This window comes from Pseudomonas sp. AC247, from assembly GCF_979258015.1.
In genome coordinates this window covers 1,074,341-1,132,011 of record NZ_OZ409829.1, presented here as the reverse complement: position 1 = coordinate 1,132,011, position 57,671 = coordinate 1,074,341, and the positions used below count along the sequence as shown (strand labels likewise).

At 58.8% G+C, this 57,671-nt stretch carries 44 protein-coding genes (2 of these 44 running past the window's edge); 15 read left to right on the top strand and 29 right to left on the bottom strand.

What is annotated here, in order from left to right; translation table 11 throughout:
• The 14 genes from rfbA to mtnA form a co-directional block, all read right to left on the bottom strand.
• On the bottom strand, positions 1 to 877 hold the 5' portion of the coding sequence (rfbA, locus tag ACZZ0B_RS05390) for a glucose-1-phosphate thymidylyltransferase RfbA (protein ID WP_463544536.1). It extends 14 nt beyond the left edge of the window; the window shows 877 of its 891 coding nt (coding positions 1-877); it begins with the start codon at positions 875 to 877; the stop codon falls past the left edge of the window.
• On the bottom strand, positions 874 to 1,767 hold the full coding sequence (rfbD, locus tag ACZZ0B_RS05385; protein ID WP_463546913.1) for a dTDP-4-dehydrorhamnose reductase: 894 nt from the start codon (positions 1,765 to 1,767) through the stop codon (positions 874 to 876). The genes rfbA and rfbD overlap by 4 nt, the downstream gene beginning before the upstream one ends.
• Complete coding sequence (gene rfbB, locus ACZZ0B_RS05380) at positions 1,764 to 2,840, bottom strand: dTDP-glucose 4,6-dehydratase (RefSeq protein WP_463544535.1); 1,077 nt, start codon at positions 2,838 to 2,840, stop codon at positions 1,764 to 1,766. The genes rfbD and rfbB overlap by 4 nt, the downstream gene beginning before the upstream one ends.
• A gap of 225 nt (positions 2,841 to 3,065) precedes the next feature.
• On the bottom strand, positions 3,066 to 3,305 hold the full coding sequence (locus ACZZ0B_RS05375; protein WP_008079788.1) for a lipopolysaccharide assembly protein LapA domain-containing protein: 240 nt from the start codon (positions 3,303 to 3,305) through the stop codon (positions 3,066 to 3,068).
• A 30-nt stretch (positions 3,306 to 3,335) separates the two neighbouring features.
• Complete coding sequence (gene ihfB, locus ACZZ0B_RS05370; protein ID WP_003189779.1) at positions 3,336 to 3,632, bottom strand: integration host factor subunit beta; 297 nt, start codon at positions 3,630 to 3,632, stop codon at positions 3,336 to 3,338.
• 151 nt (positions 3,633 to 3,783) lie between these two features.
• Positions 3,784 to 4,062 (bottom strand): hypothetical protein, encoded by a 279-nt coding sequence (locus ACZZ0B_RS05365; RefSeq protein WP_463544534.1) that lies wholly within the window; start codon positions 4,060 to 4,062, stop codon positions 3,784 to 3,786.
• A gap of 196 nt (positions 4,063 to 4,258) precedes the next feature.
• Entirely contained in the window at positions 4,259 to 5,944 is a 1,686-nt protein-coding gene (rpsA, locus tag ACZZ0B_RS05360; RefSeq protein WP_008079785.1) for a 30S ribosomal protein S1, read from the bottom strand.
• 119 nt (positions 5,945 to 6,063) lie between these two features.
• Positions 6,064 to 6,753: a (d)CMP kinase gene (cmk, locus tag ACZZ0B_RS05355; protein WP_158835747.1), complete on the bottom strand. Its 690-nt coding sequence runs from the start codon at positions 6,751 to 6,753 to the stop codon at positions 6,064 to 6,066.
• Positions 6,750 to 8,957, bottom strand: coding sequence for a bifunctional prephenate dehydrogenase/3-phosphoshikimate 1-carboxyvinyltransferase (locus ACZZ0B_RS05350; RefSeq protein ID WP_463544533.1), 2,208 nt, complete (start codon positions 8,955 to 8,957; stop codon positions 6,750 to 6,752). Before ACZZ0B_RS05350 ends, cmk begins: the two co-directional genes overlap by 4 nt.
• Positions 8,958 to 8,985: 28 nt before the next feature.
• Positions 8,986 to 10,098, bottom strand: coding sequence for a histidinol-phosphate transaminase (gene hisC, locus ACZZ0B_RS05345; protein WP_463544532.1), 1,113 nt, complete (start codon positions 10,096 to 10,098; stop codon positions 8,986 to 8,988).
• A 13-nt stretch (positions 10,099 to 10,111) separates the two neighbouring features.
• Positions 10,112 to 11,206 carry a prephenate dehydratase gene (gene pheA, locus ACZZ0B_RS05340; RefSeq protein WP_007908404.1) on the bottom strand — a complete coding sequence of 365 codons (1,095 nt, stop codon included), beginning with the start codon at positions 11,204 to 11,206 and terminating at the stop codon, positions 10,112 to 10,114.
• The gene (gene serC / locus ACZZ0B_RS05335) at positions 11,206 to 12,291 is read right to left on the bottom strand and encodes a 3-phosphoserine/phosphohydroxythreonine transaminase (protein ID WP_463544531.1); all 1,086 of its coding nucleotides are present in this window, start codon (positions 12,289 to 12,291) and stop codon (positions 11,206 to 11,208) included. The genes pheA and serC overlap by 1 nt, the downstream gene beginning before the upstream one ends.
• A 229-nt stretch (positions 12,292 to 12,520) precedes the next feature.
• Entirely contained in the window at positions 12,521 to 15,295 is a 2,775-nt protein-coding gene (gene gyrA, locus ACZZ0B_RS05330; protein WP_008079779.1) for a DNA gyrase subunit A, read from the bottom strand.
• A gap of 433 nt (positions 15,296 to 15,728) precedes the next feature.
• Positions 15,729 to 16,805 carry an S-methyl-5-thioribose-1-phosphate isomerase gene (gene mtnA, locus ACZZ0B_RS05325; protein ID WP_463544530.1) on the bottom strand — a complete coding sequence of 359 codons (1,077 nt, stop codon included), beginning with the start codon at positions 16,803 to 16,805 and terminating at the stop codon, positions 15,729 to 15,731.
• A 108-nt stretch (positions 16,806 to 16,913) separates the two neighbouring features.
• Between mtnA and ACZZ0B_RS05320 the strand changes: the two genes are divergently transcribed.
• The 5 genes from ACZZ0B_RS05320 to ACZZ0B_RS05300 all read left to right on the top strand — a co-directional run bounded on the left by ACZZ0B_RS05320 (position 16,914) and on the right by ACZZ0B_RS05300 (position 21,881).
• The gene (locus ACZZ0B_RS05320; protein ID WP_463544529.1) at positions 16,914 to 18,248 is read left to right on the top strand and encodes a TRZ/ATZ family hydrolase; all 1,335 of its coding nucleotides are present in this window, start codon (positions 16,914 to 16,916) and stop codon (positions 18,246 to 18,248) included.
• A 57-nt stretch (positions 18,249 to 18,305) separates the two neighbouring features.
• Entirely contained in the window at positions 18,306 to 19,004 is a 699-nt protein-coding gene (gene ubiG / locus ACZZ0B_RS05315) for a bifunctional 2-polyprenyl-6-hydroxyphenol methylase/3-demethylubiquinol 3-O-methyltransferase UbiG (protein ID WP_008079776.1), read from the top strand.
• Between the two features lie 4 nt (positions 19,005 to 19,008).
• Positions 19,009 to 19,680, top strand: coding sequence for an N-acetylmuramic acid 6-phosphate phosphatase MupP (gene mupP / locus ACZZ0B_RS05310; protein WP_463544528.1), 672 nt, complete (start codon positions 19,009 to 19,011; stop codon positions 19,678 to 19,680).
• Between the two features lie 172 nt (positions 19,681 to 19,852).
• A complete protein-coding gene (locus ACZZ0B_RS05305) occupies positions 19,853 to 20,593 on the top strand; it encodes a YciK family oxidoreductase (protein ID WP_095125179.1) in 741 nt (246 codons plus the stop codon).
• A 361-nt stretch (positions 20,594 to 20,954) separates the two neighbouring features.
• A complete protein-coding gene (locus ACZZ0B_RS05300; RefSeq protein ID WP_158835726.1) occupies positions 20,955 to 21,881 on the top strand; it encodes a GGDEF domain-containing protein in 927 nt (308 codons plus the stop codon).
• 139 nt (positions 21,882 to 22,020) lie between these two features.
• On the opposite strand, the gene ACZZ0B_RS05295 is transcribed toward ACZZ0B_RS05300, so the two are convergent.
• Together ACZZ0B_RS05295 and ACZZ0B_RS05290 are read right to left on the bottom strand one after the other, a co-directional pair.
• Entirely contained in the window at positions 22,021 to 22,782 is a 762-nt protein-coding gene (locus tag ACZZ0B_RS05295) for a TenA family transcriptional regulator (protein ID WP_463544527.1), read from the bottom strand.
• Positions 22,783 to 22,860: 78 nt separating this feature from the next.
• Positions 22,861 to 25,320, bottom strand: a complete 2,460-nt coding sequence (locus ACZZ0B_RS05290; RefSeq protein WP_463544526.1) for an EAL domain-containing protein — start codon at positions 25,318 to 25,320, stop codon at positions 22,861 to 22,863.
• A 175-nt stretch (positions 25,321 to 25,495) separates the two neighbouring features.
• Between ACZZ0B_RS05290 and ACZZ0B_RS05285 the strand changes: the two genes are divergently transcribed.
• The gene (locus tag ACZZ0B_RS05285; protein WP_463544525.1) at positions 25,496 to 30,007 is read left to right on the top strand and encodes a deaminase domain-containing protein; all 4,512 of its coding nucleotides are present in this window, start codon (positions 25,496 to 25,498) and stop codon (positions 30,005 to 30,007) included.
• Between the two features lie 4 nt (positions 30,008 to 30,011).
• Here the strand turns inward: ACZZ0B_RS05285 and ACZZ0B_RS05280 are convergent, their stop codons facing one another.
• The 5 genes from ACZZ0B_RS05280 to ACZZ0B_RS05260 all read right to left on the bottom strand — a co-directional run bounded on the left by ACZZ0B_RS05280 (position 30,012) and on the right by ACZZ0B_RS05260 (position 34,531).
• Positions 30,012 to 31,829: an ABC transporter ATP-binding protein gene (locus ACZZ0B_RS05280; protein ID WP_008079769.1), complete on the bottom strand. Its 1,818-nt coding sequence runs from the start codon at positions 31,827 to 31,829 to the stop codon at positions 30,012 to 30,014.
• The gene (locus tag ACZZ0B_RS05275; RefSeq protein WP_177323301.1) at positions 31,822 to 32,424 is read right to left on the bottom strand and encodes a DsbA family protein; all 603 of its coding nucleotides are present in this window, start codon (positions 32,422 to 32,424) and stop codon (positions 31,822 to 31,824) included. Before ACZZ0B_RS05275 ends, ACZZ0B_RS05280 begins: the two co-directional genes overlap by 8 nt.
• Positions 32,425 to 32,459: 35 nt before the next feature.
• Positions 32,460 to 33,401 carry an oxygen-dependent tRNA uridine(34) hydroxylase TrhO gene (gene trhO, locus ACZZ0B_RS05270; protein WP_440096482.1) on the bottom strand — a complete coding sequence of 314 codons (942 nt, stop codon included), beginning with the start codon at positions 33,399 to 33,401 and terminating at the stop codon, positions 32,460 to 32,462.
• A 296-nt stretch (positions 33,402 to 33,697) separates the two neighbouring features.
• Positions 33,698 to 33,997 carry a BolA family protein gene (locus ACZZ0B_RS05265; protein WP_440096483.1) on the bottom strand — a complete coding sequence of 100 codons (300 nt, stop codon included), beginning with the start codon at positions 33,995 to 33,997 and terminating at the stop codon, positions 33,698 to 33,700.
• A gap of 12 nt (positions 33,998 to 34,009) precedes the next feature.
• The gene (locus tag ACZZ0B_RS05260; RefSeq protein ID WP_008079765.1) at positions 34,010 to 34,531 is read right to left on the bottom strand and encodes a DUF2059 domain-containing protein; all 522 of its coding nucleotides are present in this window, start codon (positions 34,529 to 34,531) and stop codon (positions 34,010 to 34,012) included.
• Between the two features lie 194 nt (positions 34,532 to 34,725).
• Between ACZZ0B_RS05260 and ACZZ0B_RS05255 the strand changes: the two genes are divergently transcribed.
• A complete protein-coding gene (locus tag ACZZ0B_RS05255; RefSeq protein ID WP_463544524.1) occupies positions 34,726 to 36,120 on the top strand; it encodes a class II fumarate hydratase in 1,395 nt (464 codons plus the stop codon).
• Between the two features lie 79 nt (positions 36,121 to 36,199).
• Here ACZZ0B_RS05255 and ACZZ0B_RS05250 read toward each other — a convergent pair whose 3' ends face one another.
• Positions 36,200 to 37,153, bottom strand: a complete 954-nt coding sequence (locus tag ACZZ0B_RS05250; RefSeq protein ID WP_463544523.1) for a DMT family transporter — start codon at positions 37,151 to 37,153, stop codon at positions 36,200 to 36,202.
• A 210-nt stretch (positions 37,154 to 37,363) separates the two neighbouring features.
• On the opposite strand from ACZZ0B_RS05250, the gene ACZZ0B_RS05245 reads away from it, so the two are divergent.
• Positions 37,364 to 37,567: a DUF6316 family protein gene (locus ACZZ0B_RS05245; RefSeq protein WP_440096485.1), complete on the top strand. Its 204-nt coding sequence runs from the start codon at positions 37,364 to 37,366 to the stop codon at positions 37,565 to 37,567.
• Positions 37,568 to 37,668: 101 nt separating this feature from the next.
• Here ACZZ0B_RS05245 and ACZZ0B_RS05240 read toward each other — a convergent pair whose 3' ends face one another.
• Both ACZZ0B_RS05240 and pap read right to left on the bottom strand, forming a co-directional pair.
• Positions 37,669 to 38,853 (bottom strand): thiolase family protein, encoded by a 1,185-nt coding sequence (locus ACZZ0B_RS05240; protein WP_008079757.1) that lies wholly within the window; start codon positions 38,851 to 38,853, stop codon positions 37,669 to 37,671.
• A gap of 102 nt (positions 38,854 to 38,955) precedes the next feature.
• Entirely contained in the window at positions 38,956 to 40,470 is a 1,515-nt protein-coding gene (gene pap, locus ACZZ0B_RS05235; protein WP_158830337.1) for a polyphosphate:AMP phosphotransferase, read from the bottom strand.
• Positions 40,471 to 40,697: 227 nt separating this feature from the next.
• Between pap and mnmC the strand changes: the two genes are divergently transcribed.
• The gene (gene mnmC / locus ACZZ0B_RS05230; protein ID WP_463544522.1) at positions 40,698 to 42,677 is read left to right on the top strand and encodes a bifunctional tRNA (5-methylaminomethyl-2-thiouridine)(34)-methyltransferase MnmC2/FAD-dependent 5-carboxymethylaminomethyl-2-thiouridine(34) oxidoreductase MnmC1; all 1,980 of its coding nucleotides are present in this window, start codon (positions 40,698 to 40,700) and stop codon (positions 42,675 to 42,677) included.
• Positions 42,678 to 42,680: 3 nt separating this feature from the next.
• On the opposite strand, the gene ACZZ0B_RS05225 is transcribed toward mnmC, so the two are convergent.
• On the bottom strand, positions 42,681 to 47,459 hold the full coding sequence (locus tag ACZZ0B_RS05225; RefSeq protein ID WP_463544521.1) for an NEL-type E3 ubiquitin ligase domain-containing protein: 4,779 nt from the start codon (positions 47,457 to 47,459) through the stop codon (positions 42,681 to 42,683).
• 358 nt (positions 47,460 to 47,817) lie between these two features.
• Here ACZZ0B_RS05225 and ACZZ0B_RS05220 point away from each other — a divergent pair, with 358 nt between their 5' ends.
• From ACZZ0B_RS05220 to ACZZ0B_RS05205, 4 genes are all read left to right on the top strand, one after another.
• Entirely contained in the window at positions 47,818 to 49,590 is a 1,773-nt protein-coding gene (locus ACZZ0B_RS05220; protein ID WP_463544520.1) for an N-acetylglutaminylglutamine amidotransferase, read from the top strand.
• Between the two features lie 3 nt (positions 49,591 to 49,593).
• The gene (ngg, locus tag ACZZ0B_RS05215; protein ID WP_463544519.1) at positions 49,594 to 51,339 is read left to right on the top strand and encodes an N-acetylglutaminylglutamine synthetase; all 1,746 of its coding nucleotides are present in this window, start codon (positions 49,594 to 49,596) and stop codon (positions 51,337 to 51,339) included.
• 139 nt (positions 51,340 to 51,478) lie between these two features.
• Positions 51,479 to 52,669, top strand: coding sequence for an osmoprotectant NAGGN system M42 family peptidase (locus tag ACZZ0B_RS05210; RefSeq protein ID WP_463544518.1), 1,191 nt, complete (start codon positions 51,479 to 51,481; stop codon positions 52,667 to 52,669).
• Between the two features lie 201 nt (positions 52,670 to 52,870).
• On the top strand, positions 52,871 to 53,098 hold the full coding sequence (locus ACZZ0B_RS05205; RefSeq protein WP_003192759.1) for a YheU family protein: 228 nt from the start codon (positions 52,871 to 52,873) through the stop codon (positions 53,096 to 53,098).
• 3 nt (positions 53,099 to 53,101) lie between these two features.
• On the opposite strand, the gene csrA is transcribed toward ACZZ0B_RS05205, so the two are convergent.
• From csrA to ACZZ0B_RS05190, 3 genes are all read right to left on the bottom strand, one after another.
• Positions 53,102 to 53,287 carry a carbon storage regulator CsrA gene (csrA, locus tag ACZZ0B_RS05200; protein WP_008088573.1) on the bottom strand — a complete coding sequence of 62 codons (186 nt, stop codon included), beginning with the start codon at positions 53,285 to 53,287 and terminating at the stop codon, positions 53,102 to 53,104.
• A gap of 138 nt (positions 53,288 to 53,425) precedes the next feature.
• Positions 53,426 to 53,758: a YnfA family protein gene (locus tag ACZZ0B_RS05195; RefSeq protein WP_122609256.1), complete on the bottom strand. Its 333-nt coding sequence runs from the start codon at positions 53,756 to 53,758 to the stop codon at positions 53,426 to 53,428.
• 63 nt (positions 53,759 to 53,821) lie between these two features.
• The gene (locus tag ACZZ0B_RS05190; protein WP_463544517.1) at positions 53,822 to 54,637 is read right to left on the bottom strand and encodes an SDR family oxidoreductase; all 816 of its coding nucleotides are present in this window, start codon (positions 54,635 to 54,637) and stop codon (positions 53,822 to 53,824) included.
• 323 nt (positions 54,638 to 54,960) lie between these two features.
• On the opposite strand from ACZZ0B_RS05190, the gene ACZZ0B_RS05185 reads away from it, so the two are divergent.
• Both ACZZ0B_RS05185 and ACZZ0B_RS05180 read left to right on the top strand, forming a co-directional pair.
• On the top strand, positions 54,961 to 55,119 hold the full coding sequence (locus ACZZ0B_RS05185) for a DUF3309 family protein (RefSeq protein ID WP_169432680.1): 159 nt from the start codon (positions 54,961 to 54,963) through the stop codon (positions 55,117 to 55,119).
• Positions 55,120 to 55,241: 122 nt separating this feature from the next.
• Complete coding sequence (locus ACZZ0B_RS05180; RefSeq protein WP_463544516.1) at positions 55,242 to 56,573, top strand: IS4 family transposase; 1,332 nt, start codon at positions 55,242 to 55,244, stop codon at positions 56,571 to 56,573.
• 58 nt (positions 56,574 to 56,631) lie between these two features.
• Here the strand turns inward: ACZZ0B_RS05180 and ACZZ0B_RS05175 are convergent, their stop codons facing one another.
• Positions 56,632 to 57,671, bottom strand: partial view of an LTA synthase family protein gene (locus ACZZ0B_RS05175; RefSeq protein WP_008087398.1) — the final stretch only. 1,054 nt of this gene lie beyond the right edge of the window; the window shows 1,040 of its 2,094 coding nt (coding positions 1,055-2,094); its start codon lies beyond the right edge, outside the window; the stop codon is at positions 56,632 to 56,634.

The following is a 57,671-nucleotide window of genomic DNA, read 5'->3' as shown; positions in this document are numbered from 1 at the left end:
AATCCAGGAGCTTCTGCAGATACTGGCCATAGCCGGTTTTCTTCAAGCTGTCGGCCTGTTTTGCCAACTGTTCGGCGTCAATCCAGCCGTTATTGAAGGCGATCTCTTCCAGGCAAGCGACCTTCAAGCCTTGACGCTGCTCGATGGTATGCACGAAGTGACTGGCTTCCAGCAGCGAATCGTGGGTGCCGGTATCGAGCCAGGCAAATCCACGTCCAAGCATTTCGACATTCAGCGACTTCTGCGCCAGATAAGCCTGATTGACGTCAGTGATTTCCAGCTCGCCGCGAGGGGAAGGCTTGATGCTCTTGGCAATATCGACCACCTGGTTGTCGTAGAAATACAACCCGGTCACCGCATAATTGGACTTCGGCTTCAGCGGTTTCTCTTCGATGCTCAGCGCCCGGCCCGTGGCATCGAACTCGACCACGCCGAAACGCTCGGGATCGGAAACGTGGTAGCCGAATACCGTGGCGCCTTGCGCCTGCTGGGTCGCCGCGCGCAGATTGTCGGAGAAATGCTGACCGTAGAAGATGTTGTCGCCCAGAATCAGGCAGCATGGATCTTTACCGATGAACTCTTCACCGATGATAAAGGCTTGCGCCAGACCATCCGGGCTCGGCTGCTCGGCGTAGGTGAGCTTGATGCCATAAACACTGCCATCGCCCAGTAACTTACGGAAGCAAGGCAAATCTTCCGGGGTGGAAATGATCAGGATTTCGCGCATGCCGGCCAGCATCAATACCGACAGCGGATAAAAGATCATCGGCTTGTCGTAGATTGGCAGCATCTGCTTGGAAACGCCGAGTGTCAGCGGGTGCAGGCGCGTGCCCGAACCACCGGCGAGAATGATGCCTTTACGATTTGTCGTGGTCATTTATTCAGAACTTCCCTAAGCATTCGGGTTACACCACTTTGCCAATCCGGCAAGTGTAGAGAAAAATTGTCGCGCAACTTCCGTGTATTCAATCGTGAGTTCGAAGGACGACGAGCGGGTGTTGGATAAGCGCTTGTTTCGATCGGATTGACCGCTGTCACGGAGAGAATCTCGCCATTGGCTTTGGCAAAGTCGATCACATGGTTCGCGTAGCCGTGCCAGGACACTTCACCCGCAGCGGCCAAATGATAAAGGCCCGACAACTGCGGCCGCTGAACTGCCAGACGAATGGCCAATGCGCTGACGTCCGCGATCAGATCCGCCCCGGTAGGCGCGCCGATCTGATCGGCAATCACGCTCAGGCTCTCGCGATCCTTGGCCAGACGCAGCATGGTCTTGGCAAAGTTGTTGCCTCGGGCGGCGAACACCCAGCTGGTGCGAAAAATCAGATGGCGGCAGCCTGAGGCGATGATCGCCTGCTCGCCCGCCAGCTTGCTTGCGCCATAGAAGTTGACCGGCGCAACCGGATCTTCTTCCTGCCAGGCGGTAGTGCCCTGCCCGCTGAAAACGTAGTCGGTCGAATAATGCACCAGCCACGCTCCAAGCGAGGCCGCTTCCTCTGCCATGACACGACTGGCCTGCTCGTTGATACGCGTCGCCAGTTCGGTGTCGGACTCGGCTTTATCAACGGCGGTATAGGCAGCGGCATTGACGATGACATCCGGCGCCACTTGGCGAATGGTCGCCCGTAACGCCTCAAGGTCGGCGAGATCACCGCACAAGCCATCAACGCTATGGCGATCCAGTGCAACCAGCTCGCCCAGCGGCGCCAGCGCACGCTGCAGCTCCCAACCGACCTGGCCATTTTTGCCTAGCAGTAGGATTTTCATGCTTTGTTCGAACGATCTGCGTAGTTCTGATCGATCCACTGCTGGTAGCTGCCGCTCTTCACGTGAGCAACCCACTCGGTGTTCTGCAGGTACCATTCAACCGTTTTGCGAATGCCGGTATCGAAGGTTTCTTCCGGCGTCCAGCCCAACTCCCGCTGAATCTTGCTGGCATCAATTGCGTAGCGCTGGTCATGACCAGGACGATCCTGCACGTAAGTGATCAAGCTTGCGTGCGGACGATACGCGGAGTCTGGACGAAGCTCATCAAGCAGCGCACAAAGCGTATGAACAACTTCAATGTTCTGCTTCTCGTTGTGACCACCGATGTTGTAAGTCTCACCAATGACACCTTCGGTGACGACTTTATACAACGCACGTGCATGGTCTTCCACGTAGAGCCAGTCACGAACCTGGTTGCCTTTGCCATAAACAGGCAACGGCTTGCCTTCCAAAGCATTGAGGATGATCAGCGGGATCAACTTCTCGGGGAAGTGGCAAGGACCGTAGTTGTTCGAGCAGTTGGTGACCAGAGTCGGCAGGCCATAGGTGCGAGCCCACGCGCGCACGAGATGATCGGAACTGGCTTTGCTGGCCGAGTATGGCGAGCTTGGCTGGTAGGGCGTGGTTTCAGTGAACAGGTCTTCCGGGCCTTCCAGGTCGCCATACACTTCGTCAGTGGAAATGTGATGGAAGCGAAAGTTGGCTTTACGTGCATCATCAAGCGCAGCCCAGTAATGACGAGCCGCCTCGAGCAACGTGTAAGTGCCGACGATGTTGGTTTGAATGAATTCGGATGGCCCCGAAATCGAACGATCAACGTGCGACTCTGCAGCAAGATGCATGATGGCATCCGGCTGATGCTCTCTCAGGACGCGGTCGATTTGATCGCGATCACAGATATCAACGCGTTCGAATGCGTATCGCGAGTCCTGGCTGACTTCAGCCAAAGACTCCAGGTTACCGGCGTAAGTCAGCTTGTCGACATTGACGACAGAATCGGCGGTGTTGGAAATGATGTGGCGAATGACTGCCGAGCCGATGAACCCGGCGCCGCCGGTAACTAGAATTTTCACGCGAAAGCATACCCTTGAGCTGCGGACAGTGACACCAACGAGCACTGCCTAATCCATGAATGCAGAAGCCATCAAATTAGAGGCTTCCGTCAGAGTCAGTCTGAATCGACGTGGGAATAGGCCACTATCGAACAAGGGCTGCATTTTACAGCTTAATGAAGGTTTTACTAATGGATATAGACAGGCAGAGGCGCAATTTCGACAGATGCCCTGCACCTGTCGTTTTCAGACAAGGCGCTTGCGTGCAGCTCTGGACGAGCGCCCCAGGAACCAGCCGAGAATCGGGCCGATAAACATGCCGATCAGCAATGCCACGACAACAACCAACGACACCGGAAGTTGCGGCCCGGACCAACCTAGAAACAACAACGACACCGCCTGCTGGTTTTCAAGGACAAAGGCCAGAACAACCAAGACAAGCAACAAAACGAAAACGCCAAGAAGTATGCGCTTGAGATTACGCATGAGCATCTCCCTGATATTCAGCAGCGAGGATCAAACGCCCTCCTCCTCTTCCTCGTTCACACGATCGCGCAGTTCTTTGCCCGGCTTGAAGTGTGGAACGAACTTACCGTCAAGGCTGACGGACTGACCGGTCTTTGGATTGCGCCCTACACGCGGCGCGCGATAATGCAGTGAGAAGCTGCCAAACCCACGGATCTCGATACGATCACCGGTGGCCAGACACTGGGACATTTGTTCAAGCATGGTCTTGATGGCCAGCTCCACATCCTTGGATGAGAGCAGCCCTTGATGGGTGACAATTCGTTCGATCAACTCCGACTTCGTCATATTTTTCCCTTCTTTTTCAAGCAGCTAGATCAGCGCTTGAAAGGTTTTAGCACGCCCGGAAGATTTTGAACAGCCCAGGGATTGACATATCTTCCTTAGCGTCAAAACGCCCATTTTCAGAGCATCAGATCACCAAACCGGTTCACCGCACTCAGCGACAGATCACCAGCATGGTACGCGTCACGTAGCCAGCTGGATTGAAGCCAAAGGGAAACTCATCTTCATCCTTAGCGTCATCAGATCGCGTCACCACCTTATAGCCAGCGCCCTTGCACTCTTTCGCTGCACGCTTCTGGCACTTTTCCCAGCCCGAGCCCAAACCGGAACAATCGACTTCAATACCACCGACCCCGCGCACCGCATGGGTCTTGGCACTTGTAGTACAGCCAGCGCACAACAAGATCGCTATGAGGACAATAAACTTGTTCATCCACTTCCTTATGCCAGGCAACTGCCCGACTACTGCGCACCCAAGTCCAAGCTTAGTCGCGAATAGACGATTGATCCGAATAAAGAAACAGACAGCCCAAGCGTGACATTGGTTTCACCGGAAACCTGACCCGCCGCCAAATCGCGGGCACAAAAAAGGGCGACCGAAGTCGCCCTTTTTCATGATCAAGCAGAACTTAGTTCTGTTTGGCCATTGCTTGCTTCAGCAGTGCAGCCATGGTGGTGTCAACTGCTTCGCCTTCCGGAGCTGCTTTCAGGCTCTGGATAGCTTCTTTCTCTTCAGCGTCGTCTTTCGACTTGATGGAGAGTTGGATCACGCGGCTCTTACGATCAACGCTGATGATCTTGGCTTCTACTTCTTCGCCTTCTTTCAGAACGTTGCGCGCGTCTTCAACGCGGTCACGGCTGATTTCGGAGGCTTTCAGAGTCGCTTCGATATCGTCGGCCAGAACGATGATGGCGCCTTTGGCGTCAACTTCTTTCACAGTGCCTTTAACGATGGCGCCTTTGTCGTTAACCGAGACGTACTCGGAGAACGGATCGCTTTCCAGCTGCTTGATACCCAGGGAGATACGCTCGCGCTCTGGGTCAACCGACAGGATAACGGTGTCCAGCTCGTCGCCCTTCTTGAAACGACGAACGGCTTCTTCGCCCACTTCGTTCCAGGAGATGTCGGACAGGTGAACCAGGCCGTCGATGCCGCCGTCCAGACCAATGAAGATACCGAAATCGGTGATCGACTTGATGGTGCCGGAGATTTTATCGCCCTTGTTGAACTGGCCAGAGAAATCTTCCCATGGGTTAGATTTGCACTGCTTGATGCCCAGGGAGATACGACGACGCTCTTCGTCGATGTCCAGAACCATAACTTCCACTTCGTCGCCGACTTGTACGACTTTCGAAGGGTGGATGTTCTTGTTGGTCCAGTCCATTTCCGATACGTGTACCAGACCTTCAACGCCTTCTTCCAGCTCAGCGAAGCAGCCGTAGTCGGTCAGGTTGGTTACACGAGCGGTAACGCGAGTGCTTTCTGGGTAACGGGCTTTGATAGCAACCCATGGATCTTCGCCCAGTTGCTTCAGGCCCAGGGAAACACGGTTGCGTTCGCGATCGTATTTCAGAACCTTGACGTCGATTTCGTCACCAACGTTGACGATCTCGGAAGGATGCTTGATGCGCTTCCAGGCCATGTCGGTGATGTGCAGCAGGCCGTCCACGCCACCCAGATCGACGAATGCGCCGTAATCGGTGAGGTTTTTGACGATACCTTTGACTTGCTGGCCTTCCTGCAAGGATTCCAGCAGAGCTTCACGCTCGGCGGAGTTCTCGGCTTCCAGGACGCTGCGACGGGAAACGACAACGTTGTTGCGCTTCTGGTCCAGCTTGATGACCTTGAATTCCAGCTCTTTGCCTTCCAGGTGCGTGGTGTCGCGCACTGGACGGACGTCAACCAGGGAACCTGGCAGGAACGCACGGATGCCGTTAACGTCGACAGTGAAGCCGCCTTTAACCTTACCGTTGATAACGCCCTTGACCACTTCCTCAGCTGCGAAGGCTGCTTCCAGAACGATCCAGCACTCAGCGCGCTTGGCTTTTTCACGGGACAGCTTGGTTTCACCGAAACCGTCTTCAACCGAGTCCAGAGCAACGTGAACTTCGTCACCGACATTGATAGTCAGATCGCCAGCGTCGTTGTAGAACTGCTCAAGCGGGATGAGTGCTTCAGACTTCAGGCCAGCGTGAACGGTTACCCAGCGAGCTTGGTAATCGATATCAACGATAACACCGGTGATGATGGAGCCTGCCTGAAGGTTCAGGGTTTTTAGGCTTTCTTCAAAGAGTTCCGCAAAGCTTTCGCTCATTTTAATTCCTGTAAATGAGGGCGAAGAATACGCCCATCTCCACACCCCAGACGGTGTGGGTTAGTTTCAAATAAAAGAAGCGCCACAGGACTATGACTGGTCCCCTGCAACCTTCTTGGTCACCCGGCGATATCGCGAATGGCGATCTCGCTCATGATGCGTTCAAGCACCTGATCAATGGACAACTCCGTGGAATCCAGCTGTATGGCGTCAGCCGCCGGCTTAAGCGGGGCTACCGCTCGCTGGGTGTCACGCTCATCGCGTGCACGGATCTCATCTAGCAGACTCGACAGACTAACACCCTCGACTTTGCCCTTCAACTGCAAATATCGACGGCGCGCCCTCTCCTCGGCACTCGCGGTCAGGAAAATCTTCAGCGGCGCATTCGGAAAAACCACCGTACCCATGTCGCGACCGTCGGCCACCAGGCCCGGCGCCTCCTGGAAAGCGCGCTGACGCTGCAGCAGCGCCTCGCGTACAGCCGGCAATGCAGCCACTTGCGAAGCACCGGAACCGATGCTCTCGGTGCGAATGACATCGCTGACTTCGTCACCTTCCAGGATGATCCGCTGCAACTGACCGTCGGTCGCCGCGATGAACTGCACATCCAGATGAGCGGCCAGTTTTTTCAGCAGCTCTTCATTGGTCAGGTCAACACCATGGTTGTGCGCAGCAAACGCCAGCAAGCGGTACAGCGCACCGGAATCCAGCAGATTCCAGCCCAGACGCTTGGCCAGAATCCCGGCGACCGTGCCTTTGCCCGAGCCGCTTGGCCCATCGATGGTGATGACCGGTGCAATGTTTTTCACGACTGAGCCTCTTGTGCCACACGAATACCGACCTGCGCGCACAACGCGAGGAAGTTCGGGAACGACGTCGCGACGTTGGCGCAATCATGGATGCGTATCGGCGCAGTGGCGCGCAGCGAGGCCACGCTGAAAGCCATCGCAATGCGGTGATCGCCGTGACCATGCACTTCGCCGCCGCCGATCTGGCCGCCGTCGATGATGATGCCGTCCGGGGTCGGTTCACACTTGACGCCCAGCGCCAGCAAACCGTCCGCCATGACCTGGATACGATCCGATTCCTTGACGCGCAGTTCTTCAGCGCCGGTCAACACAGTGCGCCCTTCGGCACAGGCAGCGGCGACGAACAATACCGGGAACTCGTCGATGGCCAGCGGAACCAGCTCCTCGGGAATCTCGATGCCCTTGAGTTTAGCTGCTCGCACGCGCAGGTCAGCCACAGGCTCGCCGCCGACTTCGCGCTGGTTTTCCAGAGTGATGTCCGCGCCCATCAGGCGCAGGATGTCGATGACGCCGGTACGGGTCGGGTTGATGCCGACGTGCTCGAGCACCAGTTCCGAACCTTCGGCGATCGAGGCCGCGACGAGAAAGAACGCCGACGACGAGATGTCACCCGGCACTTCAATATGAGTTGCAGTGAGCTTGCCGCCAGACTCGACCGAAGCCGTAGCGCCTTCAACACTTACCGGATAACCGAAGCCGCGCAGCATGCGCTCGGTGTGATCGCGAGTCGGGGCCGGCTCGGTCACGGTGGTCTTGCCTTCGGCGTACAGACCGGCGAGCAGCAGGCAGGATTTCACCTGAGCACTGGCCATCGGCATGGTGTAAGTCAGGCCTTTGAGCTTGTGCCCGCCACGAATGGTCATCGGCGGACGACCTTCAGCAGCGGTTTCGATCACGGCACCCATTTCTCGCAGCGGATTGGCCACACGATTCATTGGACGCTTGGACAGCGACGCATCGCCAGTCAAAGTGCTGTCGAAGTTTTGCGCGGCCAGCAGGCCGGACAGCAGACGCATCGAAGTACCGGAGTTGCCCAGGTAGATCGGGCCCGGCGCCGGTTTCAGACCATGCAGGCCGACACCATGAATGGTCACGCGGCCGTGGTGCGGGCCTTCGATGACCACGCCCATGTCGCGGAACGCCTGCAAGGTCGCCAGGGCGTCTTCGCCCTCGAGGAAGCCTTCGACTTCGGTGACGCCTTCGGCCAGCGAACCGAGCATGATCGAACGGTGGGAAATCGATTTGTCACCCGGTACGCGAATCCGACCGGACAGGCGGCCACCAGGTTGAGCCAGGAAGATCAGATCGTTGGAATTCATAGCGTCCACATAGGCCCTGCGGGCCAGGATTTTACTGAAATGCTCGCGGGCAACCCGGGCGCGAGTGAAAACGCCCAACAATTGGTGCCCATCCCCTGCATCGACCGCGTCGCGCAAGGCGTCGAGGTCGCTGCGAAATGTATCGAGTGTGCGCAGGACAGCCTCGCGGTTGGCGAGGAAGATGTCGTGCCACATCACCGGGTCGCTTCCGGCAATTCTTGTGAAATCGCGGAAACCACCGGCAGCGTAACGGAAGATCTCAAGGTTTTCATTGCGCTTGGCCAACGAATCGACCAGACCGAAGGCCAGCAAATGCGGCAGATGGCTGGTCGCGGCCAACACTTCATCGTGACGCTCGACTTGCATGTGCTCGACGTCGGCGCCCAATTCGCGCCACAGACGATCAACCACCGCCAGTGCAGCCGGATCGGTTTGCTCGAGCGGCGTGAGAATCACTTTGTGACGACGGAACAGTTCGGCATTGGAGGCTTCCACCCCGCTCTGCTCGGAACCGGCAATCGGATGGCCCGGCACGAAACGCGGCGGCATCGCGCCAAACGCCTCGGTTGCCGCGCGCACCACATTGCCTTTGGCGCTGCCGACGTCGGTCAGAATCGCCGAGCCCAGATCCATGCTCGCCAGACGCGCGAGCACTTTTTCCATGGCCAGAATCGGCACCGCCAGCTGAATTACGTCAGCACCCTGGCAAGCCGCTGCCAAGTCATCTTCACAACGATCAACCACACCCAACTCGACCGCCAGCTTGCGCGATTGCGGATCGAGATCGACTCCGACCACTTCGCGGCACACACCGCTTTCCCGCAAGCCTTTGGCAAACGAACCACCGATCAACCCCAGACCGACCACCACAAGGCGACTGATCATAGGTGCAGCAGATTGCATTGCAGTGACATCACCCACGAGCCAGAACCTTGCGCAGCGCTTCAAGGAAACGGCTGTTTTCCGCTGGCAGACCGATGGTCACCCGCAGGTGGTTCGGCATGCCGTAATTGGCCACTGGACGCACGATCACGCCTTCGCGCAGCAAGCCCTGGAACACAGGGGCTGCAACCTGGCCGAGATCGACGCAGATGAAGTTGCCTTTCGACTCGATCCAGCCCAGACCCAGCTCACGGAACCCGGCCTGCAACTGCTGCATGCCCGACTCGTTGAGCTGACGGCTTTGCGCCAGATACTCCTCGTCTTTCAGCGCTGCGCAGGCTGCTGCCAACGCGAGGCTGTTGACGTTGAACGGCTGGCGAACGCGGTTCAGCACGTCAGCAACAACCGGAGTCGACAGACCGTAACCAACGCGCAATGCCGCCAAGCCGTAGGCCTTGGAGAAGGTGCGCGAAACCAGCAGATTCGGGTACGCGGCGAGGAAATCCAGACCATCAGGCAGATCGCTGCCTTCGGCGTACTCGATGTACGCCTCATCCAGCACCACCAACACGTGCTCCGGAACATCCTGGAGGAACTCGTCCAGCGCTTCTGTGCCGAACCAGGTGCCGGTCGGGTTGTTCGGGTTGGCGATGAACACCACGCGGGTGTTGGCATCGATGGCCGCGAGCATTGCAGGCAAGTCATGCCCCCAATTCTTGGCCGGCACCACTTTGGCTTGCGCGCCGACCGCCTGAGTGGCAATTGGGTACACAGCGAAAGCGTGCTCACTGAACACCGCATTCAGGCCCGGCGCCAGATAGGCGCGCGCGACCAGTTCGAGAATGTCATTGGAACCATTGCCCAGCGTGACCTGGTTCAGCTCGACGCGGCACTGCTCGGCCAGCAAGGATTTCAATGCGAAACCATTGCCATCCGGATAACGGGTCAGCTCGGCCAGCTCTTCACGGATCGCCGCCAAGGCTTTCGGACTGGCGCCCAGCGGGTTTTCGTTGCTCGCCAGTTTGACGATTTTCGCCGGATCCAGATCCAGCTCGCGCGCCAGTTCGTCCACAGGCTTGCCCGGAACGTACGGCGAAAGTTGTTGCACGCCCGGCTGTGCCAGAGCGAGGAAGTTGCCACTCATTTGCTACCGCCCCTTAGAGAACTGCTTTCGGGTAGGAACCCAGCACTTTGAGTGCTACTGCTTCCTGACTGATCTTTTCCAGCACACCTTTGATCAACGGATCACGGTGGTGGCCGACGAAGTCGATGAAGAATACGTAAGTCCATTTGCCGCTGCGCGACGGACGGGTTTCGATGCGGGTCAGGTCGATCCCGTTGTCGTGGAACGGCACCAGCAGCTCGTGCAGCGCGCCGGGTTTGTTGCTCATCGACACGATGATCGAGGTCTTGTCGTCGCCGGTCGGCGGCACTTCCTGATTACCGATCATCAGGAAGCGCGTCGAGTTGTCCGGACGGTCTTCGATCTTCTCGGCCAGACGGGTCAGGCCATACAGCCCTGCCGCCATATCACCGGCAATCGCCGCCGAATTCCACTCGCCTTTAACCCGCTTGGCCGCTTCGGCGTTGCTGGAAACCGCGACGCGTTCAACATTCGGGTAATGCGCGTCCAGCCACTTGCGGCACTGGGCCAGCGACTGCGCATGGGAATAGATGCGGCTGATGCTGTCGGTCTTGGTGTTTTCACCCACCAACAGATGATGGTGAATGCGCAACTCGACTTCGCCACAGATGACCATGTCGTGTTCGAGGAAGCTGTCCAGCGTGTGATTGACCGCGCCTTCGGTGGAGTTTTCCACCGGCACCACGCCAAAATTCACCGCACCGGCCGCCACTTCACGGAACACTTCGTCGATAGCTGCCATCGGCTTGCTGATGACGGCGTGGCCGAAGTGCTTCATCGCCGCTGCCTGGGTGAAAGTGCCTTCCGGGCCGAGGTAAGCCACTTTCAGCGGCTGCTCCAGCGCCAGGCACGACGACATGATTTCGCGGAACAACCGCGCCATCTCTTCGTTGCCCAGCGGCCCCTGATTGCGCTCCATCACCCGCTTGAGCACCTGAGCTTCGCGCTCAGGACGATAGAACACCGGCACTTCGCCTTCGGCCAGCGAGGCCATCTTTACTCGCGCGACTTCCTGGGCGCAACGCGCACGCTCACTGATCAGCTCCATGACTTTGGTGTCCAGAGCGTCAATGCGAACGCGCAGTGCCTTGAGTTCTTGCTCGGACATCAGCCGTGTTCCTTCTCGAATTCAGCCATGTACGCCACCAGCGCGTTGACCGCGGTGATGTCGACAGCGTTATAGATGGAGGCGCGCATGCCGCCCACGGAGCGGTGGCCTTTCAGATTGAGCAGGCCGCGTTCTTCGGCACCGACGAGGAATGACTTGTCCAGGCGATCATCGGCCAGACGGAACGGCACGTTCATCCACGAGCGGTCCGACTTGTTGATCGGGTTGCTGTAGAGACCGCTGGCGTCGATGAAGTCATACAGCGTGCGCTGCTTGACGTCGTTGAGTTTGGCGATCGCATCAACGCCGCCCTGCTCCTTCAGCCACTGGAACACCAGACCGGACAGGTACCAGGCCAGGGTCGGCGGGGTGTTGTACATCGAGCCGTTATCCGCTGCGACTTTGTAGTCGAGCATGGTCGGGCACAGCGCACGCGCCTTGCCGAGCAAGTCTTCGCGGATGATGTTGACGACGATGCCGCTCGGGCCGATGTTCTTCTGCGCGCCAGCGTAGATCATGCCGAAGCGCGAGATATCGACCGGGCGCGACAGAATGTCGGAAGACATGTCAGCCACCAGCGGCACGTCACCGACTTCCGGGATCCACTGGAATTCCAGACCACCGATGGTTTCGTTCGGCGCGTAGTGAACGTAAGCGGCGTCTTTTGACAGCTTCCACTCGTTCTGGCCCGGGATGGCGAAATAGTCGTAAGGCTTGGCGGTGGCGGCAACGTTGACGTGGCCGTAACGCGAGGCTTCTTCGATGGCTTTCTGCGACCAGATACCGGTGTCGATATAGTCGGCAGAACCGCCTTCAGGCAACAGGTTCAGTGGAATCTGCGCGAATTGCTGGCTGGCGCCACCTTGCAGAAACAGCACTTTGTAGTTCGACGGGATATTCAGCAGGTCACGCAGATCCTGCTCGGCCTGGGTGGCAATGGACACGAACTCATCGCTGCGATGGCTCATTTCCATGACCGACAGACCCTTGCCGTGCCAATCAAGGAGTTCACCCTGGGCGCGCTGCAGGACAGCTTCAGGAAGCGCCGCAGGACCGGCGCAGAAGTTATAGGCTCGCTTGCTCACATCCAATCTCGCTCTGATTTGGTGGTCACTTAAATCTTTTAGTCTGCGGATGATCGTTCCCACGCTCTGCGTGGGAATGCATCCAATGACGCTCTGCGTCATGGGACGCGGAGCGTCCCGAGCGGCATTCCCACGCAAAGCGTGGGAACGATCCCGTGCAGTGTTGCAAATTTTCAAACAGGACAAATAACAAGGGGGCGAATTTTCATCCGCCCCCTTGGTTGCCCGCTTATTCTTGCGGTTCTTCGTCTGCTGCGGCGTCGAGTTGCTGGTCTTCAACAGCATCGTCGATCACGACGGTGCCTTCGAATTCCTCGCCCTCTTCCCCTTCAAGCTCTTCACCTTCGATTTCCGAAGGCTCCTGAACCCGCTCCAGACCGACCAGGGTTTCATCCTTGGCCAGTTTGATCAACGTCACACCTTGCGTGTTACGACCCAGGCTCGACACTTCGTCGACACGGGTACGCACCAATGTGCCCTGATCGGAGATCAGCATGATCTCTTCACCGTCCTGCACCTGAACCGCGCCGACCAGACGGCCGTTACGTTCGTTGCTGACCATGGCGATAACGCCCTGACCGCCACGCTTGTACTCAGGGAACTCGGTGATCGCCGTACGCTTGCCATAGCCGCGCTCGGAAGCGGTGAGGATTTCGCTGCCTTCTTCCGGAATCAGCATGGAGATCAGCTTCTGCCCTTCTGGCAGACGCATGCCACGCACACCGCGGGCGGTACGGCCCATGGCGCGAACTTCGGATTCCTTGAAGCGCGTTACCTTGCCGCCGTCGGAGAACAGCATGATTTCCTGCTCGCCGTCGGTGACAGCAGCGGAGATCAGGATGTCGCCTTCGTCCAGCTCCAGCGCGATCAGGCCAACGCTGCGCTGACGGCTGAAGGCCACCAGCGGAGTTTTCTTCACGGTGCCGTTGGCGGTCGACATGAAGATGAACGGTGCTTTCTTGCGGTCAGCAGCCTTGATACGGGCACGACGCTCTTCGTCGGTCTCGTTGCTGTTTTCGATTTCTTCTACATCAACCTCAACGCCTTCAGCCTCTTCTTCTTCAGCCTGACGCTTCATGGCTTCGAGATCGACCGGCAACATGGTGGTGATGTATTCGCCTTCGCTCAATGGCAGAAGGTTGACCAGCGGACGACCACGGGCAGCGCGGGACGCTTCCGGAATCTCGTAGGTCTTGAGCCAGTACACCTTGCCCTTGCTGGAGAACAGCAACAGCGTGGTGTGGCTGTTGGCAACCAGCAGGTGAGCGATGTAGTCCTCATCCTTGACGCCGGTGGCCGATTTGCCTTTACCGCCACGACGCTGAGCCTGGTACGCAGCCAATGGCTGGGTCTTGGCGTAGCCACCGTGGGAAATCGTCACAACGCGCTCTTCTTCCGGGATCATGTCACCCAAGGTCAGATCGAGACGGGCATCGAGAATTTCGGTGCGGCGCACGTCGCCGTATTCGGCACGAATCACTTCCAGCTCTTCGCGGATCACTTCCATCAGGCGCACAGCGCTGTTGAGGATGCGGATCAGCTCGCCGATCTGGTTGAGAATCTCTTGATACTCGGCCAGCAGTTTTTCGTGTTCCAGACCGGTCAGACGGTGCAGACGCAGTTCCAGAATGGCTTGCGCCTGTTCTGGCGACAGGAAGTACTTGCCTTCGCGCAGACCGTATTGCGGATCCAGAGTCTCCGGACGGCAGGAATCAGCACCGGCACGCTCAACCATCGCAACCACGGCGGAGGATTCCCACGCGGTGCTGATCAGCGCTTCCTTGGCTTCCGACGGCGTCGGCGAAGCCTTGATCAGCGCGATGACCGGGTCGATGTTCGACAGGGCAACGGCCTGACCTTCGAGGATGTGACCACGCTCGCGCGCCTTGCGCAGTTCGAAAACGGTACGGCGGGTGACCACTTCGCGACGGTGACGGACGAAGGCTTCCAGCAGATCCTTGAGGTTCAGGATGCGTGGGCGGCCGTCGATCAGCGCAACGATGTTGATGCCGAATACCGATTGCAGCTGGGTCTGGGCGTAGAGGTTGTTGAGGATCACCTCAGGCACTTCGCCGCGACGCAGTTCGATCACGACGCGCATACCGTCCTTGTCGGATTCGTCGCGCAGTTCGGTGATGCCTTCCAGCTTCTTCTCTTTAACCAGTTCGGCGATCTTCTCGATCAGACGCGCCTTGTTCAACTGGTAAGGAAGTTCGGTGATAACGATCTGCTGACGGCCACCGACCTTGTCGATGTCTTCAATGATCGAGCGGGCGCGCATGTAAATACGGCCGCGACCAGTGCGGTAGGCTTCGATGATGCCGGCGCGACCGTTAATGATCGCCGCGGTCGGGAAGTCCGGGCCGGGGATGTATTGCATCAGTTCATCGACGGTCAGCTCAGGGTTGTCGATGAGCGCCAGGCAACCGTCGATGACTTCACCGAGGTTGTGCGGCGGGATGTTGGTCGCCATGCCCACGGCGATACCGCTGGAGCCGTTGACCAGCAGGTTGGGAATACGGGTCGGCATGACCGCCGGGATCATTTCGGTGCCGTCGTAGTTCGGCACCCAGTCCACGGTTTCTTTGTGCAGGTCGGCCAGCAGCTCGTGCGCCAGCTTGGTCATGCGCACTTCGGTGTATCGCATCGCCGCAGCGTTGTCGCCGTCGACCGAACCGAAGTTACCCTGACCGTCTACCAGCAGATAGCGCAGGGAGAAAGGCTGGGCCATACGAACGATGGTGTCGTACACGGCAGTGTCACCGTGCGGGTGATACTTACCGATCACGTCGCCGACAACACGGGCAGATTTCTTGTACGGCTTGTTGTAGTCGTTGCCCAGCTCGCTCATCGCGAACAGTACGCGACGGTGCACGGGCTTGAGGCCATCGCGCGCATCCGGCAGTGCACGGCCGACGATTACGCTCATCGCGTAGTCGAGGTAGGACTGCTTCAGCTCGTCTTCGATATTGACCGGGAGGATTTCTTTGGCCAGTTCGCCCATGAGAAGCCTGATTCCTTTTTCTGGTGAAACTTCGTCATATCCATGTGGGAGCAACGAAGCTCGTCGGGGCCGGCCGAGTGCCATGCGCCGACTTACGACAAATCAACATTGGATCGCGGATTTGCGCAGTAAAGACAGCTTCGTGAAGCTGCCTCGGAAAACGCCGGATGTTATCACAAAGGCCGCCACGCACCTATCCCCCAGATGCGCATGGAGCATAGTTAGTTGACCGGTGACAGGCTTAACGGGGACGAGAGAGGCTCAGAGCTTCTTTGAGCGCAGATTTGTGGTGTGGATTAGCGATGTTTATTGACATTTAAGGGTAGACACACATGTATGAGCTGCCGAAGGCTGCGACCTTTTGATTTTGTTTTTAGAAGATAAAGTCAAAAGATCGCAGCCTTCGGCAGCTCCTACATTGAGTGTCACCGCATTAGTGCAGGCGTTTGCGGCACATCAACTGGGCCATTTTCGCGGTATCCGGGCGCTCGACGATGCCTTTCTCGGTGACGATCGCATCGATCAGATCCGCCGGCGTCACGTCAAACACCGGATTGAACGCTTCAACGTCGGCACCGACGCGCTTGCCGCCGACTTCCAGCAGCTCGGCGCCATCGCGTTCTTCGATCGGGATGTCGTCGCCGCTGGCCAGGTTCATGTCGATGGTCGAACTCGGCGCCACCACCATGAAACGCACACCGTGGTGCATGGCGTTGACCGCCAGTTGATAGGTGCCGATCTTGTTCGCCACGTCACCGTTGGCGGTAATGCGGTCGGCGCCAACAATCACCCAGGTCACACCCTTGGTTTTCATGATGTGCGCAGCGGCGGAGTCGGCATTCAGGGTCACCGGAATGCCTTCGTTGGCCAGTTCCCACGCAGTCAAACGCGAGCCTTGCAGCCATGGACGGGTTTCGTCGGCGTAAACGCGCTCGACCATGCCTTCAATAAAGGCTGCGCGAATCACACCCAGTGCCGTGCCGAAACCGCCCGTGGCCAGCGCGCCAGTGTTGCAGTGGGTCAGGATCGCCTGAGCATTGCCCTGATGCTTGCGGATCAGGTCGACGCCGAGCTGCGCCATGGTCAGGTTGGCTTCGCGGTCGCTTTCATGAATGGCGATCGCCTCAGCTTCGAGCGCCGCCAGCGGATCGGCGTTTGCTTTCAGGCGATCCAGTCGATCATGCATACGACCCAGCGCCCAGAACAGATTGACTGCGGTCGGACGGGAATCGGCCAGCAAGGCGAAATCCTCTTCCAGCGCCGCGTACCAGTCGCCACCTTCAGCAATCCGCGCACGGGCCGCGAGCACGATGCCATAGGCCGCACTGATGCCGATGGCCGGTGCGCCACGCACCACCATCGAGCGAATCGCCTCAGCGACGCCGGCGGCGCTGGTGTAGGCAATCCAGGTTTCTTCGAACGGCAAAATACGCTGATCCAGCAGGTGCAGCGCGCCGTCTCGCCACTCGATGGCCTTCACTTTCTCCGCAGCCAACAGTCGATCGCGCATCCCACACCCCGCACTCATGAACAAAAGCCGCCGATTATAGCGATCCCCCCGCGAAGACGCTCGGGTATACTTCGCCATCCTTTACAAAAGCACTGGAACCGACCCTCGATGCCGAAACCTGCCATTGCGCTCGACTTATTATTGCTGCCGACCTGGCTGGTACCCGTCGAACCTGCAGGCGTTGTGCTCAAGGAGCATGGCCTGGGCATCCGCGACGGTCGCATCGTGTTTATCGGCCCGCGCGCCGAAGCATTAAAGTGTAACGCCAGCGAAGTCCGCGAATTGCCGGACGTGCTGCTCGCCCCCGGTCTGATCAACGCCCACGGCCACGCGGCGATGACACTGTTCCGCGGCCTGGCCGATGATCTGCCGCTGATGACCTGGCTGGAAAACCACATCTGGCCGGCCGAAGCGAAATGGGTCGATGAAGATTTCGTCCGCGACGGCACTGATCTGGCCATCGCCGAGCAGATCAAGGGCGGCATCACCTGCTTCTCGGACATGTATTTTTTCCCGAAAGTCGCCAGCGAGCGCGTGCACAACAGCGGCATTCGTGCGCAAATCGCGATTCCGATCCTAGATTTCCCGATCCCGGGCGCCAGCAGTGCCGATGAAGCGATTCGCCAAGGCGTCGAGCTGTTCGGCGACTTGAAGCATCACGAACGCATCAAGATCACCTTCGGCCCTCATGCACCGTACACCGTCGGCGACGAGAATCTGGAAAAAATCCGCGTGATCGCCGAGGAACTGGACGCGTCGATCCACATGCACGTCCACGAAACCGCGTTCGAAGTCCAGCAAGCGCTGGAGCAGCGCGGCGAACGCCCGCTGGCCCGCCTCGGTCGCCTGGGCCTGCTCGGCCCACGCTTCCAGGCCGTGCACATGACCCAGATCAGCGATGACGACCTGGCGTTGCTGGTAGAAAGCAACACCAGCGTGATCCATTGCCCGGAATCCAATCTCAAACTGGCCAGCGGCTTCTGCCCGGTAGAGCGTTTGTGGCAGGCTGGAGTGAATGTCGCAGTCGGCACTGATGGCGCGGCCAGCAACAACGATCTCGACCTGCTCGGCGAAACCCGCACCGCCGCACTGCTGGCCAAAGCCGTCGCCGGCTCGGCCACCGCGCTGGACGCCCATCGTGCGCTGCGCATGGCCACATTGAATGGCGCGCGAGCATTGGGGATCGAGGCGCAAGTCGGCTCGCTGGAAATCGGCAAAGCCGCCGACATCGTCGCCTTCGACCTGTCCGGTCTGGCCCAGCAACCGGTCTACGACCCGGTTTCGCAGCTGATCTATGCCACCGGTCGCGACTGCGTGAAACACCTGTGGGTCGCCGGCAAGCAACTGCTCGACGACCGGCGCCTGACGCGCATGGACGAAGAGCAACTGGGCGCCACCGCCCGGGCCTGGGGCCAGCGCATCAGCGGCCACACCGAATCGTAAACACCCCGGGGCAAACTCCGGGGCTACAGCCCTTTTTCAAGTTTTAGAGGATTTAACATGAGCAACGTCGACCACGCCGAAATCGCCAAATTCGAAGCCCTGGCCCATCGCTGGTGGGATCGTGAAAGCGAGTTCAAACCGCTGCACGACATCAACCCGCTGCGGGTCAACTGGATAGACGAGCGGGTCAATCTGGCCGGCAAGAAAGTCCTCGACGTCGGTTGCGGTGGCGGCATCCTCAGCGAAGCGATGGCCCAGCGTGGCGCCACCGTCATGGGCATCGACATGGGCGAAGCGCCGCTGGCGGTCGCGCAACTGCATCAGCTGGAATCCGGCGTCAACGTCGAATACCGCCAGATCACTGCCGAAGACCTCGCAGAAGAAATGCCTGAGCAGTTCGACGTCGTCACCTGCCTTGAAATGCTTGAGCACGTACCGGATCCATCGTCGGTCATCCGCGCCTGCTTCCGTATGGTCAAGCCCGGTGGCCAAGTGTTCTTCTCGACCATCAACCGCAACCCGAAGGCCTATCTGTTTGCCATCGTCGGCGCCGAATACATCATGAAGTTGCTGCCGCGCGGCACCCACGACTTCAAGAAATTCATCCGCCCGTCCGAGCTCGGCGCCTGGAGCCGCATGGCCGGCCTGACCGTCAAGGACATCATCGGCCTGACCTACAACCCGCTGACCAAGCACTACAAACTGGCCAGCGACGTTGACGTCAACTACATGATCCAGACCCTGCGCGAGGAATAAGTCGATGGCCATCAGAGCAGTCCTTTTCGACATGGACGGCACCCTGCTCGACACGGCGCCGGACTTCATCGCCATCTGCCAGGCCATGCGCGCGGATCGTGGCTTGCCGCCGATCAACGACAAGCACATCCGCGACGAGATCTCCGGCGGCGCCAAAGCCATGGTTGCAGTGACATTCTCGATGGACCCGGAATCACCGGGCTTCGAGGAGCTGCGCCTGGAGTTTCTCGAGCGCTATCTGGTCGGCTGTGCGGTACACAGCAAGTTGTTCGACGGCATGGACGAATTGCTCGCCGACATTGAAAAAGCCAATCTGGTCTGGGGCGTGGTCACCAACAAGCCGCTGCGCTTTGCCGAGCCGATCATGCAGCAGCTGGGGCTGGCCGAGCGTTCGGCGTTGCTGATCTGCCCGGATCACGTGAAGAACAGCAAGCCGGATCCGGAACCGTTGATCCTTGCGTGCAAGATGCTTGATCTGGATCCGTCGACGGTGTTGTTTGTAGGCGATGATCTGCGTGATATCGAGTCGGGCCGCGATGCTGGCACGAAAACGGCGGCGGTGACGTTTGGCTACATCCACCCGGACGACAACCCACGGCATTGGGGCGCGGATGTGGTGGTGGATCACCCGTCGGAGTTGCGCAAGGTGCTCGACAGCGCGATTTGCAGCTGCTGATCTGAATCAGATCTTGTGGCGAGGGGATTTATCCCCGTTGGGCTGCGAAGCGGCCCCCGCTTTCATCCAGGCGATGTGACACACAGGTTTTGCGACGGCTTCGCCGCCGAACGGGGATAAATCCCCTCCCACAGGGTGAAGCAGGTCTTCATGAATGGATTGTGAGGTTTTTATGTTTGATTACTCCGCTCGCCCCGAATTGCTCAAGGATCGGGTCATTCTGGTCACCGGTGCCGGTCGTGGCATTGGCGCGGCTGCGGCGAAAACCTACGCCGCTCACGGCGCGACCGTGCTGCTGCTGGGCAAGACCGAGGCCAATCTGACCCAGGTCTACGACGAGATCGAAGCCGCGGGCCACCCACAACCGGCGGTGATCCCGTTCAACCTCGAAACCGCTCTGCCCCATCAATACGATGAGCTGGCGGCAATGATCGAGACTGAGTTCGGCCACCTCGATGGCCTGCTGCACAATGCTTCGATCATTGGTCCGCGCACGCCGATCGAGCAGTTGTCCGGGGAAAATTTCATGCGCGTCATGCAGGTCAACGTCAACGCCATGTTCATGCTGACCAGCACCTTGTTGCCGCTGCTCAAGCTCTCGCAGGATGCGTCGGTGGTGTTCACCTCCAGCAGTGTTGGTCGCAAGGGCCGCGCATACTGGGGCGCTTATGGCGTGTCGAAGTTCGCTACCGAAGGCTTGATGCAAACCCTGGCCGATGAGGTCGACGGCGTTGCACCGGTGCGCTCCAACAGCATCAACCCGGGCGGCACCCGCACCAGCATGCGCGCTCAGGCTTATCCAGGGGAAAACCCGCTGAACAACCCGACGCCCGAGGAGATCATGCCGGTCTACCTCTACCTGATGGGGCCGGACAGCAGCGGTATCAACGGCCAGGCATTCAACGCCCAGTAATGCCATACGTCGCTTTTGTTGCCGTGGCGGAATCCCGTCGCGGCAGGCATTTGCCGCTGCCGACTGCAACAATTGAGTCAATTATCCAGCGCCCTTCCACTCCGAAATAACACAAGCCATTGAATACAAAGGGTTTTAATAAACCTGAACCGAATGGCACGACTTTCGCTCTAAATTTCCTCAAAGCATGCCGTGTGAAGGCAATGGGGCAAGGCCGATTTCGATAGCTTACTAATCGTCATCAGGCAGACTAAACTTATGCCAAATGTCCTACGGGACTGATGGATCAGTATGACGCGCAGCCCATAGCCGCTCTCACCCAGCCTGTAAGACAGACTTACTGCTTAGGGGCTCACGCCATATGAAATCACCTTCCCAGACCAATGCAATTGACTTCGACAGTGCCAAATTGCAACGCCTGGGTTTCGGTCAGCAGCCGCCACTTCTGGAGCGGCCCGCCAGTCTTGCGCAATTGCGCCAGCAACTGAGCCTGCAACTGCAAACCAGTCTCGAACCACAACGCATCCTCGGTCTGTTTTTCCGCGAAGTTCAGCGTCTGGTGCCGCTGGACGCCTTGAGCTACGTGCACAAGGGCAGCGACCTGCGCCTGGAGTTTGGCGCGCGCGGTCATCATTCCGTCAGTTACAGCCTGAGCCACGAAGGTGAGCACATGGGCGAACTGGTGTTCCGCCGCAATCAGCGTTTCAACGATCATGAACAAGGCAATCTGGAGTCGCTGCTGTCGTCGTTGCTGTTCCCGATGCGCAACGCCCTGCTCTACCGCGCCGCGACCCAGAGCGCCTTGCGCGATCCGTTGACCGGTGCCGGTAACCGCATTGCCATGGAGCAGACCCTGCAGCGCGAGATCGAAATGTCGCGTCGGCACCTGCAACCACTATCGGTGTTGATGCTCGATATCGATCACTTCAAACGGGTCAACGACAGCCACGGCCACAGCGCCGGCGATGACGTACTCAAAGCCGTTGCCGCGTCGATCAAGGGCCAACTGCGCAATGTCGACATGGTCTTTCGTTATGGCGGCGAGGAATTTCTGATTCTGCTGTCGAACACCAGCCGCGAACCGGCGGCGATGGTCGGTGAACGCCTGCGTTACGCGGCGCAAGCGGCCGAGTATTACGCCGATGGCCAGTTGATCGAGCTGACGGTGAGCCTCGGCTGTTCGACGCTGCTGCCGGGCGAATCGGCGGAAAGCCTGCTGCGCCGTGCGGATAGCGCGCTATATGTGGCCAAACGCGAAGGCCGCAACCGCTTGGCGATGGCGGGTTAATCTCCCCCGGCCAACCCAAAACAACTGTAGGAGCGAGCCTGCTCGCGATGCGGTCCGACATTCAACATTGATGTTGACTGACATTGCGCCATCGCGATCAGGCTCACTCCTACATTTTTTTACGCGGTGTCAGCTGTAATCAACTTTCGACGACAGCCCGGCGCTCACGGCTTACCAGCAAACGCTCGGACGTCTCCAGTTGCATGCAGCGTTCGAGGAACAGGTACATATAGTCGTAGCTCTTGCACACCGCCTGACGCAACTCGGTTTGCAGAGCCATACTCGGGTTCATGCCGGCCAGGGTGCAAATGATCTCCAGCGCTTCCCACGGATGCGCATCGTCGTACTGCGCGTGCATCTTCAGCCACTTCATCGCGCGCTTGCGATCATCTTCCGGGAACGCGGCGGCGTATACCCCCGTCGAGCAGACCAGTGCAGACCACTCACCGGTCGCGCCTTCGATTGCGTAATTGGTCGCGGCGATGGCGACAATCAGCGAATCGGCGGAACTGGTGTGCCAGCACCAATGACTCAAGGCGTGCAGTTCCGGCGGCACTTGCTGCGCCTGCAAGTCTTCCAGGCTGACACCATGGGCGCGACTCCAGTGCAGCCAGTAATCGGCATGATTGAGTTCAACGCGAATGTTGCGCATCAGCCAACGCCGCGCCATGTCTTCGCCAGGGTGGCGGGCAAACTTGGTCTTGGTCAGGTTCTGCGCCATGTATAACGCGAACTGCTCAACTACCGGCCAGCCCCCGACCAGATACTGGCGCATGGTTTTGGCACTGAGCTTGTTATCCCGCATGCGCATATACAACTCATGTTCGACAACCCGGCGCTTGCTCTCGCTGCAATCCTCAATGAGCTGTTGTGCCCAGGCAGGATAACTTGCAGCTTCCATGAGTGGTCCGGTTCGGTTGAATGTGTCGATCACTGTTCGGCTCCTTTTGATTGTGATTATAAGGATCGGCGAGAGACTTCAACGGAACGTGCCAGGCGCTTTGAATAACAGCGGCTGCGGTCTGGCGGGCCGACTTTGCAAACTGTCACAGGTAAACAATTGCGGGCGTTCAATAACATAACCCTGAGCGTAATCAACCCCGATCTCAAGCAACGCCTGCTCGATCTGGGTTGTTTCAACAAACTCGGCAATTGTCTGCTTACCCATGACATGCCCGATGTGATTGATCACTTCGACCATTGCGCGGTTAATCGGGTCGTCCAGCATATCCTTTACGAAACTCCCGTCGATCTTCAGGAAGTCTACAGGTAAATGTTTCAGATATGCGAATGAAGACATTCCGGCACAAAAGTCATCCAGCGAGAAGTAACAACCTAAACCTTTGAGTTCATTAATAAAACGTATTGCGCTGCCTAAATTTGAAATCGCACTGGTTTCGGTAATTTCAAAACAAATCATTTCAGGCGGTATGGCGTAGTTAACAAACTGTTCCCGTAGGAAGTGTAAAAACGCGTCATCTCCTATAGTAATGCCTGACAGATTAATCGCACACATCGCCAAAGGACCTTCATGTTCTTCGGCAATACATTGAGCAATAACCTTAAATACGTTTTGCACTACCCAACGATCTAACTGACTCATCAAACCATAACGTTCAGCGGCCGGAATGAAACTGTCCGGGAGAATCATCCGCCCCGCTTCATCATGCAGACGCAGCAGAATTTCGATGTGCGCACGCTCTCCCCCGGCGGCACCCAACGGCGCAATTTCCTGGGCGTACAGACAAAACCGGTTCTCCTCCAGTGCCATGTGCAAGCGCTGTACCCAGGCCATCTCACCGAAGCGCAACGACAACTCCGAATCGTCGGCGTGGTAGACCTGCACCCGATTACGGCCCTTTTCCTTGGCCATGTAGCAGGCCATGTCGGCGGCACGCAACGACGCTTCGAGGGTGGTCGGCGTCTGGCCGACATGCACCAGGCCGATACTGACGGTGGTCAGAAATGGCCGGCCCTTCCACACGAAATGCAGGTTCTGCACGGTCTGGCGCAGGCTGTCGGCGATCTTCTCGGCCGCCTCCAGCGCACAGTTCTCCAGAAGAATGCCGAATTCGTCACCGCCCAATCGCGCCAAGGTGTCGCCCTCGCGCAAACCGGACTGCAGCAACGCGCAGATATGCCGCAACAGTTCATCGCCGGCGGCATGCCCACAGGTGTCGTTGACCAGTTTGAATTGATCCAGATCGAGAAACATCAACGCATGCCGCCCGCCCTGACGGGTGAGATTGTGCAGCGCCTGCTCCAAGCGATATTCGAACTCACGGCGGTTGGCCAACCCGGTCAGCGCATCGTGGGTCGCCTGCCACGACAGGTTGGCAATGTATTGCCGCTCCTGCGTCATGTCGTGCAGCACCAGCACCGTGCCACTGACTTTGCCGGCATTGCGGATCGGTGCGCCCACCAGCGTCACCGATACTGTACTGCCGTCGAGGCGCTGGATCAGTTTCGAATGCTCGCTGCCACCACTGAGTTTGCCACTGAGGATGTGCTCGATCAGTGTCAGCCCTTCGGTCTGCGCGTTGTCGTCGAGCAGGTTGAAGAGCGCCGCCAAGGGCAAACCGGCAGCCTGCTCGGCTTTCCAGTGCGTCATGGCCTCGGCGGCCGGGTTCATGTAATCGATGGCCCCGGCAACGTCAGTGGTGATCACCCCGTCGCCGATCGAATGCAGGGTGACGTGGGCCCGGTCCTTCTCCAGTTGCAGCGCCTCGGCGAAGGCATGGCGCTGCTTGAGCAGCTTGTGCGTGCGCAACAGCGCCAGCACGATCAGCCCCAGCGCCGTGGCAAGGTTGGTCAACAGCAGCAGGCGCAGAATCATCCGCGACCCCTCGCCCAAGGCATCACTGAACGCCTTGGCCGCCGGAGTCACAGCGTCGTTGATGGCAAAAATCTGCGCCTTCCAGCGACGAATGTCCGCCTCGCCCGCCGTGTTGCCAGTGATGCTCCGATGCATCTCCTGAGCCACGTTATCCAGTTCGACCAGATAGGCGTCGCCGACCGTCCAGCGGTCGATGGCGGTTTCCAGATAACTGAAATGACGAAAGTTGAGGTACAGCCAGATCAGGCTGGAAACGTCGTCCGGGTGGTTGCCGCCCTTGAGAATGCCATCGCGGGCAGACGCCAGATCGGGCGGCTGATGATCCAGCGCCACGCGTAGTTGATGCCCGCCCTGAGGGACCGCGATCGCGCTTTGATACTTGAGTAAGATCGCCTCGTCGCGGCTGTCGGCGTACAGGTTCAGGTAATAGATGGCGTCTTTCTGGCCTTTGGACCACAGACTTTCGCCTGCCACGTAACCGCGAACGGCCGACAGGACATAGAGACTCACACCGCCCAATAACGCCTGAAACAACACGACGGCGATGAATGGCCAGACGATGCCAAGCAACCGTGGCGTTCCGAGAGTCCGCTTTTGCTTCATGGGATCCCTTGTATGGCACTGCCTGACCATCCCTTCCGATCAGACCACCCACCAAGACTAGGAGGCGTTTGCGCTCCCGGCAAGCGGCATAGACGCCGATATATATGTACCGCCACGCAATCGGGTGAAGCCATGAAACTGGTGACTCTCCTCATTTGCAAAGGCACTGCCGATCATGACGCCCTCACCCATTACACCTTCTCAACAACATATCGCTTTGCTCAACGAATACGATGGACTGCTGGTTCGCTTGAACAGCGTCAAGGAAACGTCCAGCGAGATTGAAGGCTGTTACTACATTCCAGCATCAAATACACCACTGCACCGCGTCCACATGGACGCGCTTTCTTCACTTGCACAGTTGATGAAAAACCCGATCTACCTGGCCACACTGGCGCAGCGGAAGCTGAACGCACGTCGCATGGAAGTCACCATCGAAGGCCAGCGGACGACTTATGAAACCACCAGAATTGGCGGCGGCCATGCGTACCTCGAGCCAGAGGAGTTCCCTCAATTGCGGGGCTTGTTCAGCGCTGTCGAACGGGGAAACAGAGTGCTTGGCGGGAACCTGCGCGCCGACGCCATGTTGCCGATCTGCATTGCCCTGAGTTTTTACGGCGTCCCCCCCGCGCTGTTCAAGCAGCTCGATGCATTGATCCTTTACGTTGAAGAAGCTCGGGCCATTCACCGCCTGAGACTGGGCACCGTTGCTGATATCAACAGTCTTTTCCAGCCAGATGAACATAAGTACGTGGTGGCCGCAGTTGAAAACATAGTGGCCAAGAACGAGACGAGTGCCATCGATTCCCTCGTCAGACAAGCACTGCCTGACGCAACCGTCGAGCAAGTACGCGCCAGCCCAATGCGCAGTCTCGACCGGTTGCTCAATTGCCCCAAGGCCCAGGCATTGGCAGAAGATTTGGTCCAGTGGCTCAACTGGTACGGCGCAAAAGCAGACGAACAGCCGCCGCCCGACATCTCTCCACACCTCGTCGCTGAAGCCTTGCGCCTGTGGTACTCGAGTTCACACGGCCACCAGCCCGGCACCCTCGTGGGGTTTGATCTAAACAGCAGGGAACATCGCGGCAAGAGCTATCAGACATTACGCCGCGACTTCGAAAAGCACTTGAGTGAATACGCGATCGTCCGTGAAACAGAGGCCGAGACTCTGGAACAGGTGTTGGTGGGCCACCTGCTTCTGTCTAAATACTCCAGCGACTTCGCGGTACCGGATGTTCCGCCTGATCTTCCTTACGCCAGCTCGATTGCCTGGGTCAATTTCGTCCACGGCGTCAATCTGGCACAAGCACTTGAGCCAGGCTTGCTGCATCGGTTGAGCTTTCAACAATTGATCGACCTGCCGCTCCGTCAGAGCGAAAACGCCTCGAATGAGCTGATGCAACTGATCGCATTGACCCGCGCCGAACCGGCGCAACGCTGGGCTGCTGCCGCTGCCTTGGGTGATTTGACTGTGGTTTCTATCACCGAAGCGCTGTCAACGCTGGACAACTCGACCCAGGAACTGAGTCAGGCAATCAGCCAACTGAACGCGCAACCTGAGCCAAGACTGGACATTGCAAAAGCTGAAATTGCCCGCGGCTTTCCTCTCAATAAAATGCCCAAAGGTCTGAGGCTTGCGAAAGCCGTCACCGGCAGGAGCAAACGCGCAGTCATCATACTGCCCGACATCAAAGCCTCCGCGTATGAGTTTGCCGAGGTCTACGCTGGAGGCGGGTTCAAACATGGCCAGAAATGGTCGGTGATTCTCGATGGCATACCACGCCAGAACTGGATTGTGCTTTCAAGCGATAACCGCGTTGAGACGGACGAAAAGTGGCGCACCTTTCGCACGTCGGGATTACCAGCGTTCTATAGCGAGTTCCTGCCGGACATCGAGCTCACGTTCAATCAGCGTTTCGAAGGCTATGTGGCGGACAGCAAGAAAGCTTACGCCTGCCTGATCAGACATTTGCTGATATCGCTGCCGTGGGACGAGCGCGAGGCGCTGGCACAGGGTGAAGTACGCATCCATTCCCTCAATCAGATTCTCAACGAGATGTCCTCTCTCACTACAGGCGAAGAAATCCCGCCGTCACGGCAAGCGCGGTTGGGCTTTTTGCTGGAAGCCAAGCCAATAGAGGGCGATTCGCGTTTCTATGAATGCCTGCCGCGTGCCGGCATTATCCGCCGCAGACACGACATCACCGCCGAACACCTCGGGCCAGCCATCAGAAAAACCCTCATATTTAAAGACATGGGGCCGCTTAACGCCCGCACCAACAAGCAGTTGCCCCTTGATTGGCAGGCTTATCACCAAGGAACAGTGCCGCTGGAGGACGCCACGTGCCGAGCGTTCATTTCTCGGCTCGGCTCATTACCCGCACCGCCTGCCGCACATTCCATTCACAGTGGCCTGATACTGAACTCACCTCGCACTCAGAAGATCGCCGCCCTCGTTGCCGAAGTTTTGTTTTATTACAACGTCGACGAACTACGCTCGGTAGCATGGGGAGAAACGGCGTTCGACCGCGATAAGGCGGCCGGCCACTGGCTAGAATCCATCAAGCCTTTCGTGCCGTTCTGGGGCGGTATCGACGACCTGAAATCCGACGATTTTGGTACCCGCTTGCTGGGTGTGGCGGGGCTTGTCGTTGACGTGCTTTCGTTCGCCGTGCCTCTGGGAAAATTTGCTGCGGGTTCTATCCGGCTGGCGGCTACCGCCAGCCGGATCGGTATTCGTTCAGCATTGCCTGCTTTCAGCAAGGTGTCCGGCAAATTGCTCAACGCCACCCTGAAAAATCTCAATCCGCTGGCGGTTGTCTCTGCCAGCCTCAAACTGTCGCGTCAATCGCTGCTGTTGACAGGGCGCGTGCTGTACCGCGCGGGACGCAGCAGTCTTACCGGGGTTCGCACCTTGATAGCCACCACTGCGCACTACGATTTGGTGAAAGGCATTACGCAGGTAACCGATCCGGGCGCCTGGAAACCCTTGGCGCAGGGTGATGACCTGGCCACCTTCAAAGGCATCAATGATGTGCCGGTGCGCAGCATCGCCACACCGGCAGGCAATCGATACTTTCTGATTGAGCCACTCTCGCTCAAGCCTTACGGCCCGCGACTGCTGATGACATCGACGGAGCTGTCGCCGGGGCGCTCCACGTACAATTCGGTGGGCAATGCCGATGGCCATTCGCTGATTGAAATCTCACAGCAATCCCGGGTTCGCGAACTGCTTGAAGCCGACGGCAGGACTACCCTGTTGATCGATGACGTGGCCTATCGCCTGGACGGCGATGTGCTACGCCGCGCAGACTTGATCGACGATAGCCAACGAGTGAAAATGCTGCCTTGCCGGGTGCGACGCGCACCCGGCAACGAGGTCTGCGAAACCCGTTATGTCACCCGCGATCCGGCGCCAACGCCTGCGCCGGGCAGCTTTGATGACAGCAAGGGCTGGGCCACCTGGTTCGGTGACAGCATTTATATACCGGCCGCCGGGCACGCCCCGTTGCGTGCAGCCGATATAGGCCAACACACCAGACTCAACGCCACGATGACATTCCAGAAAGGTATGTATGGGCGGGTCTGCGTCAATCTGCCGAGGCCGGGAGGATCCCTGACTGACACGTTCCAGGTCGGCGCGACGATCAGCCAGGACATGCATGACTCTACGCAGCTCGTGTTCATGCGTTTGAACGCCGGGGGCTTTTACGTCGCCGAACTCGCCAAGGGACAGAGCCTCAAGGATCCGTTGTTGTTCAAGCAGGCCGCCACCCTGTCGGCGCAGCTGCGCCAAGAACTGACGACGGTGTACATCGGCTCGTTGAACGCTAACAACATCGCCCGAATCTATGGCATAACCGCCGTCGAGCGCGCAATGAAAGCCATGGATAAAATCGCCGTGCCGATTGGCGGCCACAGCAACCCGCCCGATACGTTGCGCCGGATCAAAGTCGACACCAGCCCCGGTGAAGCGGTGCTCTTCGACCACTCCACACGAATGATCGTCAGGCACTCCAGTGATGGCGCTGCGACCTGGTCGTTATCCCGCGCCGCGCCGGACAGCGCTCGCGAGACGACCGCGCGGGTGTTCAACGCACTGTTCGAAAAAACCGTGATTACCTTTGACGCGAAGGCAGCCAATGCAAAAGCGCTGAAAATCGATAACACCATGCAGCAACTGCAGTTACTCATCAGCCAGAAAACCAGAAAAAAACTGCACAGCCCGAGAAACATCGCCTTCGCCGAGATCACTACGCAAACGGGGAGTCGAGAGGTGTACGTCAGCGTCTCTGGACAGCAGGGTGATACGGCATTCCTGCCACTGTTTGCCCGTCACCCGGATAACGCTCAGGTCACGCTTGGCAACATCACTTACTTCAACATCGATCATGACCACCGGTTTGCGGCGACTTCACTCAACGTCTCCGCTGCGGGAAAGATCCGTGCGATTCCACACACCATCGACAACATCGAGACCTACACGCCCGCCCTGACGTCACGGCCGACGTCACTGGATACCGAAAGCAAGCTCATCCGGGTGATTCGCGAAAAATACCCGGATGCGAAGACGCTGAATTCGATCACCATTGCCACAACCATGGCGCCGTGCGACTCCTGCGCGGTGGTGATGAAACAATTCGGCTATGACGGCAGCCCGGACGCGATGAACGTGCTCTGGAAGTGAGCACTCAGTGGCGCTGCAAATGCCCGTAAAGCTTGGCGTACAAACCGCCATCGGCGATCAGTTGTTGATGATCGCCGTCTTCGGCCACCTGCCCGCCATCGAACACCAGCACGCGATCGGCCTGCTTCACCGCTGACAAACGGTGGGCAATGATCAGCGTGGTGCGGCCATTGAGGAAGCGCGCCATGGCCTGGTGCAGGTTGTATTCGGTGGCGGCATCGAGGGCCGAGGTGGCTTCGTCGAGGATGACGACTTTCGGCTCGGCGAGGATCATCCGCGCAATTGCCAGGCGTTGGCGCTGACCGCCAGAAAGCCTCACGCCGGAGCGGCCGACGATGCTGTCGAGGCCATCGGGCAAGGCGCGGATAGTCGCCTCCAGTTGGGCAATTTCCAGCGCCTGCCAGCAAGCTTCGTCCGTGCGTGTGCGGCCCATGGTCAGGTTGGCGCGCACGGTGTCGTTGAACAAAGCCGGGTGCTGCAGCACCACCGCGACGTTTTCACGAACCGTATCGAGGCCGATTTCCTGCTGGGTCGAACCGCCGAAGCGGATGGTGCCGGACAGTGGCGTGTACAGACCCAGCAGCAATTGCACTAGGGTACTTTTGCCACCGCCACTGGCGCCAACGATTGCGACTTTCTCACCGGGGGCAATCGACAGATCAAGCTGATCGAGCACCAGTTCATCGCCGTAACCGAAGCTCAAGCCTTGCACCTGAATGCCCACAGTGTCGCGACCCTTGAACGGGTCGACGCCGCCGGGATACTGCGGCTCGTCGGCACGCGCCAGCAACTCGTTGATCCGCGTGAGCGCACCGCCCGCCGCGTAGTAGGCATATTGCAGATTGAGCAGTTGTTCGACCGGGCCGATCATGAACCACAGGTAACTGAACACCGCGAGCATCTGGCCGATCGACAGATCGGAGAACAGCACGGTGAGCATCGCCGCCGCGCGGAAAATATCGATGCCAAACTGGAACAACAAACCACTGGCGCGGTTGGAGGCGTCGGTCTTCCACTGCGAGTTGACCGCGTAATTGCGCACTTCCTGCGCCCGCAGGCCAAGCCTTCCAAGGAAAAAGCCCTGACGGTTGCCTGCGCGAATCTCCTGAATCGCGTCGAGGGTTTCGCTCAGCGCCTGGGTGAAACGCGAGGTGCTGTCGTTCTCCAGTTTCTTCAGGTGCTTGACGCGTTTGCCCAACTGCACCGTGGCGTAGATCACCAGCGGGTTGAACAGCAGAATCAGCAGCGCCAGTTTCCAGTGCATCCACATGAGGATGCTCGCGGTGCCGACCAGCGTCAGCATCGCCACCAGAAAACGGCTGAGGGTTTCGCCGACGAATTTATCGAGGGTATCGAGGTCGGTGACCAGATGCGTGGTCACCGTGCCGCTGCCCAGGCTTTCGTATTCGCCCAGCGAGATGCGCTTGAGGCGTTCGATCAAGCGCACGCGAATGCGATAAACAATGTCCTTGGCCAGCCGTGCGAACAGTCGCGACTGCAACACGCCAAAACACAGTGAGCCGCAGCGCAGGGTCAACGTCACTAACAACATCAGGCCGATATAGCCCGCCGCTTGCTGCCACATGCTGGGCAACACATGGTTCATGACTTTCAACGCAGCATCGCCGTGGCCGAGCAGCACTTCGTCGACGAGCAACGGCAACAGCAACGGAATCGGCACGCTGCACAGCGTCGCCAGAACAGCCACGCCGTTAGCGATCCACAGGGATTTTTTGTGTGTGAGAGCCAGGCGCCGGACTTCTGCCCAGCTCAGCCGGTCGACACGCTTTACGGCTGGCGTGTCATCGGCCAGGTCAGGCACAGGCGGCGCGCTCCAGCCAGCGGCCGAGTAACGGCGACAGTTCGCTGAGCGGTTGATAGCCATTGGTAAGTAAGGCCAGTTGGCCATTGCGTTCGGCGAGCAGGGTCGGGAAACCGGCGATGCCCAGATCCTGCACCCAACTGAAATCGGCCTGAGTGGCTTTGTGTTGATCGGCATGGTCGAACAACGCGGCGAATTCGATGCGTGGCACGCCGGCCTGCTCTGCCAGTTCCACCAGCACACTGGCTTGGGTAACGTCACGACCTTCGGCGTAAAACGCCTGCTGGATCAGTCCGACCAGTGTCCATGCGCAATCCGGCGCCAGGCTGCGCGCAGTGACGATCGCGCGGCAGGCCGGCTCGGTGTCGTAGACAAATCCATCGGGCAACGCGCCGTCGAACTGGAACGGCTGGCCGGTGGCCTCGGTGACCGCTTGCCAGTGTTCGAGAATGTAGCGCCGCGTGGTCGGCTCCAGCGCCGAGCCACTGCCGGTACGCAAACCACCGACCACCAGATGCAGCTCGACCCCGGCTGCCTGCGCCTGCTCCACCAATGCCTTGGCCACTGGAGCAAAACCCCAGCACCACGAACACATCGGGTCCATCACATAGAGCAGGCGTGCAGACATGATTAAGCCTCGGTGGATGCTTGCTTGTAGTTGTAGCCGATCGGGTGCGGCATGTTGCGCGCCTTGGCCAGTTCGATCTGCTTCTGCCGATCGATGGCACTGCGCCGGGTCTTCTCGCTCAGCTTGTCCCAGCAATGCGGGCAACTGATGCCGGCGACGTAATGCTCGCTGGCGCGATCTTCAACACTGACCGGTGTGCGGCAGGCATGACATTGATCGTAGTCGCCTTCGCTGAGGTCGTGGCGCACGGTCACGCGGTTGTCGAACACGAAGCAGTCACCCTGCCACTTGGTTTCTTCCTGCGGCACCTCTTCGAGGTACTTCAGAATGCCACCCTTGAGGTGGTAAACCTCTTCGTAGCCCTCGCTGAGCATGTAGCTCGAGGCTTTCTCGCAGCGAATACCGCCGGTGCAGAACATCGCGACTTTCTTGTGCACGGCCGGGTTGAAGTGTTCTTTGATGTAGTCAGGGAATTCGCGAAAACTGGTGGTTTTCGGATCAATGGCGCCTTCGAAGGTGCCGATCGACACTTCGTAATCGTTGCGCGTATCGATCAACAGCACTTCCGGGTCGCTGATCAACGCGTTCCAGTCTTGCGGATCAACGTAAGTGCCGACCTTTTTGTTCGGGTCGACGCCTTCGACACCGAGGGTGACGATTTCTTTCTTCAGTTTGACTTTAGTGCGATAGAACGGCTGCTCGTCGCAGTACGACTCTTTGTGATCGATGTCGATCATGCGTGGGTCGTTCTTCAGCCAGACGAGCAGGCCGTCGATGCCTTCGCGAGTGCCGGACACCGTGCCATTGATGCCTTCTTCGGCGATCAGCAGGGTGCCTTTGATCTGGTTGTCGACCATCGCTTGCAGCAGTGGCTCGCGCAGGTTGACGTAATCTTCGAGGGTGACGAACTTATACAGTGCCGCCACGACAATCGGTTGTGTCATGGGTATTTCTCCAGGTGGCTACCCTCGCAAAGGGTGAACCGGATTCAAAAAAAAACGCGCCGGGTGAGCGGCGCGTTGCGGATTCTAGCAAAAACACGATGTGTTTTGGATTTACTGAGTCTTCTGTGACAACACAAAACCTGTGGCGAGGGGATTTATCCCCGCTGGGCTGCGAAGCGGCCCCAAACCCTGAGAATGCGGTCTTTCAGGGAGATTGGGTTCTGTGGCTTTTGGGGCTGCTTCGCAACCCAACGGGGATGAATCCCCTCGCCACAAAAATCCCGCCACATCCAAAATCAGTGTTTGCTTCCGCCGGCACAGGTCGGCGACGCCGGGGCGGCGCCGGTCTCTGCCCATTCCTGCGGGGTGTAGGTGTGCAGCGCCAACGCATGGAACTCGCCCATCAGCTCGCCGAGCGTGCCGTAGACTTTCTGGTGGCGCTTGACCCGGTTCAGGCCTTCGAACTGCGCGCTGACCACCACTGCCTTGTAGTGGGTCTGCAACCCGCGACTGTGCATGTGGCTTTCATCCAGCACTTGCAGATGCTCAGGCTGTAACAGGCCCAGCGTGGATTCGATGCGTTGTTGCATGCTCATCACGAACTCCGCTTACGGCTTTTTCTTGGCCGGAGCAGCGCCTTTCGGGGCCAGCTCGTTGGTCATGTCTTCCAGCAGTTTGTTGACTACCGGTACCGCGCTTTCCAGTTTGGCCTGGGTCATCTGGGCCGATTGCTGAGTCAGCTGCGGCATTTTTTCCAGGACTTTTTTACCCAGTGGCGACTGGTAGAACGCGACCAGATCCTTCAGCTCGGATTCGCTAAAGTTGGTGGTGTAGAGCTTGACCATGTCCGGCTTCAGCTTGTTCCAGCCAATGGCCTGGTCCAGGGCGGCGTTGGCCTTGGCCTGGTAGGTTTCCAGCGTGGCTTTCTTGGATTCCGGGGCTTTGGTCTGCTCAAAACGCTGAGCGAACATTTGCTGGACTTGCATGTACACCGGAGTGCCCAGTTTGTCAGCGTGTGCCAGGGTCAGGAAAGCTTCGGCACTGGCGTTGTGGCTGGCGGTATCGGCAAGCACCTGGCCGCTGGCGCAAACCAGTGCAACCGCGGTACAGATGGCACGAAGACGAGTCATCGAGTTTCCTTTTAAGCAAAGCGAGGTAAAACCCCAAGGGCGACCATTCTGCGCCTAAAAAACGCCGCGGCTCAACCCCCCAAGCCTTGCCGCGCTTGATTGACGGGGTTTTACCGGTCAACAATCGATTCGATGGAACCACCCGGGCCGAAGCCGGCCTAAACTGCGCAAACAGACCAACAGGAGTGTGCACGATGAGCCGTATCGAAACCGACAGCCTGGGCCAGATCGACGTCCCGGACGATGCTTACTGGGGTGCTCAGACGCAACGCTCGCTGATCAACTTCGCCATCGGTCAGGAACGCATGCCGCTGCCGGTGCTGCACGCCCTGGCCCTGATCAAGAAAGCCGCCGCCCGGGTCAACGACCGCAACGGCGACCTGCCCGCCGACATCGCCCGCCTGATCGAACAAGCCGCCGACGAAGTCCTCGACGGCCAGCACGACGACCAGTTCCCGTTGGTGGTCTGGCAGACCGGCAGCGGCACCCAAAGCAACATGAACGTCAACGAGGTGATCGCCGGTCGCGCCAACGAACTGGCCGGCAACCCGCGCGGCGGCAAGACGCCGGTGCACCCGAACGATCACGTCAACCGCTCGCAAAGCTCCAACGACTGCTTCCCCACCGCCATGAGCATCGCCACCGCGCAAGCCGTGCAGGAACAGCTGCTGCCGGCGATTGCCGAGCTGTCCGGTGGTCTCGCCGAACTCGCCGCGCGCCATATGAAACTGGTGAAAACCGGGCGCACGCACATGATGGACGCGACGCCGATCACCTTCGGTCAGGAATTGTCGGGTTTTATCGCGCAGCTGGATTACGCCGAACGGGCGATCCGTGCAGCGCTGCCCGCAGTGTGTGAGCTGGCGCAGGGCGGCACCGCCGTCGGCACCGGGCTGAACTCGCCGCACGGTTTCGGTGAAGCGATTGCCGCCGAACTGGCGGCGCTGTCGGGTCTGCCGTTCGTCACCGCACCGAACAAGTTCGCCGCCCTCGCCGGCCACGAACCGCTGACCAGCCTCTCCGGTGCGCTGAAAACCCTCGCCGTGGCGCTGATGAAAATCGCCAACGACTTGCGTCTGCTTGGCTCCGGCCCGCGCGCAGGTTTTGCCGAAGTGCGGCTGCCGGCCAATGAGCCGGGCAGCTCGATCATGCCGGGCAAGGTCAACCCGACCCAGTGCGAAGCGCTGTCGATGCTCGCCTGTCAGGTCCTGGGCAACGACGTGACGATCGGCATTGCCGCCAGTCAGGGTCACTTGCAGTTGAACGTGTACAAACCGGTGATCATCCACAACCTGCTGCAATCGATTCGCTTGCTCGGCGACGGCTGCAGCAACTTCCAGCAGCACTGCATTGCCGGGCTGGAGCCGGACGCTGAAGTCATGGCGCGGCATCTGGAGCGTGGGTTGATGCTGGTGACAGCGCTGAACCCGCACATCGGTTATGACAAATCCGCCGAAATCGCCAAAAAGGCTTATAGCGAGGGGCTGACCTTGCGTGAGGCGGCGTTGGCGCTGGGCTATCTGACCGATGAACAGTTTGATGCGTGGGTGCGGCCGGAGAATATGATTGAGGCTGGGGCCAAGGGCTAAACAGCAAAAGATCGCAGCCTGCGGCAGCTCCTACACAGGTCTCATGTAGGAGCTGCCGCAGGCTGCGATCTTTTGATCTTCAGGCCATACGCATGCGCCGCGCCTTGAGCCCGGCAATCAATGTTGGCCCCAACGCCACCAGTGCCGAGCCCAACACCACCAACACCGCCCCGCCATAACCCAGCGCGTTGATCTGCTCGGCATGCACGTATTCCGGCCAGACTCCCGCCGCAATCGCCACCGCACCAAACGTCACCAACGGCGTAATCGCCAACGTCGCACTGACCCGCGAGGCCTCCCAGTGCGCCAGCGCTTCGGCAAACGCGCCATAGGCAATCAACGTATTCATGCAGCACGCCAGCAGCAACCAGCCTTGCAACGGGCTCAGTTCCAGCGCCTCGAGCGGATGCACCCACGGCGTCAGCAACAACGCACAGAACAGGTAGATCACCATCATCACCTGTAACGAATTCCACACCGTCAGCAATTGCTTCTGGCCCAACGCGTAAAACGTCCAGACCGTCGACGCCAACAGCACCAGCAACACGCCGGCGGTGTAATCCGACAACGAGGTCAGCAACTCCGCCAGACGCTGATTGAAGAACAGTACAAAACCGATCAGCAGCACCAGCAATCCGATGCCCTGGCCGATGCTGAAACGCTCCTTGAACACAAACAGACTGGCGATCAGCAGCATGATCGGGCCCATCTGCACCACCAGTTGCGCGGTGCCGGGGCTGAGCAGATTAAGGCCCATGAGATAGAGCACGTAGTTACCGACCAGGCCGAGCACCGCCATCAGCACCAGCCAGCCGCCCTTGGGCCCCAGCACTTTACGACTCGGCAGGCGTTTGACCGCGGCCAGATAAATGAACAAGCAGCTGCCGGACACCATCAAGCGAAACCAGGTCACGGTGATCGGGTCCATCACCAGCAGCACCTGTTTGAGCTTGATCGGCAGGATGCCCCACAGAAACGCAGTCAGCAGCGCCAGGAACAATCCGTAGACCCAGCGACCGGATGAAATGTGCATGTGAACCCCAAAACCTGCTGACGAGTGCGCTCATTCTAGGCGTGCCGCCGGGCGCGACACAGGGACAGTTGGGGCCAGGACGCGAATGAAACTGTGCAGGTCGCAGCATTAAATTGACGCGCTGCCGTTGATCGGCTGAGCGGGCGCGCCAAGTGCTTCAGGCATAAGCTGATTGGATCCGTTCCAGCGCAACAGCCAAGGAGACCGATCATGTTAGGAATGCGCGCCCACGACAGCGCCCCCGCCACGCACTTTCGCAGCGACCGCGTGTGTCGGGTCAATGGCGAACTGTTTTTCAGCACTCGGGAAAACACCCTTGAGGGGCCGTTTGAGAGTGCCGAGAAAGCTGAAGTGGAGATAAAAGCTTATATCGCGCGGATGCAGGTACAGGATGCCAACCGGATATCCGGTTGATGCCATCGCGAGCAGGCTCACTCCTACCGGGGAACGTATTCCAATTGTAGGAGTGAGCCTGCTCGCGATAGCGGTAGATCAATCAACAAATCTTTCAGGGCCTAGCGCACCGCCTCAAACAAACCGGTCGCACCCATCCCGCCCCCCACACACATGGTGACGATGCCGTAACGCAAATTACGCCGTTGCAACTCACGCACCAGATGCCCGACCTGCCGCGACCCGGTCATGCCAAACGGGTGACCAATCGAAATCGAGCCACCGTTGACGTTGTACTTGTCGTTATCGATCTCCAGCCGATCACGGCTGTACAGACACTGCGAAGCAAACGCCTCGTTCAGCTCCCACAGATCAATGTCCGCTACCTGCAAACCTTTCGCCTTGAGCAGCTTCGGCACCGAGAACACCGGGCCGATGCCCATCTCGTCCGGCTCGCAGCCGGCCACGGTAAAGCCACGGAAAAAGGCTTTCGGCTTCAGGCCCAATTCCAGCGCTTTTTCCAGGCTCATCACCAGCGTCATCGACGCACCGTCTGAGAGTTGCGACGAGTTGCCCGCCGTCACCGAACCGTCTTCAGCGAACACCGGTTTCAACCCGGCGAGGCTTTCATAAGTGGTGTCCGGACGGTTGCAGTCATCGCGATCAACTACGCCATCGAGAATCTGCACCTCGCCAGTGTTCTTGTCTTCAACGCGATACTTCACCGCCATCGGCACAATTTCATCGTCGAACAACCCGGCCGCCTGCGCTTGCGCAGTGCGGATCTGGCTCTGCAACGCGTAGCGATCCTGCGCCTCACGGCTGACGCCATAACGCCGCGCGACCACTTCGGCAGTCTGGCCCATCGTGTAATAGATGCCCGGCGTCTGTTGTTTGAGCAGCGGGTTGATCAGGTGATCGGTGTTGACGCTTTTCATCGTCAGGCTGATCGACTCGACACCGCCGGCGACGATGATGTCGCTGCAACCCGAGGCAATCTGGTTGGCGGCAATCGCAATCGCCTGCAAGCCAGACGAGCAGAACCGATTGAGGGTCATGCCGGCCGTGCCAGTGCCCAGACGCGAGAGCACCGCGACGTTGCGGCCGATGTTGTAACCCTGCGCGCCCTCGTTGGAACCGGCGCCAACGATGCAATCCTCGACGCTGGCCGGGTCGATGTCATTGCGCGTGAGCAGCGCGTTGACGCAGTGAGCCGCCATGTCATCGGGGCGGGTCTGGTTGAACTTGCCGCGAAAGGATTTGGCCAGGCCAGTCCGCACGCTGTCGACGATCACCACTTCACGCATGGCATACCTCATTGTTGTGGTCGGTTGAGAGTGGACCGAGCATAAGTCCACCCGATTGCCGACCGCGACAATCATTCACCCCGCGTATGCGCGGCCATCGGCTCAGTCCTTGTGCTTCTTGGCATGCTTGTCGGATTTTTCGAAAGCGTCCTCCAGCGCGCGGTTGATCGTGCGCAGCACTTTGACCCGCGCCCAGCGCTTGTCATTGGCTTCGACCAGTGTCCACGGCGCGATTTCGGAACTGGTGCGGTCGACCATATCGCCGACGGCGGCGCGATAGGCATCCCACTTGTCGCGGTTGCGCCAGTCATCTTCGGTGATCTTGAAGCGCTTGAACGGGATCTCTTCGCGCTCCTGGAAGCGCTCCATCTGCGTGTCCTTGTCGATCGCCAGCCAGAACTTGACGACGATCACCCCGGCATCGGCCAGTTGCTCTTCGAAGTCGTTTATTTCCCCATAGGCGCGCAGCCAGTCGGCGGGCGTGCAGAAGCCCTCGATCCGCTCCACCAGCACGCGGCCGTACCACGAGCGGTCGAACACGGTGAACTTGCCGCGCGCCGGAATGTGCCGCCAGAACCGCCACAAGTATGGCTGCGCACGTTCCTCTTCAGTCGGCGCGGCAATCGGCACGATGTTGTACTGACGCGGGTCGAGCGCCGCCGCGACCCGACGGATCGCCCCGCCCTTGCCCGCCGCATCGTTGCCTTCGAACACCGCGACCAGTGCATGGCGACGCATGCGTTTGTCGCGCATCAAGCCCGAGAGCCGCGCCTGTTCGGTGATCAATTGTTCTTCGTAATCTTTCTTGTCGAGGCGCTGGGTCAGGTCAAGGCTGTCGAGCAAATTCAATTGATCGACCGGCGTGCCCAGCGGCGCGGCGCTGACATCGTGAGGATGCACATCCGGACGTTTCAACGCATTTTGCAGACCTTCAAGGAGGATCTTGCCGACCGCCAGGCTACGGTAATGAGCGTCCATGCCTTCAATCACATGCCACGGTGCATAGTCGCGACTGGTGCGGCGCAGCACGCGCTCGCCGTATTTGACGAATTTGTCGTAGGTCTCCGATTGCTGCCAGTCGAGCGGGCTGATGCGCCAACTGTGCAGCGGATCGTCGGCCAACGCTTTGAGTCGCGCCTTCATCTGCTTCTTCGACAGGTGAAACCAGAATTTGAAGATCAACGCGCCTTCGTCACAGAGCATCTTTTCCAGACGTTCGGCTCCGGCAATGGCCTGATCCAGACGCGGGTCCTTGAACAAGCCGTGCACCCGCCCCTGGAGCATCTGGCTGTACCAGTTACCAAAGAAAATCCCCATCCGCCCTTTGGCCGGGAGCATCCGCCAATAACGCCAGGCCGGTGGCCGTGCGAGTTCTTCATCGGTCTGCTGATCGAAGGTGCGCACCTCGATCAGCCGCGGATCCATCCACTCGTTGAGCAACTTGACCGTCTCACCCTTGCCCGCACCTTCGATGCCGTTGATCAAAATGATCACCGGGAAACGTTTTTGCTGCTGCAACTCGAACTGGGCTTCCAGCAGCGCTTCGCGCAATGCCGGGACGGCGGCCTCGTAGGTGTCTTTGTCGATGGCGTGACCGATTTCAGCGGATTCAAACATTGGACGGCTCCTTCCAGGGTTCAGCAAGACTAGCGGATGATGACAACCTCTGAACAGATCGCAGCCTGCGGCAGCTCCTACACTGGAATGCAATCCACCCTGTAGGAGCTGCCGAAGGCTGCGATCTTTTGACATTTTCCATGGCCCCCTGGATCAGACATTGCCATGGATCAAGCACCCCTCGCCCGATCGGCTAGAATGGCCGCCTTGTCGTTGCCGAGCCTGCCATGAAACCCGTATTGCCCCACGCCCAACTCGATTGGGATGACCAGGGACGCCCGCGTTCGCGAGTGTTTGATGACGTGTATTTTTCCGACAAATCCGGTCTGGATGAAACCCGTTATGTGTTCCTCGAACAAAACCGCTTGGCCGAGCGTTTTGCTGCGCTGGGGGCCGGTGGGCGACTGGTCATCGGCGAAACCGGTTTTGGCACCGGGCTGAATTTTCTCTGTGCCTGGCAATTGTTCGAGCAACACGCCGTGGCCGGTGCGCGGCTGCATTTTGTCAGTGTCGAAAAATACCCGCTGAGCCCGGCCGATCTGCAACGGGCATTGGCCTTGTGGCCAGAACTCAAGCCGCTGGCCGACCAGTTGCTACGCCATTACGTTGCGATCCATCAAGGTTTTCAGCGCATCACATTGGCCGACGGTCGCGTGACGCTGACCCTGCTGATCGGCGATGCGCTGGAGCAACTGCCGCAACTCGATGCACAGATTGACGCATGGTTTCTCGACGGCTTCGCTCCGGCGAAAAACCCCGACATGTGGACCGCCGAACTGTTCGTCGAACTGGCGCGACTGGCGGCACCCGGCTCGACCATCAGCACCTTCACCAGTACCGGTTGGGTGCGCCGTTTGCTCAACGCCGCCGGCTTCAAAATGAAACGCACGCCGGGCATTGGCCATAAGTGGGAAATTCTGCGTGGCGAGTTCCTCGGTTGGCCGTCAGACGTTGCGCCACCCGCCCCGGAAAAACCCTGGTTCGCCCGCCCTGCCCCAGTGACAGGCGAACGTCGTGCACTGGTAATCGGCGCCGGACTGGCCGGTTGCGCCACAGCTTCCAGCCTCGCCGCGCGCGGTTGGCAAGTGAGTTTGCTGGAGCGCCACGATGGCGTGGCGCAAGAAGCCTCGGGCAATCCGCAGGGCGTGCTGTATCTGAAGCTCTCCGCCCACGGCACCGCGTTATCGCAATTGATCGTCAGCGGTTTCGGCTACACCCGTCGCTTGCTGGAAACCCTGCAACGCGGCACCGATTGGGACGATTGCGGCGTGCTGCAACTGGCGTTCAATGTCAAGGAAGCCGAGCGCCACGCGCAATTGGCCGCAGCCTTCCCCGAGGATTTACTGCAATGGCTCGACCAGCCCGAAGCGCAACACCGCGCCGGCATCGCTTTGGCCCACGGCGGTTTGTACTATCCCGAGGGCGGCTGGGTGCATCCACCGGCGCTGTGTCAGGCGCAAGCCGCGCAGCCGAACATCGAACTGCTCAGCCATCGTGACGTACTGGAACTGCGCAAAGTCGACGATCAGTGGCAAGCCTTCGACGGTGACCGCTTACTGGCCAGCGCACCGGTCGTGGTGCTGGCCGGCGCCGCCGAGATCAAACGTTTTGCGCAAAGTGCCGAGCTGCCGCTCAAGCGCATTCGCGGACAAATCACCCGCCTTGCCGAGACCGCAGAAAGCCGAGCGCTGACCACCGTGGTCTGCGCCGAAGGCTACGTCGCCCCGGCACGTTTGGGCGAACATACCCTCGGTGCGAGCTTCGATTTCAACAGCGATGACCTGACCCCGACCATCGCCGAACACCAAGGCAATCTGGCGATGCTCGAAGAAATCTCCAGCGACCTCGTGTCGTGTCTGCACATCAGCGCACAGCCTGTCGAAAACCTTCAGGGCCGCGCTGCCTTCCGCTGCACCAGCCCTGACTATTTGCCGATCGTCGGCCCCGTTTCCGACCGCGATACGTTCAATCAGGCATACGCCACGTTAGCCAAAGATGCCCGCCAGGTTCCGGACGTGGCCTGCCCGTGGCTTGACGGGCTCTACGTCAACAGCGGCCACGGTTCTCGCGGTCTGATCACCGCACCGCTGTCGGGTGAACTGCTCGCCGCCTGGCTCGACAACGAACCGTTGCCGCTGCCGCGAAGTGTCGCCGAGGCGTGCCACCCCAATCGCTTTGCGTTGCGCCGTCTGATTCGCGGCAAGTAGCTCTTACCCTTGGGGCATGGCGCAGATCCCCAGATTAACCAGACGTATTGCATCGTCGGTCAGGCGTGTCAGCACAGCTTCCTCAGCCAGTTCGCGCTGGAACTTGATCGCATCCATCTGACTGAGATAATCCGCGGAACTGAGTGTGCTCGCCTGCCCGAACACTGCATCCAGTTGCGGTGAAAAAATCTCGTCAATACTGGTGAACTGGCGGCTGAACGTGCGTTTGAGGTAATCACACCAGAATGGCTGGCGCTGCAGAAACGTCACCCACTGCGCTGAAGCTTCAGCCGCAACGATCCTGTTCTTCGCGATGTCCAGATCGGCAGGGGTCACACCGCCCAGTAGTGCATAACGCATGAACCGCGGCTGGCCCGGCAAATCCAGGTCATCGGCGAGGCCGGTGCGATACGCGAGGTTGACCTCCAAAGGATCGGCGGTCGGATTCTTGTCAGCATGTTCTTGAGCGATCTGGTTCAACTGATCCAGGCGGAACAGACCACGGCCGAGTTTGATCAGGGGTTTGGCACCATTTACCCGACCTTCAGCAGGGTTGATCACCCTGTCGACTTCAACGGCGATTTCCAGATGACTGAAGTTTATCGCCGCACTGTCCGTACAGTTGATCGGATTGGCCGCCAGATCGAGGATCTGTTCGTACAACGGCGCTCGCTGCTCCGCCGCTTCGAGTACCGCCCAGACCCGTCGATGCATGTCTTGGGTCGCTTTTTCGGAATCGGCGGTATGACTGAGTTCCGCCAGCAGATGGAATAATCCTTCGGCCCTCGGATCATCCTTGAATGCCGTCCAGATTCGGTTACGACGATTCCAGTCCTCCCCCGCGCCGTCAGTGAACCAGAGCGATCGCGCCTGGTTTTCGTCGAGACGGGCATTATCGTTATCCAGATAGCCCATGCCGACGCCGATGTTTTCCCGGTAATTCGACAGGTGCGTGTTGCTGACGTCGGACAGTGGATTGAATCGCAGGTTAAGTGTCTGACTGAAACGTCGCGGGGTTTTGAAGAGCCAATCCGGCAATACCTTTATTTCGTTGTTGCGCAAATCCACCCAATCCAGATTCGGCAAACGTGCCAGACCGTTGGGCAACTCCGTAGCACCGGTCTCGCGCAGTGCCAGAGAGCGCAATTTCAACATATGGCTGACATCCGGGGTTGCCCCCAGCGGATTGCCGCTCAGGTTCAAACTGTGAAGCGTGCGCAACTGGCTCAGTTTCAGCAGCGTCTGCTCGGTCAGCTTGATCTGGTTACCCGCCAGGCTCAACCGGCCAAGATCAGGCATGAACGAGAGAATTTCCGGCAGCCGAGTGAGCTTGTTGCGATCAAGCTCCAGGGATTCAACTTGCTTGAACGAGCGGAGGAAATACGCGATATCGTCCCCTTGCTCCATGTTCCTCAACGACAATCGCTTGATGTGGTCGAACTTCAGACCAGGTGGCAGAGTGGGCAGTTTGCCGACTCGCATGCCGTCCAGATTCAACGTACAAACGGGTTGACCATCGACGTCTCTGACCCATAAAAGTCGCCGAAAACTGTCCTCGATCAGTTCAGCGGTGGCTTTGCGACTACGACGCACTTCTTGCCAATCCCCGCCGAGCGCCCTTATCGCTGGCTCGTCCTCGCTCCAGAGTTGCAGTGCATCGCGCAGGCTTTGCAGATTCTCACGCAACGCTTTTACACCGGTTGCCCGGGTCAGCGGGTCATTGCCCAGTTGATCGATCAATTGGCTGGCCTGGGCTTCGCTGTAGCTGGGGAAAAGCCTCAAGACTTTGCGCAGCAGTGCTCGCGGATGAGTCGTTGTCATCACCTGATCGGCCTGCACACAAGTCGGCTCGAAAACAACCGGCTCAGACTTGCCGGTGGTCAATGTACGCGCAGTCACCTCGCGCTCGTCCAGTGCAGTTTCAAGCAGTTTGTTGCGTAGCCGAGCCCCATCAACAGGCACCGGGTCGGGGAATCCGGCGGCGGCACGTTGCGCAGGAGCCAGCGCCTTGAGAATGGCGTGATAGAGATCGTCAGCCCCCGCTTCAACCCGTCCCAGCGATTTGCTGTCGCCGTCAAACACCTCATACCCGCCACTGGATTTAACCAAATAGCGGGTGTTCAAGGGCGTCGCCGGCTCAGCACCAATCGCTTCCAGCAAAGGCCCGTTCAGGTTTTTTTCTCGTAACTCAAGCCGCAGCTGCGCATCCCAGCCGCTCAAATGAGGCAGTAACTGTATGGCCAGCTTTTCAGTGTCCGGATTGGCCATTGCCGGCAAATGAAGCCCGATCAGCGCACGATCAACACGTACCTGATGGGTCGCGGCCCTGACCTTCTGTGCCAGACCGACAGGCACTCGACCGCTAGAAAGCAGATGCAGACGCTCGACACTCGGCGCCTGATCGATAAGACGCTGCGCATGGCGCGCCGGCAGGTCGACAAACGTATTGCGCAGCTTCTGCACATCGTCAGCCTCGATCCGGTCGTAGCGTTCATACATTCGCTGGAACACCGCCGGACGATCAGCCTTGAGCCGTGAGCCGAGTTTTTTAGCGAGAATCTCGCGCTCGTTTTGACGACCGGGATTGCCCCCCAGCAAGGCATCGACTTCCTTCTGATACAAACCATCGATCACCGTTTGCAGCAATTGACCTTCGGCCAACTGGTCTTCAGTGATCACCACACTCAGACGATCATCGCGCACCGTGGTGAGGGGGTAGGTTGCCGTGACTTCGCCGGCGGCATCGGTGACCGCAATGTAGCGGTCTGTCGGCCAGCCGGGCATCCTTGGCAACGCACGCAATTGTTCATGCACAGGTTGCCCTGAGTGGGTTTCGCCCCGCTCAAGCTCGCCGATGAGCACGCGTAACCGTCGCTCTGTACGCAGTCGCTCCACGCTGTCGCGCAGCCGCGATGACAGTGGCAGATTGTCGCGCAAGGCACGCTGCAACGCTTCGTAGCGGTCGCCGCTGATCCTGCGCATCATGTCCAGTTCGACATCTGTAAAATCACACAGCTGTGGATCGATACGTTTGAGGGTATACGCCGCGCTGCGCCACTGTTCGGTGTCTTCGGCCGGAGTGCGCCAGCCACCTTCGACGTGACGTTCAAGCACAGGGGTGAACGCTTCAGGGCGCCCGGGATGTTGCAGACGCCAGCTACGCGCTGCCGAATCGGTAGTGCCCGCAAGGATTCGGTGCCCGACCCGACCGTAAAACCTGCTGCCGATTTGATGAAGGTCTTCGGCACCGTCGGCCAGCGTGAATCCGCGTGGAAGGTCATGCTCGTAAGGGCTTAAATCTGGCTTCCACAGGCGCGGTTTGCCGGCCTGATTGTAAATCGCGGTGAACTGGCCAAAGAACGTCGGGTGGGAGCGCACCAGATGGCGTCCGAGCGCGCCAACGACTTTCTGGCCCCCCGCGAACACGCCCATCAGTGCGATGTTTTCCACGACGCCGAGCAAGTGTGACAGCGCTTCCTGCTGGTCGCCCCGCTGCCAGTCCTCGACGCCTTCATACACCTCGCCAAGCAATTGCCCTACCGCAACACCCATCATCAGTTGGCCGAGAACCGGTACAAAGAGTCCTGCTACGGAGGCAACGCTGACACCGAGCTGGAGAAAGTCCAGCAGACGTTTGCGGCGTGCATCATCATCAATATCGGCGGTCGGCACCGCCAGTTTGCGTGCATCAACCTGCATTTTGCCCACGTGACTTTGCACCATGAACTCGAACAACGGCACCGTGATCGGCAATGACCTGATGGATTCCAGCTCAGCGGAATCGGCAACAGCCTTGAAAAAATCTGCCTTGTCATCTTCATCAATGCTGTTGGCGAAGTAATCCTTGTAGCGCCGATCCTTCAACTTTTGCGTCAGGTACTGTTTGAACGCATTGAAACTCGGGTACTCGTACAACGCGCGCTCGGGCTCTCCCGCCATATACACCAGGCACGGTTCTTGAGGATGCGTTTCGAACGAATGGGCGGAAAACACCACGACACCCCAGACGCAGCTGTTGAAAATCTCCAGGCCTTGCATCATCAGTGTCTGGTCGTTGTAGTGCAGCGTCGCTGCCGACGCCACACCCTCGGCGTCAATCAGCCGTTGCACGGCCTGCAAACCGGCAGGTGAGATGTGATGTCTGATCGCGGCAAGGTGGGTGTCCATTTGCAACAACAGCTTTTTCATTTTCGCCATGTCGCGAATCATGGTGTTGCGTACCACGACCTTGCCGTCAGCCCCCAAAAGACCGAAGACCTGCTGAAAATGCGCCTGGTAGCGTTTGCCAAGGTCCAGCTCTCGGCATAGTCCGGCAAAGGCCGCCACGGTCAAACCGCTGACGCCAGCCGTGGCGCTGTGCACGACAACCTGACCGCCGACAGGAAAATCACCTGCGGTTTCCTCAGCGGTGAAGTTCTGCATTGCCGCTTGTAACAGTGTCTGCGTGGCAGCCGGAAAGGTTTGTACGCCGTTTTCGTCCGTCGATAGGGGCTCGCAACCGCAATCGGCACCCGGCAAGCTCAGGAAATCTTTTTCTACGTCGAAATTCACTGGCCATTTGTGGCGCAGCGCGAGGTTCAGCTCATCGATACAAAAGGTGTGCAACGGCTTGAGCGTGTCCAGCTCCCTCTGGACTGTCAGTTGAACGGCATGCAACTCCCGGGTGGTTCGATCAATCGCCGCGAGTTGGATGGCTGAACATTTCAGCAAAAAAGCAGGCAGGCTTTTTTGCAAGGCTTCGGCGCTGTCGAGATCGCCAGTGGCGTCAAGCAACGTGTTCAAAGTCAAATCCGGAGACTGCGTTTTTATTTCTGTGGTCGGCATCTGCAATAGTCCTTTATTGCGAGGTTCGAACGTCGACCATATCAACACCGAGGAAGAATAAAAAACCTAAAAAAACGCCTGAAATCCAGCTGATTCAACAGTTTTTTGCACCGATAAAATATCTATATACCGCCATTCGATTTCAATCAGCTGTTAAGTGAGATGAGGCAAGTCGCGTCATTGCGCAGGGTCGAATCCACGCGCTTATAACTCATCGTTCTAAAACTCCCACCACCGCACCGGGTCAGTTTCTGAGTACCGGCCATTTGGCCGCTGAAGAAACACCCTCCCCAACGGAAAAACCGGTAAGGACTTTATGTGCGGATTAGCTGGCGAGTTACGTTTTGATCAACAACCTGCAGACCTTGCAGCCATCGAGCGAATCACCCATCACCTGGCGCCTCGCGGCCCTGATGCGTGGGGCTTCCATGCTCAAGGGCCGATTGCCCTGGGTCATCGTCGCCTGAAAATCATGGACCTGTCGGACGGCTCGGCGCAGCCGATGATCGACAGTCAACTCGGCCTGTCGCTGGCCTTCAACGGCGCGATCTATAACTTCCCGGAATTGCGCGCTGAGCTCGAAGCGCTGGGCTATGCCTTCTATTCCGGTGGCGACACCGAAGTGCTGCTCAAGGGCTATCACGCCTGGGGCGAAGCGCTGCTGCCGAAACTCAACGGCATGTTTGCGTTTGCCATTTGGGAGCGCGACGCCAAGCGCCTGTTCATCGCCCGTGACCGTCTCGGCGTGAAGCCGCTGTACCTGTCGCGCACCGGCCAGCGTTTGCGTTTTGCCTCGGCCCTGCCGGCGCTGCTCAAGGGCGGCGACATCAACCCGATTCTCGATCCGGTGGCGCTTAATCACTACCTGAATTTCCATGCCGTGGTCCCTGCGCCACGCACCCTGCTGGCTGGCGTTGAAAAGCTGCCACCAGCGACCTGGATGCGTGTTGAAGCCGACGGCACCACCGAGCAGAAAACCTGGTGGACGCTGCCTTACGGCCCACACGACGACGAGAAAAATCTGACGCTGGAAGACTGGGTCGACCGCGTGCTCGACAGCACTCGCGAAGCGGTAGCGATTCGTCAACGTGCCGCCGTCGATGTCGGCGTGCTGCTGTCCGGCGGTGTCGATTCGAGCATGTTGGTCGGTCTGTTGCGTGAAGTCGGCGTGGAAAACCTGTCGACCTTTTCCATCGGGTTCCAGGATGCCGGCGGCGAGCGCGGCGACGAGTTCCAGTATTCGGATCTGATCGCCAAGCACTACGGCACGCAGCACCATCAACTGCGCATCGACGAGAAAGAGATCATCGAGCAACTGCCCGCCGCGTTCCGCGCGATGAGCGAACCGATGGTCAGCCATGACTGCATCGCGTTCTATCTGCTGTCGCGCGAAGTGGCCAAGCACTGCAAGGTGGTACAGAGCGGCCAGGGCGCGGACGAGCTGTTCGCCGGTTATCACTGGTACCCGCAAGTCGATGGCGCGGCCGATCCTTATGCAGCCTATCGCAACGCGTTCTTCGACCGCAGTTACGACGACTATGCGGCCACCGTACAACCGAAATGGCTGACCGTGAATGATGCCGCTGGCGACTTCGTCAAAGAGCATTTCGCACAGCCCGGCGCTGATGCGGCAGTCGACAAAGCTTTGCGTCTGGACAGTACGGTGATGCTGGTCGACGATCCGGTCAAACGCGTCGACAACATGACCATGGCCTGGGGCCTGGAAGCGCGCACGCCGTTTCTCGACTATCGACTGGTTGAACTGTCGGCCCGTGTGCCGGGCAAATTCAAGCTGCCGGATGGCGGCAAGCAGGTGCTGAAAGAAGCCGCGCGCCGGGTCATTCCAAGTGAAGTGATCGACCGCAAGAAAGGTTACTTTCCGGTGCCCGGTCTCAAGCATTTGCAAGGCGACACGCTGAACTGGGTGCGCGAACTGCTGCTCGATCCGAGTCAGGATCGCGGCCTGTTCAACCCGGCCATGCTCGACAAACTGCTGACTGATCCGCAAGGCCAACTGACGCCATTGCGCGGCTCGAAACTGTGGCAACTGGCGGCCCTGAACCTGTGGCTCAGTGAACAAGGAATCTGATCGATGAAACCCCACGCCACGGCCATCAACCAACGCCTGATTCGCGGTCAGACACCGTCCTACGAACGCTTGCAGGCACGGCTGGCCGAAGATGGCAGCACCCTGGCGGCCGACCCCATTGCGGTGCATTGCGGCTGGGGCCGGTTGCTGATCGGCCACACCTTTCCCGACCCGGCATCGCTGGCTCGCGAGTTGCTCAATGAGCAACCCGGCGAGCGCGACATTGCCTTGTACGTCGCCGCGCCGCAGCAGATTCTCGGCCTGGAACCGACGCAGCTGTTTCTCGACCCATCCGACACGTTGCGCCTGTGGTTCAGCGATTACCGCCAGGCCACTCGCGTGTTTCGCGGCTTCCGTATACGCCGTGCGCAGAGCGAGGCGGACTGGCAGGCGATCAACCTGCTGTATTCGGCACGCGGCATGTTGCCGATCGATGCCACGCTGCTCACCCCGCACCATCAGGGCGGCCCGGTGTATTGGCTGGCGGAGGATGAGGACAGCGGCGCGGTGATTGGCAGCGTCATGGGCCTGAACCATCACAAGGCGTTCAACGACCCGGAAAACGGCAGCAGCCTGTGGTGCCTGGCGGTTGATCCGCAATGCTCGCGGCCGGGTGTTGGCGAAGTGCTGGTGCGACATCTGATCGAGCACTTCATGAGTCGCGGTTTGAGCTATCTGGATCTGTCGGTGTTGCACGACAACCGTCAGGCAAAAAGCCTCTACGCCAAGCTCGGTTTCCGCAACCTGTCGACCTTCGCGATCAAGCGCAAGAACGGTATCAACCAGCCGCTGTTTCTTGGCCCCGGCCCGGAGGCGCAGTTCAATCCGTACGCGCGGATCATCGTTGAAGAAGCGCATCGGCGCGGCATTGATGTGCAGGTGGATGACGCTGACGCCGGGTTGTTTACGCTCAGCCATGGCGGTCGTCGCGTGCGTTGCCGTGAATCGCTGAGCGACCTGACCAGTGCGATCAGCATGAGCCTGTGTCAGGACAAAAGCCTGACGCACAAGGTGCTGAAAGCGGCCGGTCTGAATCTGCCGTCTCAGCAATTGGCGGGCAATGCCGACGACAATCTGGCCTTTCTCGATGAGCATCAACGGGTGGTGGTCAAGCCGCTCGACGGTGAACAGGGCCAGGGCGTTGCGGTGGATCTGCAGACCATCGAAGAGCTGCAGCAGGCCATCGAAGCGGCCAAGCAGTTCGACAGCCGCGTGCTGTTGGAGAGTTTCCACGAAGGCCTTGATCTGCGGATTCTGGTGATCGGTTTTGAAGTGGTCGCGGCAGCGATTCGCAAACCGGCGGAAGTGGTCGGCGATGGTCAGCATTCGATCGGTGCGTTGATCGAGGCGCAGAGTCGGCGTCGCCAGGCGGCCACCAGTGGCGAGAGCAAGATTCCGCTGGATCACGAAACCCAGCGCACCTTGCATGCGGCCGGGTATGACTACAGCAGCATTCTGCCGGCGGGTGAGCATTTGTTTGTGCGGCGTACGGCGAATCTGCACACCGGTGGCACGCTGGAAGACGTCACGGCGATTCTGCATCCGACGCTGGTCGATGCGGCGGTGCGTGCGGCGCGGGCGCTGGACATTCCCATGGTTGGCCTCGACTTGATGGTGCCAGCGGCGGATCAGCCGGAGTACGTGTTTATCGAGGCCAACGAACGCGCCGGGCTGGCCAACCATGAGCCGCAGCCGACGGCGGAGCGATTTGTCGATTTGTTGTTTCCGCACAGTCAGCCGGCCATTTAACCCCTTCCTGATCGTTCCCACGCTCTGCGTGGGAACGCCTCACCGGACGCTCCGCGTCCATTTGGGACGCAGAGCGTCCCGGGCTGCATTCCCACGCAGAGCGTGGGAACGATCAGTGCTCAACCCATCAGGAGTTTCCATGACCCCGCAAATCCCCGAACCGGATCTCAACTACCTGCAAAAAGTCCTCCTGGAAATGCTCGCCATTCCCAGCCCTACCGGGTTCACCGACACCATCGTGCGCTACGTCGCCGAGCGTCTCGAAGAACTCGGCATCCCATTCGAAATGACCCGGCGCGGGACCATACGTGCCACGCTCAAGGGCAAGAAAAACAGCCCTGACCGCGCAGTCTCCGCGCACCTCGACACCATCGGCGCCGCCGTCCGCGCGGTGAAAGACAACGGTCGCCTGACCCTCGCCCCGGTCGGTTGCTGGTCGAGCCGTTTCGCCGAGGGCAGCCGGGTCAGCCTGTTCACCGACAACGGTGTGATTCGCGGCAGTGTGTTGCCGTTGATGGCGTCCGGGCATGCGTTCAACACCGCGGTGGATGAGATGCCGATCAGTTGGGATCACGTCGAATTGCGTCTGGACGCCTACTGCGCGACCAAGGCCGATTGCGATTCGCTGGGCATCAGTGTCGGCGATGTGGTGGCGTTTGATCCACTGCCGGAGTTCACCGAAAGCGGACACATCAGCGCCCGCCACCTCGATGACAAGGCTGGCGTTGCTGCGCTTCTGGCTTCGCTGAAAGCCATCGTCGACAGCGGCCAGGAATTGATGATTGATTGCCACCCGCTGTTCACCATCACTGAAGAAACCGGCAGTGGCGCGGCGGCGGCATTGCCGTGGGACGTCAGTGAATTTGTCGGCATCGACATTGCGCCGGTCGCGCCGGGGCAGCATTCCAGCGAGCACGCGGTGAGCGTGGCGATGCAGGATTCCGGCGGGCCGTATGACTATCACTTGTCGCGGCATTTGCTGCGCCTGGCCGCTGAAAACGAGCTGCCGGTACGCCGTGATCTGTTCCGCTATTACTTCAGCGATGCGCATTCGGCGGTGACGGCCGGGCACGATATTCGTACCGCTCTGCTGGCGTTTGGTTGTGATGCAACCCATGGCTATGAGCGCACGCACATCGACAGTCTGGCGGCGTTGAGCCGGTTGTTGGGCGCGTACATTCTGAGCCCGCCGGTGTTTGCGAGTGATGCGGCGCCAGCGAATGCATCGCTGGATCGCTTCAGTCATCAAATCGAACATGACACGCAGATGGAAAGCGATACGCGGGTGCCGTCGGTGGACAGTCTGGTGGGGCAGCGTTCCGATAGCTGATCCGGTTTTTGTTATGGCAGGGCTGGCCCCATCGCTGGCAAGCCAGCTCCCACAGTTTTTGCGGTGAATCGCATATTCGTGAACGCCTTCAAACCCTGTGGGAGCTGGCTTGCCAGCGATGAGGGCGGTACTGACTACACAAAACTGGCAGGCAACCGGCATTCGCCGTAGCATCCCGACATTGATTCAGCCGAGGTGCCCATGCTCATTCCCTACGACGCTCTTGAAGTCGACACCCTCACCCGCCTCATCGAAGATTTCGTCACCCGTGACGGTACCGACAATGGCGACGACACGCCGCTGGAAACCCGCGTGCTGCGCGTACGGCAAGCGTTGACCAAAGGTCAGGCGCTGATCGTCTTCGACCCGGAAAGCGAACAGTGCCAGTTGATGCTCAAGCACGACGTGCCCAAGCACCTGTTCGACTGACCCTCAGCGGGCCTTTTCTGCGCGCTGCTTGCGCTGGATTCGGTCGTAGACTTCGGCACGGTGCACATTGACGTTCTGCGGCGCGTCGACACCAAAGCGTACGCTGGAGCCGTTGACCGACAGCACACGCAGGGAAATATCGTCACCGATGGAAATCAACTCACCAACAACACGGCTGAGTACAAGCATGAGGTTCGTCCTTCAGGGTTAGCAAACCCTGAAGATGCGCGGCTTGCCGGCGCGCGACAATGCGTGACCGGCAAATCAGTTTTGCCTTACACGCTCTCAGGTTTGGAGCCGTCAGACGCTTCCCACAAAACCATCGATTCAGGCTGCGGAGAAGCGCGGCCCGAACAGAATCACGCTGGCACCGATCACACACAACGCCACGCCAATCCAGTCCGAACCCAAGGGACGAACGCGCTCGACCACCATCAGCCAGCCAATCGACGCGACGATGTAGATGCCGCCGTAAGCGGCATAGGCGCGCCCGGCATAGCTGGCTTCAACACGGGTCAACAACAGCGCGAACAGGGTCAGGCTGAGCAACGCCGGAATCACCCACAACGCACTTTTGCCCTGGCGCAGCCACATGAAAAAGGCAAAACAGCCGGCGATTTCAAACAATGCCGCGAGGAAGAACCACAGATAATTGAGCATTGCTGTATCTCGTCAGGGTGATCATTGCGGCCACCCTAACGATGCAGTCTGCAGCGGGCAAGCTCAGCCGTTGTTCTGTTTGGCCTTGGCGCGCATTTTCTCGGCCATCGAGGTCATTTCGTTGTAGAGCAGTTGCGGATTCTTCTGCTTGATCGCCCAGGCCATGCGCCCTTGTTCGTGGGGCAGGATCATGAATTCACCAGCAGCAACTTGCTGATAAATGTAGTCGGCGATATCGGCGGCGGTAATCGGCGAACTTTCCAGCAACTTGCCAACCGCCGCTTTCATCGCTGGCGTCGGGCCACGGAACGAGTCAAGCAAGTTGGTCTGGAAGAACGATGGGCAGACCACATGCACGCCGACTTCCTGTTGCGCCAGTTCGATCAACAGGCTCTCGGAAAGTGCCACCACGCCGGCCTTGGCCACGTTGTAGTTGCTCATCGCCGGGCCCTGCATCAAAGCGGCCATGGAGGCGATGTTGATGATCTTGCCTTTGCTTTGCTCCAGCAGCGGCAGGAACGCCTTGCAGCCCTTGACCACGCCCATCAGGTTGATCGCGATCTGCCAGTCCCAGTCTTCCAGCGACAGTTCGCTGAAGAAACCGCCGGACGCGACACCGGCGTTGTTGACGATGATGTCGATGCCGCCAAGTTTTTCTTCGCAAGCCTGTGCGAAGGCTGTGAGTTGGCTGTAATCGCGCACATCGCAGCGCTGGACGAAGCCGTCGCCGCCCGCCTCGCGGACCATTTTCAGGGTTTCCTGCAGGCCGGGTTCGCTGACGTCGGACAAGGCCAGTTGCCAGCCTTCACGCGCCCAGCGCAGCGCGATTTCGCGACCCAGGCCTGAGCCCGCGCCAGTGATCATCATGCGATTTTGCATAGCAGACAGCCTTGTTGTTCTGGGGAAGATGCGCGGAGTGTAGCGAAGGTTGTGTGTGCGCCCACGCTCCATCAAGTTGCTGAATGGAGGATCAAAAGATCGCAGCCTTCGGCAGCTCCTACACCGATCCTGTAGGAGCTGTCGAGTGAAACGAGGCTGCGATCTTTTTGCGTCAAAGGAAATAAGCGACTAATCCAAATACATTAAAAAAACATTGAATTTTCTTTCATTCGCACCAGTCGGATTTTGTAAGCCGTCTGGAATTACTTAGTCTCCAGTCGCCCCTTGAACACCAAGACTTCTCGAACTCTCTCAACAAGGAAATCGACATGGGCACAATTCTTATCATTATCCTGATCCTGTTGCTGATCGGTGGTCTGCCGGTCTTCCCGCACTCCAGAAGTTGGGGTTATGGTCCGTCGGGCATCATCGGTGTGGTGTTGGTCGTGCTGCTGGTACTGTTGCTACTGGGTCGGATATAACCGTCTAACCGGCAAAAAAAAGAGGCCCTTTTCAGGGTAATGCCGATCAGTTAAGCCTTCTCGCTTGACCTTTGGCCGCAAGAAATCAAAATCCGATGCCTGTACTGGCATCGGATTTTTTTATGCGTCTCGCTCGGGCACTGGAACTGACCCACAACATCGCCTCTACCCCCAACGCCATTGAGGGATTGGATGCTTTGCTCGATCCTTCTTTGGTCGAACAGGCGCTTGAACAAGCTGGTGTGGCGACGCTGCGCAAGCGTCGTTTGCCTCTGGAAATGATGCTCTGTTGCGTGATCTCCATGGCGTTCTTCCGGCGCATGTCGGCCTGGGATGTGGTTAGTCGCATGAATATCATGTTGCCGGGTCAGCGCCCGTTGGTAGCGCCCAGCGCCGTAGTCCAGGCTCGTCAGAGATTGGGCAGCGAAGCTGTACGACAAGTCTTCGATTTGACCCAGAAAAGTTGGCATGAGGCAGCCGGTCACCCGACTTGGGCCGGTCTGCGTTTGTTGGGTGTCGATGGCGTTGTCTGGCGCACGCCCGATACGCCGGAAAATCGGGCGCGCTATGACTCCGCCAGCAACCAGCATGGCGACACCGGTTTTCCTCAGGTGCGCATGGTCTGCCAAATGGAGTTGACCAGCCATTTGCTGATTGGAAGTGCGTTTGACGGCTACCGCAGCAACGAAATGAAACTGGCCGAGCAACTGATCGAAACCACCCCCGATCACTCGCTGACGCTGTTTGATCGTGGTTTTTACTCGTTAGGTTTACTGCATCAGTGGCAGCAGGCAGGTGTCGAACGCCACTGGCTGATGCCGCTGAAAAAAGGCTCGCAGTACGAGGTGATCCAGCGTTTGGGGCGCCAGGATGCGATTATTTTGCTGAGCACTTCGCCACAGGCCCGCAAGCAATGGCCTGGGTTGCCGGAGCGGCTGACCGCGCGACTGCTGAGCAAAACCGTCAAGGGCAAGGTGTGTCAGATTCTGACCTCGATGACTGACCCACTGCGTTTTCCTTCCGACGAGATTGTTGATCTATACAGCCAGCGCTGGGAAATCGAATTAGGCTTTCGGGAAATGAAGCAGACGCTGCTCAACAGCAGCTATACGCTGCGCAGCAAGACACCCGAGATGATCGAGCAAGAGTTGTGGGGTGTGTTGTTGGGCTACAACTTGTTGCGCTATCAGATGGTGGAAATGAGTCGCCACTGTCCTGGCATTTACCCGTGCGAAATGAGCTTTACTGCGTGTACCTGGGCGATTCTTGGGTTTATCAACAGCGTCTCGGCCGATCGTTCCGGGAACATCCCCAAGTATTTGGCCGAGCTTCATGCTTCAGCGCCGCACTACGTTCTGCCGCATCGACGGGAGGAGCGCGTTTACCCTCGGGCCATCAGGCTTAAATCCCCGAAATATCCGATCAAAAATAAAAATGCCAGTCAGCTTAACTGACTGGCATTACCCTTTTCAGGGCCTCTTTTTTATTGCGCGGACTTTTACTTTACAGCGCTTAGTCCGGCTTGCCGTTAACCACACCGGCAGTGTTGTCCATCAGGCTCTTGGTCGCCGTTTGCAGGAACGCTTCGAGTTTGTGTTTCAACTCGGCAGCGCGCGGTGCATCAGCAATGACCTCGGCACCCGGATTGGCGCCCAGTTGGTACTGATAGACCTTCGCCGACATGTCCTTGTCTTTCGGCAGCACCAGAATCTGGTCAGCCGTGACGATAGCGGTGGTCTGCTCGCTGCCCGACGGCTTGATCACACCGAAACCGGTGTCGCCTTCCGGCAGGTTCAGCAGGTCACGACCCCAGCACTGATGGCGCACTTCGCCACCCACACGACCCATGATGGTCGGCACGATATCGATTTGCGTACCCACGGTGTGGTCACGGGTGCCGAACTTCTCCTGGATGCCCGGCGCGATCATCAGCATCGGCACGTTGAAGCGGCCCAGATCCATTTCGGTGATCTGGCGCTCGTTGCCGAAACCGTGGTCACCGACGATGACGAACAGGGTTTCCTTGAAGTACGGCTCTTTACGCGCCTTCTCGAAGAACTGACCCAACGCCCAGTCGGAGTAGCGCATGGCGGTCAAGTGTTCGTTGAGGCTGCCACGATCAGTGACGCGCTCGACCGGCAATGGCGACGGTAAGGCGTATGGCGTGTGGTTGGACAGGGTTTGCAGCAGCGCATAGAACGGCTTGCCGTTTTCGCGCTTCTTCAATTCGATCAGACCACGGTCGAACATGTCCTGGTCGGACACGCCCCACGTTGGATCGGAGAACACCGGGTCAACGAAATCATTACGGCCGACAAAGTTGGTCATGCCCTGGTTGCTGAAGAAGCCTGACTGGTTGTCCCAGGCGAAGTCACCGTTGTAGACATAGACATCGTCGTAGTCGCGGGCGCTGAGCAATTGCGGCAGGCCAGACAGTTTGTGGCTGCCTTCCGGGGTCTGCATCAGGTATTCGAAACCTGGCAGGTTCGGGAAGCAGGCCATGGTCGCGAACATACCCTGGTGGGTGTGCGTGCCGTTGGAGAAGAAGCGGT

Excerpts from the sequence above, each read along its gene's own strand:
- rfbD (WP_463546913.1), bottom strand. The coding sequence starts at position 1,767 with ATGAAAATCCTACTGCTAGGCAAAAATGGCCAGGTCGGTTGGGAGCTG.
- ACZZ0B_RS05375 (WP_008079788.1), bottom strand. The coding sequence starts at position 3,305 with ATGCGTAATCTCAAGCGCATACTTCTTGGCGTTTTCGTTTTGTTGCTT.
- ihfB (WP_003189779.1), bottom strand. The coding sequence starts at position 3,632 with ATGACGAAGTCGGAGTTGATCGAACGAATTGTCACCCATCAAGGGCTG.
- ACZZ0B_RS05365 (WP_463544534.1), bottom strand. The coding sequence starts at position 4,062 with ATGAACAAGTTTATTGTCCTCATAGCGATCTTGTTGTGCGCTGGCTGT.
- rpsA (WP_008079785.1), bottom strand. The coding sequence starts at position 5,944 with ATGAGCGAAAGCTTTGCGGAACTCTTTGAAGAAAGCCTAAAAACCCTG.
- ACZZ0B_RS05350 (WP_463544533.1), bottom strand. The coding sequence starts at position 8,957 with ATGATCAGTCGCCTTGTGGTGGTCGGTCTGGGGTTGATCGGTGGTTCG.
- hisC (WP_463544532.1), bottom strand. The coding sequence starts at position 10,098 with ATGAGTGGCAACTTCCTCGCTCTGGCACAGCCGGGCGTGCAACAACTT.
- pheA (WP_007908404.1), bottom strand. The coding sequence starts at position 11,206 with ATGTCCGAGCAAGAACTCAAGGCACTGCGCGTTCGCATTGACGCTCTG.
- gyrA (WP_008079779.1), bottom strand. The coding sequence starts at position 15,295 with ATGGGCGAACTGGCCAAAGAAATCCTCCCGGTCAATATCGAAGACGAG.
- mtnA (WP_463544530.1), bottom strand. The coding sequence starts at position 16,805 with ATGCGCGATCGACTGTTGGCTGCGGAGAAAGTGAAGGCCATCGAGTGG.
- ACZZ0B_RS05320 (WP_463544529.1), top strand. The coding sequence starts at position 16,914 with ATGCCGAAACCTGCCATTGCGCTCGACTTATTATTGCTGCCGACCTGG.
- ubiG (WP_008079776.1), top strand. The coding sequence starts at position 18,306 with ATGAGCAACGTCGACCACGCCGAAATCGCCAAATTCGAAGCCCTGGCC.
- mupP (WP_463544528.1), top strand. The coding sequence starts at position 19,009 with ATGGCCATCAGAGCAGTCCTTTTCGACATGGACGGCACCCTGCTCGAC.
- ACZZ0B_RS05305 (WP_095125179.1), top strand. The coding sequence starts at position 19,853 with ATGTTTGATTACTCCGCTCGCCCCGAATTGCTCAAGGATCGGGTCATT.
- ACZZ0B_RS05300 (WP_158835726.1), top strand. The coding sequence starts at position 20,955 with ATGAAATCACCTTCCCAGACCAATGCAATTGACTTCGACAGTGCCAAA.
- ACZZ0B_RS05295 (WP_463544527.1), bottom strand. The coding sequence starts at position 22,782 with ATGGAAGCTGCAAGTTATCCTGCCTGGGCACAACAGCTCATTGAGGAT.
- ACZZ0B_RS05290 (WP_463544526.1), bottom strand. The coding sequence starts at position 25,320 with ATGAAGCAAAAGCGGACTCTCGGAACGCCACGGTTGCTTGGCATCGTC.
- ACZZ0B_RS05285 (WP_463544525.1), top strand. The coding sequence starts at position 25,496 with ATGACGCCCTCACCCATTACACCTTCTCAACAACATATCGCTTTGCTC.
- ACZZ0B_RS05275 (WP_177323301.1), bottom strand. The coding sequence starts at position 32,424 with ATGTGTTCGTGGTGCTGGGGTTTTGCTCCAGTGGCCAAGGCATTGGTG.
- trhO (WP_440096482.1), bottom strand. The coding sequence starts at position 33,401 with ATGACACAACCGATTGTCGTGGCGGCACTGTATAAGTTCGTCACCCTC.
- ACZZ0B_RS05265 (WP_440096483.1), bottom strand. The coding sequence starts at position 33,997 with ATGAGCATGCAACAACGCATCGAATCCACGCTGGGCCTGTTACAGCCT.
- ACZZ0B_RS05260 (WP_008079765.1), bottom strand. The coding sequence starts at position 34,531 with ATGACTCGTCTTCGTGCCATCTGTACCGCGGTTGCACTGGTTTGCGCC.
- ACZZ0B_RS05255 (WP_463544524.1), top strand. The coding sequence starts at position 34,726 with ATGAGCCGTATCGAAACCGACAGCCTGGGCCAGATCGACGTCCCGGAC.
- ACZZ0B_RS05250 (WP_463544523.1), bottom strand. The coding sequence starts at position 37,153 with ATGCACATTTCATCCGGTCGCTGGGTCTACGGATTGTTCCTGGCGCTG.
- ACZZ0B_RS05245 (WP_440096485.1), top strand. The coding sequence starts at position 37,364 with ATGTTAGGAATGCGCGCCCACGACAGCGCCCCCGCCACGCACTTTCGC.
- ACZZ0B_RS05240 (WP_008079757.1), bottom strand. The coding sequence starts at position 38,853 with ATGCGTGAAGTGGTGATCGTCGACAGCGTGCGGACTGGCCTGGCCAAA.
- pap (WP_158830337.1), bottom strand. The coding sequence starts at position 40,470 with ATGTTTGAATCCGCTGAAATCGGTCACGCCATCGACAAAGACACCTAC.
- mnmC (WP_463544522.1), top strand. The coding sequence starts at position 40,698 with ATGAAACCCGTATTGCCCCACGCCCAACTCGATTGGGATGACCAGGGA.
- ACZZ0B_RS05220 (WP_463544520.1), top strand. The coding sequence starts at position 47,818 with ATGTGCGGATTAGCTGGCGAGTTACGTTTTGATCAACAACCTGCAGAC.
- ngg (WP_463544519.1), top strand. The coding sequence starts at position 49,594 with ATGAAACCCCACGCCACGGCCATCAACCAACGCCTGATTCGCGGTCAG.
- ACZZ0B_RS05210 (WP_463544518.1), top strand. The coding sequence starts at position 51,479 with ATGACCCCGCAAATCCCCGAACCGGATCTCAACTACCTGCAAAAAGTC.
- ACZZ0B_RS05205 (WP_003192759.1), top strand. The coding sequence starts at position 52,871 with ATGCTCATTCCCTACGACGCTCTTGAAGTCGACACCCTCACCCGCCTC.
- csrA (WP_008088573.1), bottom strand. The coding sequence starts at position 53,287 with ATGCTTGTACTCAGCCGTGTTGTTGGTGAGTTGATTTCCATCGGTGAC.
- ACZZ0B_RS05195 (WP_122609256.1), bottom strand. The coding sequence starts at position 53,758 with ATGCTCAATTATCTGTGGTTCTTCCTCGCGGCATTGTTTGAAATCGCC.
- ACZZ0B_RS05190 (WP_463544517.1), bottom strand. The coding sequence starts at position 54,637 with ATGCAAAATCGCATGATGATCACTGGCGCGGGCTCAGGCCTGGGTCGC.
- ACZZ0B_RS05180 (WP_463544516.1), top strand. The coding sequence starts at position 55,242 with ATGCGTCTCGCTCGGGCACTGGAACTGACCCACAACATCGCCTCTACC.